The sequence below is a fragment of the Microbulbifer sp. ABF4_148 genome (assembly GCF_056158985.1).
In genome coordinates this window covers 2,948,020-3,005,364 of sequence record NZ_JBSWUI010000001.1, presented here as the reverse complement: position 1 = coordinate 3,005,364, position 57,345 = coordinate 2,948,020, and the positions used below count along the sequence as shown (strand labels likewise).

General features: G+C 56.2%; 52 protein-coding genes (1 of these 52 only partly in view). 29 read left to right on the top strand and 23 right to left on the bottom strand.

What is annotated here, in order from left to right; genetic code table 11:
* The 4 genes from ACXAD0_RS13155 to ACXAD0_RS13140 form a co-directional block, all read left to right on the top strand.
* On the top strand, nt 1-42 hold the 3' end of the coding sequence (locus ACXAD0_RS13155; RefSeq protein ID WP_475088947.1) for a maleate cis-trans isomerase family protein. Its footprint begins 735 nt before the window's first position; only the last 42 of its 777 coding nucleotides appear in the window; the start codon falls outside the window, past its left edge; it ends in the stop codon at nt 40-42.
* 118 nt (nt 43-160) lie between these two features.
* Complete coding sequence (locus ACXAD0_RS13150; protein ID WP_475088945.1) at nt 161-1,360, top strand: CaiB/BaiF CoA transferase family protein; 1,200 nt, start codon at nt 161-163, stop codon at nt 1,358-1,360.
* Nucleotides 1,361-1,412: 52 nt separating this feature from the next.
* Entirely contained in the window at nt 1,413-2,324 is a 912-nt protein-coding gene (locus tag ACXAD0_RS13145) for a hydroxymethylglutaryl-CoA lyase (protein WP_475088943.1), read from the top strand.
* Nucleotides 2,325-2,488: 164 nt separating this feature from the next.
* Nucleotides 2,489-2,971: a DUF2141 domain-containing protein gene (locus tag ACXAD0_RS13140; protein ID WP_475088942.1), complete on the top strand. Its 483-nt coding sequence runs from the start codon at nt 2,489-2,491 to the stop codon at nt 2,969-2,971.
* Nucleotides 2,972-3,082: 111 nt separating this feature from the next.
* Here ACXAD0_RS13140 and ACXAD0_RS13135 read toward each other — a convergent pair whose 3' ends face one another.
* From ACXAD0_RS13135 to ACXAD0_RS13120, 4 genes are all read right to left on the bottom strand, one after another.
* Entirely contained in the window at nt 3,083-4,570 is a 1,488-nt protein-coding gene (locus ACXAD0_RS13135; protein ID WP_475088940.1) for an aldehyde dehydrogenase family protein, read from the bottom strand.
* A complete protein-coding gene (locus ACXAD0_RS13130) occupies nt 4,560-5,456 on the bottom strand; it encodes an isocitrate lyase/PEP mutase family protein (protein WP_475088938.1) in 897 nt (298 codons plus the stop codon). Before ACXAD0_RS13130 ends, ACXAD0_RS13135 begins: the two co-directional genes overlap by 11 nt.
* Before the next feature lie 2 nt (nt 5,457-5,458).
* On the bottom strand, nt 5,459-6,274 hold the full coding sequence (locus ACXAD0_RS13125) for a hypothetical protein (RefSeq protein WP_475088937.1): 816 nt from the start codon (nt 6,272-6,274) through the stop codon (nt 5,459-5,461).
* A gap of 224 nt (nt 6,275-6,498) precedes the next feature.
* Nucleotides 6,499-7,872: an MFS transporter gene (locus ACXAD0_RS13120; RefSeq protein WP_475088935.1), complete on the bottom strand. Its 1,374-nt coding sequence runs from the start codon at nt 7,870-7,872 to the stop codon at nt 6,499-6,501.
* Between the two features lie 286 nt (nt 7,873-8,158).
* Here ACXAD0_RS13120 and ACXAD0_RS13115 point away from each other — a divergent pair, with 286 nt between their 5' ends.
* The 5 genes from ACXAD0_RS13115 (at nt 8,159) to ACXAD0_RS13095 (ending at nt 13,525) form a co-directional block, all read left to right on the top strand.
* Nucleotides 8,159-9,874, top strand: a complete 1,716-nt coding sequence (locus ACXAD0_RS13115) for a nitrilase-related carbon-nitrogen hydrolase (RefSeq protein ID WP_475088934.1) — start codon at nt 8,159-8,161, stop codon at nt 9,872-9,874.
* Entirely contained in the window at nt 9,871-10,650 is a 780-nt protein-coding gene (locus tag ACXAD0_RS13110; protein ID WP_475088932.1) for a hypothetical protein, read from the top strand. Before ACXAD0_RS13115 ends, ACXAD0_RS13110 begins: the two co-directional genes overlap by 4 nt.
* A 63-nt stretch (nt 10,651-10,713) precedes the next feature.
* A complete protein-coding gene (locus tag ACXAD0_RS13105) occupies nt 10,714-11,379 on the top strand; it encodes a hypothetical protein (protein ID WP_475088930.1) in 666 nt (221 codons plus the stop codon).
* Between the two features lie 14 nt (nt 11,380-11,393).
* The gene (locus ACXAD0_RS13100) at nt 11,394-12,056 is read left to right on the top strand and encodes a glutathione S-transferase family protein (protein ID WP_475088928.1); all 663 of its coding nucleotides are present in this window, start codon (nt 11,394-11,396) and stop codon (nt 12,054-12,056) included.
* Nucleotides 12,057-12,340: 284 nt separating this feature from the next.
* On the top strand, nt 12,341-13,525 hold the full coding sequence (locus tag ACXAD0_RS13095) for an aromatic ring-hydroxylating dioxygenase subunit alpha (protein ID WP_475088927.1): 1,185 nt from the start codon (nt 12,341-12,343) through the stop codon (nt 13,523-13,525).
* A gap of 144 nt (nt 13,526-13,669) precedes the next feature.
* Here ACXAD0_RS13095 and ACXAD0_RS13090 read toward each other — a convergent pair whose 3' ends face one another.
* From ACXAD0_RS13090 to ACXAD0_RS13065, 6 genes are all read right to left on the bottom strand, one after another.
* Complete coding sequence (locus ACXAD0_RS13090; protein ID WP_475088926.1) at nt 13,670-15,121, bottom strand: sodium/proline symporter; 1,452 nt, start codon at nt 15,119-15,121, stop codon at nt 13,670-13,672.
* Nucleotides 15,122-15,195: 74 nt separating this feature from the next.
* Nucleotides 15,196-16,608, bottom strand: coding sequence for a 3-isopropylmalate dehydratase large subunit (leuC, locus tag ACXAD0_RS13085; RefSeq protein ID WP_475088925.1), 1,413 nt, complete (start codon nt 16,606-16,608; stop codon nt 15,196-15,198).
* A gap of 105 nt (nt 16,609-16,713) precedes the next feature.
* The gene (locus ACXAD0_RS13080) at nt 16,714-18,318 is read right to left on the bottom strand and encodes a hybrid sensor histidine kinase/response regulator (protein ID WP_475088924.1); all 1,605 of its coding nucleotides are present in this window, start codon (nt 18,316-18,318) and stop codon (nt 16,714-16,716) included.
* Between the two features lie 237 nt (nt 18,319-18,555).
* Nucleotides 18,556-19,329, bottom strand: a complete 774-nt coding sequence (locus ACXAD0_RS13075; RefSeq protein ID WP_475088923.1) for a pseudouridine synthase — start codon at nt 19,327-19,329, stop codon at nt 18,556-18,558.
* Between the two features lie 148 nt (nt 19,330-19,477).
* Complete coding sequence (locus ACXAD0_RS13070) at nt 19,478-20,845, bottom strand: patatin-like phospholipase family protein (protein ID WP_475088922.1); 1,368 nt, start codon at nt 20,843-20,845, stop codon at nt 19,478-19,480.
* Nucleotides 20,842-21,282 carry a YchJ family protein gene (locus ACXAD0_RS13065; protein ID WP_475088921.1) on the bottom strand — a complete coding sequence of 147 codons (441 nt, stop codon included), beginning with the start codon at nt 21,280-21,282 and terminating at the stop codon, nt 20,842-20,844. Before ACXAD0_RS13065 ends, ACXAD0_RS13070 begins: the two co-directional genes overlap by 4 nt.
* A 214-nt stretch (nt 21,283-21,496) precedes the next feature.
* Here ACXAD0_RS13065 and ACXAD0_RS13060 point away from each other — a divergent pair, with 214 nt between their 5' ends.
* From ACXAD0_RS13060 to ACXAD0_RS13000, 13 genes are all read left to right on the top strand, one after another.
* Nucleotides 21,497-22,036: a TetR/AcrR family transcriptional regulator gene (locus tag ACXAD0_RS13060; protein WP_475088920.1), complete on the top strand. Its 540-nt coding sequence runs from the start codon at nt 21,497-21,499 to the stop codon at nt 22,034-22,036.
* Nucleotides 22,037-22,139: 103 nt separating this feature from the next.
* Complete coding sequence (locus tag ACXAD0_RS13055; RefSeq protein ID WP_475088919.1) at nt 22,140-23,198, top strand: efflux RND transporter periplasmic adaptor subunit; 1,059 nt, start codon at nt 22,140-22,142, stop codon at nt 23,196-23,198.
* Between the two features lie 30 nt (nt 23,199-23,228).
* Nucleotides 23,229-26,279 carry an efflux RND transporter permease subunit gene (locus tag ACXAD0_RS13050; RefSeq protein WP_475088918.1) on the top strand — a complete coding sequence of 1,017 codons (3,051 nt, stop codon included), beginning with the start codon at nt 23,229-23,231 and terminating at the stop codon, nt 26,277-26,279.
* A gap of 251 nt (nt 26,280-26,530) precedes the next feature.
* Nucleotides 26,531-27,859: a DUF2157 domain-containing protein gene (locus ACXAD0_RS13045; protein ID WP_475088917.1), complete on the top strand. Its 1,329-nt coding sequence runs from the start codon at nt 26,531-26,533 to the stop codon at nt 27,857-27,859.
* Nucleotides 27,852-28,385: a GDYXXLXY domain-containing protein gene (locus tag ACXAD0_RS13040; RefSeq protein ID WP_475088916.1), complete on the top strand. Its 534-nt coding sequence runs from the start codon at nt 27,852-27,854 to the stop codon at nt 28,383-28,385. Before ACXAD0_RS13045 ends, ACXAD0_RS13040 begins: the two co-directional genes overlap by 8 nt.
* 81 nt (nt 28,386-28,466) lie before the next feature.
* Nucleotides 28,467-29,087 carry a lysostaphin resistance A-like protein gene (locus tag ACXAD0_RS13035; RefSeq protein ID WP_475088914.1) on the top strand — a complete coding sequence of 207 codons (621 nt, stop codon included), beginning with the start codon at nt 28,467-28,469 and terminating at the stop codon, nt 29,085-29,087.
* Between the two features lie 469 nt (nt 29,088-29,556).
* Nucleotides 29,557-30,360 (top strand): class I SAM-dependent methyltransferase, encoded by an 804-nt coding sequence (locus ACXAD0_RS13030; RefSeq protein ID WP_475088913.1) that lies wholly within the window; start codon nt 29,557-29,559, stop codon nt 30,358-30,360.
* A 27-nt stretch (nt 30,361-30,387) separates the two neighbouring features.
* Nucleotides 30,388-31,761, top strand: a complete 1,374-nt coding sequence (locus ACXAD0_RS13025) for a BCD family MFS transporter (protein ID WP_475088912.1) — start codon at nt 30,388-30,390, stop codon at nt 31,759-31,761.
* A 33-nt stretch (nt 31,762-31,794) separates the two neighbouring features.
* A complete protein-coding gene (locus ACXAD0_RS13020; RefSeq protein WP_475088911.1) occupies nt 31,795-33,204 on the top strand; it encodes a BCD family MFS transporter in 1,410 nt (469 codons plus the stop codon).
* Between the two features lie 31 nt (nt 33,205-33,235).
* Complete coding sequence (locus ACXAD0_RS13015) at nt 33,236-33,475, top strand: Trm112 family protein (protein WP_475088910.1); 240 nt, start codon at nt 33,236-33,238, stop codon at nt 33,473-33,475.
* Nucleotides 33,476-33,522: 47 nt separating this feature from the next.
* Nucleotides 33,523-34,635, top strand: a complete 1,113-nt coding sequence (locus tag ACXAD0_RS13010) for a hypothetical protein (protein ID WP_475088908.1) — start codon at nt 33,523-33,525, stop codon at nt 34,633-34,635.
* 17 nt (nt 34,636-34,652) lie between these two features.
* A complete protein-coding gene (locus tag ACXAD0_RS13005) occupies nt 34,653-35,279 on the top strand; it encodes a hypothetical protein (protein WP_475088907.1) in 627 nt (208 codons plus the stop codon).
* Nucleotides 35,276-36,277 (top strand): adenosine kinase, encoded by a 1,002-nt coding sequence (locus tag ACXAD0_RS13000; protein ID WP_475088906.1) that lies wholly within the window; start codon nt 35,276-35,278, stop codon nt 36,275-36,277. Before ACXAD0_RS13005 ends, ACXAD0_RS13000 begins: the two co-directional genes overlap by 4 nt.
* Before the next feature lie 393 nt (nt 36,278-36,670).
* On the opposite strand, the gene ACXAD0_RS12995 is transcribed toward ACXAD0_RS13000, so the two are convergent.
* From ACXAD0_RS12995 to ACXAD0_RS12950, 10 genes are all read right to left on the bottom strand, one after another.
* On the bottom strand, nt 36,671-39,256 hold the full coding sequence (locus ACXAD0_RS12995) for a TonB-dependent receptor (RefSeq protein ID WP_475088905.1): 2,586 nt from the start codon (nt 39,254-39,256) through the stop codon (nt 36,671-36,673).
* 395 nt (nt 39,257-39,651) lie between these two features.
* Nucleotides 39,652-41,034 (bottom strand): adenosylhomocysteinase, encoded by a 1,383-nt coding sequence (gene ahcY, locus ACXAD0_RS12990; protein WP_475088904.1) that lies wholly within the window; start codon nt 41,032-41,034, stop codon nt 39,652-39,654.
* 91 nt (nt 41,035-41,125) lie between these two features.
* Nucleotides 41,126-42,343: a methionine adenosyltransferase gene (metK, locus tag ACXAD0_RS12985; protein WP_475088903.1), complete on the bottom strand. Its 1,218-nt coding sequence runs from the start codon at nt 42,341-42,343 to the stop codon at nt 41,126-41,128.
* Between the two features lie 270 nt (nt 42,344-42,613).
* Nucleotides 42,614-43,201 carry an exopolysaccharide biosynthesis protein gene (locus ACXAD0_RS12980; protein ID WP_475088902.1) on the bottom strand — a complete coding sequence of 196 codons (588 nt, stop codon included), beginning with the start codon at nt 43,199-43,201 and terminating at the stop codon, nt 42,614-42,616.
* A gap of 217 nt (nt 43,202-43,418) precedes the next feature.
* Nucleotides 43,419-43,766, bottom strand: a complete 348-nt coding sequence (locus ACXAD0_RS12975; RefSeq protein WP_475088901.1) for a c-type cytochrome — start codon at nt 43,764-43,766, stop codon at nt 43,419-43,421.
* Between the two features lie 130 nt (nt 43,767-43,896).
* The gene (locus tag ACXAD0_RS12970) at nt 43,897-44,466 is read right to left on the bottom strand and encodes a Tll0287-like domain-containing protein (RefSeq protein ID WP_475088900.1); all 570 of its coding nucleotides are present in this window, start codon (nt 44,464-44,466) and stop codon (nt 43,897-43,899) included.
* A gap of 62 nt (nt 44,467-44,528) precedes the next feature.
* Nucleotides 44,529-45,881 (bottom strand): cytochrome c3 family protein, encoded by a 1,353-nt coding sequence (locus tag ACXAD0_RS12965; protein WP_475088899.1) that lies wholly within the window; start codon nt 45,879-45,881, stop codon nt 44,529-44,531.
* A gap of 76 nt (nt 45,882-45,957) precedes the next feature.
* The gene (locus tag ACXAD0_RS12960; protein ID WP_475088897.1) at nt 45,958-47,979 is read right to left on the bottom strand and encodes an FAD-dependent oxidoreductase; all 2,022 of its coding nucleotides are present in this window, start codon (nt 47,977-47,979) and stop codon (nt 45,958-45,960) included.
* Between the two features lie 286 nt (nt 47,980-48,265).
* Nucleotides 48,266-49,219: a 2Fe-2S iron-sulfur cluster-binding protein gene (locus tag ACXAD0_RS12955; RefSeq protein WP_475088896.1), complete on the bottom strand. Its 954-nt coding sequence runs from the start codon at nt 49,217-49,219 to the stop codon at nt 48,266-48,268.
* A gap of 46 nt (nt 49,220-49,265) precedes the next feature.
* A complete protein-coding gene (locus ACXAD0_RS12950; RefSeq protein ID WP_475088895.1) occupies nt 49,266-49,625 on the bottom strand; it encodes a group I truncated hemoglobin in 360 nt (119 codons plus the stop codon).
* A gap of 258 nt (nt 49,626-49,883) precedes the next feature.
* On the opposite strand from ACXAD0_RS12950, the gene ACXAD0_RS12945 reads away from it, so the two are divergent.
* From ACXAD0_RS12945 to ACXAD0_RS12920, 6 genes are all read left to right on the top strand, one after another.
* Nucleotides 49,884-50,522, top strand: a complete 639-nt coding sequence (locus tag ACXAD0_RS12945) for an HNH endonuclease family protein (protein WP_475088894.1) — start codon at nt 49,884-49,886, stop codon at nt 50,520-50,522.
* 35 nt (nt 50,523-50,557) lie between these two features.
* Nucleotides 50,558-50,854 (top strand): hypothetical protein, encoded by a 297-nt coding sequence (locus ACXAD0_RS12940; protein WP_475088892.1) that lies wholly within the window; start codon nt 50,558-50,560, stop codon nt 50,852-50,854.
* Nucleotides 50,855-51,185: 331 nt separating this feature from the next.
* A complete protein-coding gene (locus ACXAD0_RS12935) occupies nt 51,186-51,515 on the top strand; it encodes a helix-turn-helix domain-containing protein (protein ID WP_475088890.1) in 330 nt (109 codons plus the stop codon).
* A 227-nt stretch (nt 51,516-51,742) separates the two neighbouring features.
* Entirely contained in the window at nt 51,743-53,188 is a 1,446-nt protein-coding gene (locus tag ACXAD0_RS12930) for an amidohydrolase (protein ID WP_475088889.1), read from the top strand.
* A complete protein-coding gene (locus tag ACXAD0_RS12925; protein WP_475088888.1) occupies nt 53,185-54,486 on the top strand; it encodes an amidohydrolase family protein in 1,302 nt (433 codons plus the stop codon). Before ACXAD0_RS12930 ends, ACXAD0_RS12925 begins: the two co-directional genes overlap by 4 nt.
* A 68-nt stretch (nt 54,487-54,554) precedes the next feature.
* Entirely contained in the window at nt 54,555-54,950 is a 396-nt protein-coding gene (locus ACXAD0_RS12920) for an MAPEG family protein (RefSeq protein WP_475088887.1), read from the top strand.
* Nucleotides 54,951-55,058: 108 nt separating this feature from the next.
* Here the strand turns inward: ACXAD0_RS12920 and ACXAD0_RS12915 are convergent, their stop codons facing one another.
* The 3 genes from ACXAD0_RS12915 to ACXAD0_RS12905 form a co-directional block, all read right to left on the bottom strand.
* On the bottom strand, nt 55,059-55,382 hold the full coding sequence (locus tag ACXAD0_RS12915; protein WP_475088886.1) for a YebG family protein: 324 nt from the start codon (nt 55,380-55,382) through the stop codon (nt 55,059-55,061).
* Nucleotides 55,383-55,684: 302 nt separating this feature from the next.
* Entirely contained in the window at nt 55,685-56,299 is a 615-nt protein-coding gene (locus tag ACXAD0_RS12910; protein WP_475088885.1) for a LysE family translocator, read from the bottom strand.
* On the bottom strand, nt 56,299-56,916 hold the full coding sequence (locus ACXAD0_RS12905; protein ID WP_475088884.1) for a DUF924 family protein: 618 nt from the start codon (nt 56,914-56,916) through the stop codon (nt 56,299-56,301). The genes ACXAD0_RS12910 and ACXAD0_RS12905 overlap by 1 nt, the downstream gene beginning before the upstream one ends.
* A gap of 91 nt (nt 56,917-57,007) precedes the next feature.
* Here ACXAD0_RS12905 and ACXAD0_RS12900 point away from each other — a divergent pair, with 91 nt between their 5' ends.
* Entirely contained in the window at nt 57,008-57,301 is a 294-nt protein-coding gene (locus ACXAD0_RS12900) for a hypothetical protein (protein WP_475088883.1), read from the top strand.
* Nucleotides 57,302-57,345 lie beyond the last annotated feature (44 nt).

Here is a 57,345-nt window from a genome sequence, read left to right as displayed (position 1 = left end):
GACCGGATCACTGGCAAAGGGCGCCTGCTGGAAGAGTTTTAAGCTCGTAGAGGATGTGTGCTCAGTGGCAGTGAGTCTCGGATGCTAATGATGTATCTGGTCCGCTGGCTGAGCACGGACTGTAAGAGAAAAGTTTTGTTATTTCACTGGAGGTAGCCCAATGCAAAAGGCGTTGAACGGAATTCGTATCCTGGATCTGACGCACATGCTCTCTGGCCCCTATGGCGCGATGATTCTCGCCGATCTGGGGGCGGATATGATCAAGGTGGAGCCGCTGGCGGGTGAGGGCACACGCAAGCTGTTGGCGACGGATCCGGAGAATTCCCTCGACGGCTTTGGGGCCTACTATCTCACGCTGAACCGCAACAAGCGCAGTGTGGCACTGAATCTGAAGAGTGAGCGCGGCCGTCAGGTTTTTTATGACCTGGTGAAGGAAGCGGACGTGGTCATCAGCAACTTTGGCCCCGGTGTGCCGCAGCGCTTGGGTATTGACTACGACACGCTCAGTGCCATCAATCCGCGCGTTATTACCTGCACGGTGTCCGGGTTTGGTTCGGATGGCCCTGGTGCCAAGCGCCCGGCCTTCGATCAGGTCGCGCAGGCCTATGGGGGCGGTATGTCGATTACCGGAGATGACCCCGCTAATCCGGTACGTGCCGGTATACCCATTGGGGATCTGGGCGGCGGCATGTTTGCGGTGATGGGCATTCTCGCGGCCATTGCAGAACGTGCCAGCAGCGGCAAAGGGCAGCACGTGGATATCTCCATGGTGGATTGCCAGATTTCCATGCTGAACTACATGGCCACAATGCACTTCCTCAGCGGCAAGAATCCGTTCCCGATCGGCAACGCGCATTTTGTGCATGTACCCTATAACAGCTACGCCACCGCCGATGGTTTCCTGATCATTGCGGTCATCACCGACAATTTCTGGCAGAACCTGAAGGAAGTGGTGAAAGTGCCGGAGTTTGACGATCCGAAATACGATGGTCAGCCAGGCCGCTACGCCGATAAGGACTTTATTGATCGCCGTCTCGGCGAAGTCTTTGCCACGGATACGTCCGATGCCTGGCTGGCACAGCTGGAAGAGAAGCGTATTCCCTGTGCACCCATTAATAATTTTGAGCGTGCGCTGAATGATCCGCAGGTCCTGCATCGCAACATGGTCGTGGAGATCGCGCATCCCGACGGAAAAACCACCAAAGCACCGGGTAATCCCATCAAGCTGTCTCGCACTCATGAGGACAGCTTCTCTGCGGCGCCGCATATTGGACAGCATACCGATGAAGTCCTGAGTAGCCTGTGTGGCTACACCCAGGCTGACATTGATGCGCTGAAAGAAAGCGGTGACGCGGGCTAAGGCGGGCAGAGGCACGCTGGCAATCGTTTAAGACGCCGGAGAACGAAAGAGCATGACCGATAAGGTGCTGATTAATGATGTAGGCCCGCGGGATGGCCTGCAGAACCAGGCCGTGATACTGACACCCGAACAGCGGACCCAGCTGATCCACGCGTTGATCGACAGCGGGGTTTCCTCCGTCGAGGTCGGCAGCTTCGTGTCCCCCAGGGCGGTGCCGGCCATGGCCAATACCGCCGAGGTGCTCGCTGCGCTACCGGAAGATGCCGGGGTCGATTACCAGGTGCTGATTCCCAACATGAAGGGCTACCAGTTGGCCAGGGAAGCAGGCGCTTCAACAATGGTTCTGGTGGTTTGTGCCTCTGAAACCATGAATCAGCGTAATGTACGACTGGATATTGACGGGTCGCTGGCCCAGGCAAGGGAAATCTGCCGCGTTGCCAGCGAAGACGGCGTGCATATCCAGGTCTGCGTCGCGGTGTCCTGGGCCTGTCCGTTTGAGGGGGCAACCGACCCGCAGCGGGTTCTGGATCTCAGTGGGCAATTGCTCGACATGGGTGCAGTAGAATTGAATATTGCCGACACCATTGGTGCGGCGAATCCCGCGCAAGTGAACAGCCTGATGGGTGCCCTGGCGAAAGAGTATGGTGCGGACCGGCTGACCTGTCATTTTCATGACACCCGCGCGATGGGGATGGCAAACGTCTATGCCGCGCTGGAAGCGGGGATTCGCAAATTCGATGCGTCGGTTGGTGGTCTCGGCGGCTGTCCGTTCGCACCCGGTGCAACCGGCAATGTTGCCACGGAAGATGTGGTGATGATGTTGCAGCAAATGGGGTTCGAGACCAATATCGATTTGCCCGGGCTGATGCGGGCCGGGCAATTGGCCGGGGAGCTCGTCGGGATTGAGACCGGGGGACGTGCCCACCGCTGGCGACAGCTGCAGCTTGAGGCAGCTGAGTCCTGATTTAGAAGAATATTGCGACAGATTTCGCCGGCTTGAGATAAGCATTGATCTGTCCAGATATGGGCGGCGTAACAGTTGATAAATAGCCCTTCACCCGGGCTATCCATGTTGAGTTTCCCTCCAGCAGGGGGAGAAAACATCCTTTCAGGAATGGAGATCTGGTTATGAGGCACTTTATCAATGCAAGTATTCGTAAGCTTTCGGTGCTGGGGCTGAGTGCCTGCGTATTAATGCCGGTTCACGGGGAAGAAGGTGCTGCATCAACTGCCGAAGGTGAGATGGCAGTGATTAACCTCACTGTCAGCAATATCGGATCTGCTGAGGGCTGGCTGTACGTTTCGGTCTACGACTCCAAGGAGACTTTTCTCGGCGAGGAACGTTTCCATGGCCAGAAGGTTGAGTTGGCGACAATGGAGCAGGGTCAGGTGGAGGTGAGCCTGACGCTGCCCTACGGGAGCTACGCCATTAGTGTGTTCCACGACGAGAACAGTAATGGTGAGCTCGACAGCAATTTTATGGGGTTGCCGAAGGAGCCAGTGGGGCTGTCGAACGGGCACGTTCCGCGTTTCGGGCCACCCCGATACAAGAAAGCCCTGCTTGAGATCGATACGCCGCAGGTGGCGGAAGCCATTGCCCTGATTGACTGAGGTACCCCAGGCGCACTGCTTTGCCCTCGATCAGACTCGAAGGCGACAACATCGAAGGTAATAAAAAAGCCGACGGGTCCTGCGACCGGTCGGCTTTTTTGTGTGAGCCGCTTATCGACCGCCAAGCAGATCCTGTGGAGAGATTCCCACAACACGGGCGCCGGTGAAGAATTCAATGGACTGCGCGTGGCCTTCCTCGCCGAGACCGGAGAGACCCCAGGCACCGCGTGGAGCGCCTTGGCCAATGGCGAGCAGGCTATAGCCGTTGATCTTGACCCCGCCGGTACGCATGCGACGGGCGAAGGTGAAGGCTCGCTCGGTATTTTCACTGTACACATAGCCCGCCAGCCCCAGGTCGGTGCCATTTGCCAGGGCCAATGCTTCACTGTCTGTGCTGAAGGTATGTACCGGCGCTACCGGGCCGAAAATTTCTTCGCGGGTGTCGCTGGGTGCGCAACCGGTTACCAGGGTAGGGGCTACGAAATAGCCGGGCAGGTCAGGCAGACTGGTTGACTGATGCAAGGTGCCGCCCAGTGACCGCAGGCGCTCCAGGTCACTCAGAACCTGGTCATAGTGGCCCTTGTGCACCAGTGGCCCCATATCGCTGTTTTCGTCGAGGGAGTGGCCAAGGCGAATACCGGCCAGGATGCTGAGCACCTTGTCCAGCAGTGTATCAACCACGGACTCATGCACAATCAGTCGGCCCAGCGCACGACACCACTGGCCATTCAGGTTGGTCAGGCCGTAGGCAATTCCGGTGGCGGCCTTATCCAGGTCTGCATCCTCGAACACCACCAGCTGATTGTTGCCACCAAGCTCCAGCTGGGTGGGTACGAAGTCGTCGGCGCAGGCGCGGGCAATCGCGCGACCGCCGGTCAGTCCGCCGGTAAACGAAACGGCTTTGATACGTGGGTCTTCTACCATGAGGGCAGCGCTATGACGGCTACCCAGGGTCAACTGGAATACCCCGGCCGGGAGTCCGGCACGCTCTGCCGCCTGCGCCATTACTACGGCAGAGTGCGGCGTGAATTCAGAAGGCTTGAGAATGCACGGTGCGCCGGCCGCGATGGCACTGGCTACTTTGTGTGAGCCGATTGCCGTGGGTCCGTTCCAGGGGGCAATCAGCAGCGCCGGTCCCCAGGGGCGGCGCAGGTATTCGACGTCACCGCAGGGACCGGGTAATTTCTGATCGAGATGGCCCTCGCGCAAATAGGCCGCCGCCCCGCGGAAAACCAGCGGAAGTAGTTTGGCCATCTTGCGAGTGGTACGAATAATGGCTCCGGAAGTCACGCTGTCTGCGTGGCTGACGGTTGCAGCAATATCGTCTGAGGAGAGTTCGTCGGCGATACGGTCCAGATAGTCTGCGCGTTCGTGCGGTGGCGTTTCTTCCCAGCTGAAGTCGCGATGTACCCGCTGCGCGGCTTCCAAGGCGGTATGGATCTGTTCCGCATCGGAGCCTTTGCGTTCCTGCATCGCTTCGCCGGTATTGGCGTCGCGCAATTGCTCTCCACGGTCGACAGCAGGGGTACAGAGTTGACCATCGATATAGTTCTGCAACTCCGGGAGTTTGCTGTGGGGCAGCTGGATTTCACTGGACATCTGCAGTTTCCGGTTCCGCATGTTGATAGGACTCGCCTGCAGCGAGTAATTCGTCAGCGCCGAGCAGACGGTTGATTTCGGACAGGTCCACCATCTGCGCACGATGTGCACTGACATCGCCGTCGGCTTGCAGGCTGCTCAGCAGGCTGCGCGCGGCAGGCACGAACAGGTGGAGAAGGGATGCGGGGAACAACGCGATGCGATAGCCCAGCGGGCCCAGCTCTGCCGCATTCTGTACGGGCGAATTGCCACCCTCCACCAGATTGTGGACCAGTGGTATGCGCTGGCCAAACCGCTGCCCGATGTGTTGCATTTGCTCGATGGATTTGGGTGCTTCGACAAACAGCGCGTCGGCACCGGCTTCCAGATAGCGCTCGGCGCGCTCGAGTGCATCTTCAAAACCATTCACACCGAGGGCGTCGGTGCGGGCAATAATCAGCGTGTCGTCGCTGGCGCGGGCATCCAGTGCTGCATGAATTTTGCCAACCATTTCGTCGGCGCTGATAACCTGTTTGCCCGCCATGTGTCCACAGCGTTTGGGCATTAACTGGTCTTCCATCTGCAGGGCAGAGGCACCCGCTCGCTCAAACGTACGCACGGTGCGCTGCACATTCAACGCATTGCCAAAGCCTGTATCCATATCAACGATCAGGGGCAGGGGCGTTCGCTCTCGAATGACGGCGACCGTGTCCGCCACTTCCGAAGCGCTGACCAGACCCATATCGGGCCGGCCGAAACGGGCGAAGGACACGCAGGCACCGGAGATAAAGGCGGCCTTGAAGCCCGCCAGGTCGACCAGCCGGCTACTCAGGCCATCGTAGATACCCGGTACGGAGAGCACTTCTCCGGACGCGAGCAAAGAGCGCAGTTTTGCCGGCTGATGCATGCTCAGTCTTCGCGCTCCTCTGCGCACAGAATACGAATAAGGCGCTCGGTCATGTCTTTACCCACAAGGCGTTCCGCAATGGGGTTGGCCGGATCCAGATGCACGATATTGCGGCGCACCAGCACGTCGCGTTCTTTGATCTGCGCGCGGGTGGCGTCATCGTTGATCGTCTGTGCGGCCTGGACCAGCTTGAGCCAGTATTCCACGTAGGAGAGGACCTTCGGCTCGACTTTTTCCTTGTAGAAATCGAGCGGTACGATGCCGCACAGCGCCACCGGCGAGAGAGAGCCACGGATAAACGGCATGGCCGCATTGAATGGCTTGATACCGGCTTCATGCAGTTCTGCCTGCAAAGCCATGTAGGTATCGTTGAGTGGTGCCAGGTACTTCAGCAGGTGATCCGGGTAGCTGAGCGGCTCATAGCGCGGCATGGGGTCGATAAAGAAGAAGGCATCGGGCAGGGTGCCGAAGGCCATGCCCAGATGGGGCACATCCACACTGTCTTCCAGGTAAATCGTCAGGTGGATATTGGTAAACGTGTTTTCCGGCGTGCCGATGTTGGAGTGGATGATCCAGTCCACCGGGGACTCATCCCCGGTAAAGTTCCGCATGCGGCCGACGGGCTTGCCATTCAGGTCATTGAACTCGTGAATATCGGCACAGCGCATGTCTTCGCGCAACGACAGGGTGCTGCTGATCATCTCCCAGGCCTTGTCGCGGGTGGCGAGCACCGTATCGTAGGTAACCTGGGTGTTGATGCTGTTGTCGCTATCCAGGTGCCTTGCGAATTCGCCGGTCAGGTTTTGTTTGGTTTCCATGGTTGGCCCTCACTGTCGCCCGGCCAATTGGGCCGGATTAGATTTCCACCTGTTCCGAATCCGCCTGACAGCATAGTGCCCGTCCCGGACCGGATATCTCTTGCCGACCTGAATCGGCTTAAAGGCTCATTATCGGGAAAATCCCCCCGGGTCGATTGATTATTGTCATAGCTGACAGTCATTCAATCCGGGGGTAGGGCAGTGGGCTGGCCCGCTCATTGAAGTCAGGTGGTCGCGGCGGAGCCCGCATCCACCGAGTCGCCTGCCGATTCCTGCGGGCTGCCCGCAGCGAGCTGCTTGCGCAGCCACAGGCTCCACAGGAATACCAGTCCATTGAGGAAGCCGAACAGCACAAACGGCGCGCTGGGGGAAAGCTTTGCATATAGCACGCCGCCACCGGATGTTCCCAGCAAAATACCGCAGGCGCCTGCAACCCCAAAGAACCCGATGGTGGTGCCGCGTGACTGCTCTGGTGCCTGTTGGCCGACCAGGGCCTGGCTACTTACAAATGCACTGATTTCGGCAATACCCATCACGAACAGCAACACCATCACCCAGTCAGCGGTGGGATCGGTGATAAAAAAGACTGAGCAGTAAACCGCCGCTGCGAGGCCCGAGGCGATCGCAACGGCACTGACGCGGCTGATACGGTCAGCAATCAGGCCCATCAGCATGGAGCCGAGCAGCGCGCCGGCGACAACTGCGAGGGTGCGGGGAACGGCGAGTTGGAACATCGCCTCACTTGCGGTCATGCCGAGCTGCAGCGTTCCGTATTGCACCAGCCACAGGGCGATAAATGCACCGGTCACCGCCAGATCCCCGCGGGAAATAAATGCGGCTCCGTAAGACAGCGCCGTCTGCGGGTCTTTTGCTGCGCGCAGTCCTTCGCGCATTTGGCTGAGCAGTGATTGTTGCGCAGTTTCTGTTGTTTGTACGGAGCGGGGCGCGAGGCCAATCAGTGCCACGATGGCGGCGATCAGGCCGAGGCTGCCACCGATGGCAAATGTCCACTGTTGCGCCGCAAGTTCTGTCATCCCATTTGAAACAAACACCTGCGGTAGTGACGCAAGAATGGGGGGAATAAATGCGCCGAGGGTGGCGACCAGCGCCTGGGCCCCGTTTGCCTTGCCGCGTGCCTTGTCATCCGCGTAATCCGCGACGACCGTGACCATCATGCCGACCATGGCGGCACTGCCAATGGCGACGATAAAGCGATAAATCGCGAGCTCGGCAATCGAGTCTGCGTGGGGATACAGGGCGAATCCGATACCGGTAACCGCGAGACCAAACACGTAGACCGAACGGCGACCGATGCGGTCGGAGAGGGCACCGACCGCGCCGAGTAGCAGAATAAATACCAGTTCCTGCATCGCTGTCAGGTAGCCTGTCACCATGGCCTGCGTATCTGCGGCAACCCCCATCACATGCAACAGGCCGGGCTGCAGCACGGCGAGGGCGCCGGCATAGCCGGAAGAGATAAATACCGCAAACAGGTAGGTGGCAAAGTGGCTGCCGGCAATCTGTCGGGCGAGCAAAATACCCAGCCAGCGCCGTTGTTCCGGGGCAGGTGTGGGTGTGGATTGCATGGTCTCGGACATGGGGTAACCCTCACGTTCTGCGGCATTACCGCGTTTATTGTTTGTTGTTATTTTCTCGCCTGCGCATCCTGCCCAGAGGGCAGGCAATGGCATGTGTTGGCGGTCTTCGCCAGGAGCCCATTGGAAGTGCCGTTGGCGACAAATCCGCGCGATGGGGATTTACAGTCAAGTGTAATAAAGGTATATCAATAGTACAAATGCCCGCATCGAGTGGTGAATGTGCGTGCAGATCACGGTTGCCCGAGCGGCAACATGATATTCATCAAATAATAATGACGGAGCGCACATGCCGAGAGTTGCCGCGCTGCAATTTGCCACGGGCGAAAGCCTTCCTGACAACCTCCGTACCTGTCTGCGCATGATTGACCAGGCGGCGGGAGAGGGCGCGCGCCTGATGGTGCTGCCGGAATTCTGCAATCATATTTCCTGGTACCGCGACAAGGCGCATGCCTGGGAGTGCGCCGTCAGTCTTTCCGGTAGCTTTCTGCAGGCGATTGCAGAGCGCGCCAGTCGTTATCAGGCGTATATCCTGATCAATGTTTCCCTGCGCCGTATCGAGCCGAATATCACGGTCACTTCTTTACTGTACGGCCCGGATGGGCAGCTGCTTGGGCAGGCGGACAAGCAGAGTCTGATGGGGCATGAGAATGACTTTTTTGTGCCCGCCGAGCGTGCAGCCGCGGTGGTAAAAACCGAACTGGGTAATATCGGCATTATCGCCTGCCGTGATGGCATTGCTTTCGAACCGAGTCGGCGTTTGGCGCTGGCCGGGGCTGATCTGTTGTGTAACTCCCTGAACTCTTTTGCCTTCGATGAGGCCAGCCTGCATGTGCGCGCCCGCGCCGCAGAAAACCGGCTGTTTATGGTGGCGGCGAACAAGGTCGGACCCCTGGTGCCGACGGAGGAACTCGAGGCCGTAAGTGGTGTGACTGGAATACCAGTGTCGCTGCTGTACGGCGCGGGCGAAAGCCAGGTAGTGGCTCCAGACGGCCAGTCCCATGCGCGTGCTCCCCGCGGAGAAGAAGCCGTATTGGTTACGGATTTACCGGAACGCGATGTACGGATCGGACGTGCGATGGGCGCCGCTGCGTTGCGCCGTCCATCGGTGTATGCGCCCCTCGCCAGTGCACCAGAGACGATCAGAGAGGATGTGGCGGAAACGCTGCCAGTCGCCCTGGTCAACCCTGAAGGGCAAGGCCGGCAAAAGATGGATCGGGTGGAGGCGCTGGTACGTGAGCTGCCGGGTAATACCCGGTTGGTACTGCTGCCCGAGCTGTTTCCGCTCGATGACGTTGCCTCAAATCTCGAGCGCAGCGAGAGCCTGTGCATTGAGGCCGAAGCGCGCCTGGTGCGCCTGTGTGCAGAAGAAAACCTGATGATCTGTACGAGCGTGATCCAGCGCGATGGAGAACGGTACTCGCTCGTGGGGATTTTACTCGACGGCAATGGTCGGCGTCTGGTTCAGGCGCAGATTCATCGCGGGGCACTGGGAATTGCGCCGGTTGGGGATGCACTGGCGACATTGGATCTGCCCTGGGGTCGAGTAGGGATCATCGTGGGCGATGATTGTTTTCATCCTGAACTGGCACGGATGGCCGCGCTTGCCGGTGTACATGTGCTGCTGGTACCGAGAGGTGCGGGCGGCTATCGAGAGCGAGATACCGATGTCCAATTGTTGTTGACTGCCCGTGCTGCGGAAAACCGGTTGTGCCTCGCTGCATGCGCGAAAAGCCCGCAGGGCGGCATGCTGGCGACCCATGAGCGGGAATTTACCCTGATGACCCCCTGGCAGGAGCGGAAATTCGACGGCAACATCAATTATCCCCTGGTAACGCCGCAGGAGGGGGAGGTCACTCTGGCCATCCTGCATCCGGTGGCGGCGGTGAATAAAAAGCTCTCGTCGAATACGGATTTGCTCGCGAATCGTCCGCTTCAGTCCAACGGGTTGCTATTGCAGTCGCCGAACCACGCGCCCCGCGAGCGACCGGTGTGTCCCGCATGAAATCCGCCGTAGCTGTAGCGGAAGGAGAGTACCGTTATCTCTGTAACGGGGATCCAGTGAACCTGAGCGAGACCTGGAGCCTGCACAAGTGCGGCGCGTATTATCGACTGGATTCCGTCCGCCATATTCCCGATGCCGGGATCATGATCCGCGCCCATGCGGAGCTGGATCGGGGCACGCTGCAGCGCTGTCTTGTCGACTGGTCTTCTGCGGGGTCCGGCGCCGACAGGGATCGATACCAAAGTCGCGCTCGAGTCTTCTTCCGAGGCGCGGTTTCCGGGGGGCGCTATCGTTTCCGCAATACCGGTCGCAGGGCAGTATTTGAGCCCGTGGGGGATGCCTTCCTGTTTCCATTACTGCGTATTTTTTCCGGTCATCTGTTCCAGCGGATGCTGCAGAAACCCGATGGCGCCAGGGTGGTCGTTCCCTGGATCAAAAATCCCCAAGAAACGAATCATTTGTTCGCTCCATCCTATTCTGACCGCTCTTTGGAGTGGGTGGCCGGCTTTTCCGTCGATCAGGCGATCGATGGTTCCCCCAGCGCGACATTCGCCCGCTGCGCACAACAGGCGGGTTTGAGTGGAGAAATTGACGAATTTCAGTACTGCGGTGATCAGTATGGGGACAATACGCGCTATTGGCTGATCCAGGGCCTGTTGCTCGGCTATCAATGGCAGCAGGGCAATGATCACTGGCAGATAGAACTGTGCAATTCCCGGGGCGTATGGCCCGAGGATTGTTTCCCGTGCCTGTCCCGTGCGGGAATACCTGATTGACCGCGCTGGTGCGGCACCGACATGGACGGCTGCATTAAGCCCTTTTTGGAGAAGACCTGAATTATGAGTGCCTATTTGTTCGTTAAGCTCCTGCACAACCTGTGCTTCGTGTACTGGTTGGGCGGAGACCTGGGAACCTTCTATGCCAGCCGGTTTGTTTCGCGGGGCGATCTGTCTCCACAAGCGAGGAGTACCGCGCTGACGATTATGATGGGTTGTGACCAGGGGCCGCGATTCTGTATGCCCCTGATACTGCCCCTTGGCTTGCAGTTGGCATATATGACCGGACAGTTTGCGGTCGCGGAGGTCTGGCTGTGGGTGGCCTGGGCGTTCTGTGCCGGTTGGTTGCTGCTGGTGGCGACACTGCACTTCGCCCACGGAAAATCGTTCATTCCGGTCCTTACGCAGTTGGATTTTTTCCTGCGTATTGGCCTGATAGTGCTGTTGCTGGCATTGGCAGCCTATGCGCTGATCACCGGCTTTATCCTCAGTGCGGGCTGGTTGGCCATCAAGCTGGGGGTGTTTGCACTCCTGGTGGGGTGTGGCCTGATGATCCGCGTTCGCCTGAAGAAGTTCATTCCCGCCTGGGGGCAGCTGATGGCAGGGGATAACAGTGAGACGGTGAATGCCACGATTCGTTCCTCCATTGAATCCTGCCGTCCGTTTGTTTACGTGATCTGGATCGGGCTGCTGGTTAACGCCGCGTACGGCATCCATCTTATTTCCTAAATCAGGTGTAAAACATGAAACTCTATAGCTTGCCCCATTCGCCTTACGCAGCGCGTGTGCTCATGCAGATCCGTCTGCAGGGCCGAGACGATATTGAGGTTTTACCACCGCCCGTCCCCCTGCGCACCGAGGCTTTCTTTGAGCGTTTTCCGCTTGGCAAGGTGCCTTTGCTGGAGCTGGATGACGGCACCACGATCGCGGAAAGCTGGTCGATTATGGAGTACCTGGAAGATAGTTCAGCGGATCCTGTGTCCGGCCTGCGTCCGTCCGATCCCGTTGCCCTGGCTCAGATGCGCACGCTCGCGCGATATGCCGATCTGCACCTTGCGGTGGGTGCGTTGTTCCCGTTGTTTCGTGCAGCGATGGGGGGTGGGGATATCGATGCAGAGAGTGTCGTCACCGCGCTGACAACGGAGCTCGAGAAAGGTGATCGACTTCTTGGACAGATCGGCGCGAATTCGCGCCCGCTGAGCCTCGGTGATCTGGCGTTGGCGCCGACGATTCTGTACTTACATGAGTTGGGCCCGGTGGTCGGTCAGGCCGATCCTCTGGCGCCTTATGCACATCTTCAGAGCTGGTGGGGCTGGATCAACGGTTTCGAACAAGTGAAGGAAAGCCTGGCCGAAGTCAGTGCGGCTTATCACGCGTTTGCGGAGCGTATGGCTCAAAAAGCCTAGGCCTTTCAGGTGCTGGTATCGAGAGTGCCGTGGGGCGTAAAGCCGCTTGTTTTACGTCCCCGCTTTGCTAATGTGGTGGCATTCGATGCCGATGGATCACAATCGAACTGAAGTGGAAAACTCTCTTTCCAGACCTTGACAATAGTCAATTGCCCGGATCCGAGCGCCCGCTAGTATTCAATCAAAGGCACAACTGGCCAGACAATCATGGTCCTCAATTTGGGGTCGTGATCTTGGGATAGCCCTCTGGCGTACACAGCAAAAATCAATAAGGGGTGACGTTTATGCTGACTAACCTTTGGTATGTCGCGGAGTGGTCCAAGACAGTAAAAGACAAGCCAGTTCGCACAAAGTTGTTGGGGCAAAACTTCGTTCTATTCCGGGACAAGGCTGGCAAAGTGCACTGCCTGAGCGATATCTGCATTCACCGGGGTGGTTCCCTGTCCAAGGGTTGGACCACCAAGCGCGACTGCGTTGCCTGCCCGTATCACGGTTGGGAATTTGACGGTGAAGGCAAAGTGCAGTTCATCCCGTCCCGCGGAGAGGGTGCACCGGTCCCCGAGCGTGCGCGCATTGATGCCTATCCGACGGAAGAACGCTACGGTATGATCTGGGTCTTCATGGGCGATCTGCCCGAAGAAGAACGCTATCCGATTCCCGAGTTTCCGGAGTATGAGGACAAGGAAAACTGGCGTCCGGTTGAAGTAGAGTTCAACTGGAAAGGCACAGTGGATCGCGTCGTTGAAAACGGCATCGACATCGCGCATACCGCATTCGTGCATCCGGGCTTCGGTCATCAGGAGATGGCTGACAAGAACGAAATCCTGAATGTCGAGCGCGGCGAATACTGGGGGCGTTCTGACAATGTTCTTTATCCGCCGCAGTTGGCCGGCAACCTTGGTCTGATGAAACTGTTTCGCAAGGACAAGGCGGCGACCTATGTAACCCCCTCGTTCTACCTGCCAGGACATTGTGTGCGTCTGCAAATCAAAGTGAACTCCTGGATGGAGATGATCATCTTTGATGCCAATACGCCGGTCGATGAAAACACCACGCGTTCCTTTGCGATTCAGGTGCGGAACTTCTTCAAGTGGCCGATGTTTGATGGTGGTGCAATCAAGCGTACCGCAGCAGTCTTTAAAGAAGACGGCGATATTGTCGAGGAGCTGTCTCCGAATTACCTGCCGGAAACCCTGGAAAATGAAGTGTCGGTAGAGCAGGACAAGTTTATGGGCGCCTGGCGCACCATTCGCAGACGCCATATCGAGGAAAAAGGCTGGAAGATTGACACCAAGGCGATGAAGCCTTATGAGGGAGAAAAGGTATTTACCATTCCTTCACCGGCCCGTCGATTGAATCCCCACTTCAAGTGGGCATTGGATACGGTGCCGCTGGTCGCGCCGAAGTCCCGTCGAACCCAATCGTCCCAGGCTGCATCCCCGCAAAAAGAGCCTGTTACAGAATCTTGACGAACCGTGAGCGGGGCCAATAAAAGGCCCCACTAAAAAAGCCGCACAGCGATCGTTGTGCGGCTTTTTTTGCGTTGAGACTTGATGGTCCCCACGTCTTAAATTGCCTTATCGTGCTTTACAGTGTGCCGTTCTACTTTCAGCTCAATGCCCGCTGGTACGCGCGGTAATCGTTGTGTGGGCAGCCTTTCTTCGCTGGACCCAGCCTGGCAGGAGTAAAACCAGGCTGGCACAGGTGAAGGGAATCAGCCTTTCTGCCCAGTCGCCTGTTGTGCTCGGCAGCAAGTACAGCGTGACTGCCAGTACAAAGCCCACCACGATCGAGCGGGCAACGGCGAAGGGACTGAGTTGTATCCCCGCGAGACGGGCAAACACCGTTGGACCAAATGCCGAACCAATCGCGATCCAGGCAAACAGAACACGGTCAAAGATGGTGGCTGGCAGGAACAGTGCGATCACCACTGCGATCGCCGAGACCGACAGCATCGCCAGCCGCGAGATCAGCAGTTCGCGGCCCGGAGGGAAGTGCTCAGTGCGTAAATCATGGGAAATGGTGGAGGCCACCACCAGCAGCATGCTGTCCGCGGTGGACATAATCGCCGAGAGAACCGCAGCCAATAATATGGCGCTGACCACCGGCGGCAGTAGCTGGCTGGATAGCTGGAAGAATACGGTTTCCGGATCTTCGAGACCGGGTGTGAGTAGACGCCCCAACATGCCCAGGGAATAGGTCCCAAGGAAAATGAGCGCGAGCCAGCCGATGGATAGTATCTGTGCCTGCTTCAGTGCGCGGGTATCCCGGAGTGCCATAAATCGGTTCAGTAGATGCGGCTGCCCGAAAGTCCCAATACCAACGGCCATACAGCCTGCCACAAATCCAATCGCCGCGAGCCCGGTATTTTTGCCCGTCAGTGCCAGTGTGTCGCCCCAGATGGCGCTTGCGCTGCTCACCGCCTCCCAGCCGTCAGCGGAAACAAAGGCGACAGAAGGTAAGAGCAGGGCGGCACCAAGCATCAGCGCGCCCTGCAGTGTGTCACTGATACTGGCAGCCCAGAATCCACCGAGAAAAGTGTACGCGGTAATGATGGCCGCGCCCAGAAACAGGCTGCCGGTCAGGGACATTGAGAAGGTATCGGAGAAGGTGGTCGCTGAAGCTTGAAACTGCGCGGCAATATAGAAGACGAATGAACCGAGGATGACGGCAGCGGCCAGGCGTTTTACCAGGACCGCCCCGGCGCTGTTCGCCGGTTCGTCCTCTGCCAGGAAATCGGTCAGGGTGATTTGCGCTTTACGACGGCTATGTGTCATTAATCGGGGACCGATCCACAGCCACGCAATGGCGCCACCACATACGGCGCCCACCGCAATCCACACGGCCGAGGCTCCCATCACGTAGGCAGCACCGCTCATGCCGAGAAGTGTCCAGGCTGAAGCGCTACTGGCACCATAACTGATGGCGGCGACGACTGGCCCTAAATTGCGGCCACCGAGAAAGTAATCGCTGTTGTCACGAGTGCGTCGCTGGCTCCAGAAACCAATCCCGAGAAGGATGGCCTTGTAGATGACAAGCGTATAAAGGGCGACCGTAGTATCCATAGTTACCACTACTTTTTGATGATTATTGCCAGCCCGATCAAGCGGAACAGGTTTATGTTCTATTGCCTGTTATGTCACAAGCATTGGCGGACATCAACAAAATGTCCGGCGATGGCTGCCGCAGCGGCCATCGCCGGACTGACCAGGTGCGTCCGGCCACGGTATCCCTGGCGACTTTCGAAATTGCGGTTGGAGGTAGAGGCACAGCGCTCGTCGGGCGACAGATAGTCGGGGTTCATGGCATTACACATCGAGCAGCCCGGTTCTCGCCATTCGAAGCCGGCATCAATAAAGACTTCATGCAGGCCTTCCGTTTCTGCCTGGGCCTTCACCCGTGCTGAGCCAGGTACAACCATGGCCCGTTTGATGCGATCTGCAACTTTGTGCCCTGCGACAATGGCGGCGGCACTGCGCAGGTCTTCTATACGCGCGTTGGTGCAGGAGCCAATAAATATCTGATCCAGTGGGAGATCGCCAATAGACTGCCCCGGCTTTAATCCCATATAGGCCAGCGCATGATGCCAGTCGGCTCTCTCGACGTCATTGCGGGCCGAATCGGGGTGTGGGACCTGACCGGTGATCGGGATCACCTGATCTGGCTTGGTGCCCCAGGTGACGAGCGGGGGCACGTCGCCAGCATTGATGACGTGTGTGCGCTCGAACTCGGCATCGGCGTCGCTGTGTAGTTGCTGCCATTCCGCTAGCGCGCGTCGCCAGTGATCGCCGTGAGGCGCGCGGGGACGTCCCGCTACATAAGCCTCCGTGACTGAATCGAAGGCGATGAGCCCGGTACGCGCCCCCAGTTCGATGGCCATATTGCACAGGGTAAATCGCGACTCCATGCTCAGGGATGTGATGGCGCTGCCTGTAAACTCCACTACGTAACCCGTTCCTGCTGCAACGCCCAGGCTCCCGAGTATGTACAGGGCAAGGTCCTTGGCGGTGACACCGTCCCGTAGTGCTCCTGCCACCTCAATCCGCATGTTCAGGGACTTTCGGGTGCGCAGGCATTGGGTGGCCATGACGTGCTCGACCTCGGAGGTGCCGATACCCTGGGCGAGAGCAGCCAGCGCTCCATGGGTGGAAGTATGGGAGTCCCCGCAGGCGATCGTCATGCCCGGCAGGCACCAGCCGTTTTCGGGGCCGATCACATGGACGATGCCCTGTTGCGCGGACTCCATGGGGACGCGATACACATCATGCTGGCTGCAGTTGCGCTCAAGCGCGATCACCTGATCACGCGCAAACCGATCTTCGATGCCCCGGGTACCGATGGATTGATTGACAGTGGGTACCTGGTGATCCGCGGCCGCCATGATGGAATGGTTGCGCCAGAGCGTCAGATTTCGATTGCGCAGCCCCTCAAACGCCTGGGCAGAGGTCACTTCGTGGATGAGATGGCGATCAATATAGAGCAGGGCGGTGCCATCGGGTGCAGTCCGGATACAGTGCGCATCCCAGAGCTTGTCATAGAGCGTCTTCGGCATAGCGAATAAAAAGATATAAAATTATAGCAATATACCTTTATATCCGGGCTGCAGCGCGAATGCAAGATGCCCCGGTGACAGCCGCCAGAAGCGGCGACCGTTGTTTCAGGTGAGGGGTAACTGGATGGGTCCGCTTTCCGAACTCAGATGTCCTCGCGCCACCAGTTCCTCGAGCTTTTTCTGCAGCTTGTCGAAGGTGAATGGTTTTTCGATGCAGTCGAGTATGCCATCGGCAAGCGCGTCTCTGATTTTTTGATCGACACTGTAGCCCGTCGACAGCATCGCCTTTATCTCGGGGTTGATCTGCTTTAAAACGGCAAACAACTGGTGGCCGTCCATGAGTGGCATGATCATATCCAGTAGAACGAGATCGACGCTTTCCGCGTGTTCCTGGTAGTACGCAATGGCTTCGGTGGCACCGGCGAAGGTGAATACCTGATGCCCGTGCATTTCAAAGAGCGTCTTTGAATAGCGTCTGACAATCGCCTCGTCATCAACCACCATGATGCGGTAGCAGGTATTGCTTTGCTGGCCGCCCAGATGGCCAAGGGTATTACGCGGGCGCTCTGGCAAGATCGGAAGGTACAGGTCGAAACGGCTTCCCTCTCCCTCGTGGCTACTGCAGCGGATTGCGCCTTTATGTAAGTGGGTTGTGCCATAGACCGCAGCGAGGCCGAGACCTGCACCGCGACCACTATCCTTGGTGGTAAAGAAGGGTTCGAAAATGCGACTGCGGACTTCCTCGGTCATTCCGGTGCCGCTGTCGCTGATGGAGATTAACAGGTAACGCCCGGGCGCAATTTCAAAGTCAGATATTGTGGTTACACCATCGATGTCGATGTTGCTGGTACTAAAGCGAAGATTGCCCCCGTTCGGCATCGCATCTTTGGCATTGATTCCGAGGTTAAGCAGTGCGCTTTGTAACTGTGCCGCGTCACCCATAACGTGCGGAAAGCTCGCGTCGAGATCCCGTTCAATGTTGATCCGTCGGTCGATGGTGCGCTGCAGCATGGCGCACACATCCCGGATCAACTCGTGGGTGTTACATTCGGCGAGCTGATAGTTGCCTTTGCGCGCGAACGTCAATAGTTGCTTGGTGAGATCGGTGGCGTGATGGGCTGTATTGAGTATTTGTGAAATATACTCGCTGACTCGGGCATCGCAGGTAATTTGTTGTATCACCTCAGCGTAGCCGGTGATGCCATGAATCATATTATTGAAGTCGTGCGCGATACCACCGGCCAGTTCGCCAATGGCCTGCATCTTGTGCGCTTGCCGCAATTCCTCTTCCAGCGCTCTCTGTTTGGTAATATCCGATCCAATACTGAGTACACCGATCGCATTGCCGTGTTCGTCGTTCAGGACTTTATTGGTCCAGGCGATCCAGACACGCTCTCCATTTTTCTTGATGTTCTCGTTGACGTTGTAGCGATGTTCTTCCGGATGGTTGCAAATGTGATCCATCAGTGGTCGCAGGTCGCGACCCGTACTCTCGCTGGCTGGCACGATGGTGCCGATGACATGCTGGCCGATAATTTCTGATTCGATATAGCCAAAAAAATCCTGCGCGTATTCATTGAAGAGGGTGATGATGCCATTTCGGTCCCAGCGGAGGATGATCGAATTGGCATGTTGTACCAACTCCCGGTAGCGCTCTTCACTCTGACGTAGCGCCTCATAAACGTCCTGGGATTCCTTTCCGACCGTCATCTCAATTTCCCCTCTGATCCGGCATTCCGTTCCATCGCGGATATTCTGCGCAACGCAGCATTCGAATGATTGCATCACGAAAGATCTGGGCTGTCCATGGCTGGGGGCCAGGGCATGGCCACGAACTCCGGGGATAGGGGCACACAGCAGGGGGAATTGGACAAAGGTCGTTTATGGGAATGAATAATGCGCCAGCGCACGGGGTGTTTTTTATTACCGGGTCTCCGCACGCTAATTTTAGGAGGCCTCGGGGACCTGCCACCCAAGTTGATGGAGCAGCTCGGCGAAGCTGCCTTGGGGCGCTGAGTAGATTGTGACGCGCTGTCCGGTTACGGGGTGCTCGAAAGAAAGTTCCAGTGCGTGCAGTAATAAACGGCGGCAGCCGAAATGCTCCGCGAAAAAATGATTGTGGGTCGATTTTCCGTATTTAGGGCAGCCGATGAGTGGGTGGTGAATATGCTTGAAGTGTCGACGAATTTGGTGCCGGCGCCCCGTATCGAGTTCGATTTCCACCAGGGAGTACCGACTGCTGGGATAGCGGTCGACAAAGAACGGCAATTCGACGGTCGCCAGGCGACGAAACCTGGTGACGGCCTCCTGTCTCGGCAAGTCTGCACTGGAGCGCTTGCGTTGGTGCTTAAAGTCATTAACCGGCGGTAGCGGGTAGTCGATGATGCCGCTCTCCGGACAATATCCTCGGCAAACGGCAAGGTACTTTTTGATTGCCGAGGGGGCGGAGAGTGCTGCCTGCCCTGTGCGTGCGATATCGGGATTTTTCGCGAACAGGATGACACCGGATGTGGGTTTGTCGAGCCGGTGCAGCGCATACACATGACAACCCACAGTATTCCTCACAGCCTGCAGCAAGAATTGGGTTTCGTGTCGATCGATGTGCGACCTGTGGACCAGCAACCCCTCGGGCTTGTACGCAGCGACAAGGTACTCATCTTCATACAGGATGGTCGGCGCCGCGGGTTCTGAATGGGTGGCGGGCTCCGTAAGGTCATTCATGCGGTTTGCGTATCTCGTTGTCTCTGGTCGCTGCTCGGGTCATGGATCAAAACCACACCGTGGCTCCACCTAGCCCGACGCTTTTGATCGGTAACTTTCATGTTGGCCTCTTGTGGCCGTCGGTGCGCAGGGCACCTGTGTGCGCGCCCTAATTGGGAAGCCGTCCGCCAACATCCTGAACAAAACGTCTGAACTCCGGATTCTCCAGCAGCAGTTGCCGGCCCACGGCGATCAGGTTGTCGACCTGTTCTTCGGTAATCGTCAGGCTGGTAGGAATCTGGTTAAAGAACAGCTGCTGTTCCGGATAGGGCAAGCTGTCGAAGTTCACTTCGACAAAATAGGGGGTGATGGCCCTGCCTTGCGCCGATAGCTCTTCTGTCCAGCGGTCCAGGCTGTCTTTAATCAGGTCGACAGTCGCCGCATTGTAGCGGTGCAGCTGGATGTCGGTCACCGCGTTCACGGTATCTTCGAGTGTGGGCGGGTTGGGGCTTTGCTCGATAGTGGTTTGCGAATTGGTAGATGCATTGACGGAAATAAGCGCAAAGCGCGTTCGCGCCTCGATCCCCAGATGTTGGAAAAATTGGGTGGGGCCGCCGGCGACTTCAATCATTTCGTAAATTGCCATCAATCCGAGGTTGTCGCTGATGCCGCCATCGACGAGATGTACATACTGGCGTCGGTTTCGGTCGGTATAGCTCTTCAGGTCATTGATGGCAGCGCGGACCTGAGAGGACTGATGTTCTTCGGCCCGCTGGCTGAGATGGCGCAGGGAAGGATTTTGGCATTGACCGTAGTTTTCCAGCACCACCGGGTGGAAGACCAGCGGAACTGCCGATGAAGCAGTGACTGCCCGTGCAACTGGATAACTGGACAGGTCGGAACACAGCAGGTCAAAGTACTCCTGGGTAAAAGAGAACCGTACTCCGCCCCCCAGATCTGTTGCGTTAATGATGATCATGGGGCCACCGGCGCGCTCGAGATCAGCGAAGGTCGCTCCGCCAAACACGGTATCCTCATAGTAAGTGACCGCATGATCGGTGCGGCCGCGCTCACTGAACAGCGCGGCAGGCCTCAGTACCCGTTTCGCGAGTGCGCGGGAAACATCCGCGCGGAGAAAGCGAGATTGGAAGTCCAGAAACATGCGATCACCATGCAGGCCATAGTAGGCCGCGGTAAAGCTACCGCCAGAGACCGAGCTGATCATATCCACTTCGTCGAGCAGCGAACTGGCCGGAGAACCTGACGCCAGTTGGACTTCCCGTAGCCCCTGCAATACTCCGTACGCCATTGCGGCTGCGCGGGTGCCGCCGCCTGAGAAGGCGAGTACCAGCGAGAAGTCTCCGTCACGACGCTTTTTTGCCATATTGGCAAGGGAATAGCCGCGTTCACTGCTATCTTCCCGCATCGGGCTGTTCTGTACGGTGCCGGTCGTTGAACAGGCCAGTAAAAAGCTGGTGAGCAACGGCACAACCGCCGATTTCCCCACGCGGATACCCTTGGTGACAATCCGTTTCACGGCCAGTCCTCCAATGGCTCCAGGTACACCCAGCGGCCTTTCACTTTTTTGAACAGGGATATTTCGTGGTGTAACGCCTCTGCCTGGGAATCGTTTGCTGCATCGATGAGATACCAGGCTTTGAATTCCACAATCGCTTTCTTCAGTCCCTGCTTGGTTCGAATGACAGACAGGCGAACCCAGTGTGTCTGCAGATCTTCTGCGGAGAGGTCCGGACGGGTGTTCTGGTGCCATGTTTTGCGCAGGTAGGGCAGGTTGCCGGTCGCAAATGCACAGAACCGGCTGCGCATCAGCGCCTCCGCGGTCTGCGGAAACGCACGTCCTTCAAGATAGAGCTGGCAGCATTTGCCGAAGGATTTCCCGCTGTCACACAGGCAAGGCTCGAGAGGCGCGGGTAGTGCGCGCGCCGTCGTATGCGTTTCTGACGTTCTGGTCACCTATTTTCGGTCCCTGATTCTGACTGGGAGCTCTGTGCTCCGGATTCACGGAGCCTAATAGGCACGGGCCCTCGCGGCAATAGTCATCGTGTGTCGTGGGCGAATTACTGCGGGTCAGTCGCTATTTGGCGAGTGCTTCGCTTGACCTGAAGGGATCGCCTGATAACATACCGACCGGATGGTAGGTTTTGACTAAAAGTGCCTGGAGGGTCATGTGTCCAAGGTCGAAAAAGACGACATTATCCGCGCCGCTGAAGAAGTGGTGCGGGAAAAGGGCGCGCGCAAATTGAGTCTGGACGCGGTGGCCTCTCGCTGTGGGCTAAGTAAAGGCGGACTGCTGCATCACTTTCGCAACAAGCAGGCGCTGTTGAATGGGATGCTCGAAGCGGCCATTGAGCGAGAGGCGGAGCTGTGCGCTGAGTTCACGCCGATCGAGGGCGCCTCTCCGGCCGAAGCCCTGAAGAACCGCATCGATGGCCTGTTCGCGCAAATGGCGGATGAGGAAGCGCTGCCGCGATCGTTGGTCGCCGCAGTAGCGGAAGATCCGAGTCTACTGGCTCCCATCAAGGCAAAGGAGATTCGTGTTCGCACTGAGGTTTGTGAGCGGACGAATGATCCAGAGCTGGCTCAAATTCTCCTGTACGCAGCGCGGGGCATGTTCCTCGGACGCATCCTCGGTGTGGTGGATGCCGGCGATCCGGTGCTGGCTCAGCTTCACCGTCGGCTGCTCGAGATGTGTGAGCAGGTGGACTGAAATCCGCACGAGAAGATCTGAAAGGTTGCACGCCTGGGAAGCCCCGGCCGCGTGAATCTATCCCAAAACAACGTTTTCTGAAGAGTTACCCAGAGAAAAAGCTATGCGTTTAAATGGAAAATTCCCGATCGCTGCAGTGGTGCTGACACTGGCTGCGGGCCTGGTCGGATGTAAAGCTGATAAGGAAGAAGCTACGGGCCCGGAGCGGGTGTGGCCAGTCAAAGTTGCGCAGGTTACCGGTAGCGGTGTGGTGAGCGAACGTCATTTTGCTGGGCGTGTGCGGGCTGTGCAAACGGTCGACCTGTCTTTTCGCGTTGGCGGAAAGCTGGCGAGCCTGCCGTTGAAAGACGGAGAAATTATCGCCAAAGGTCAGCAGATTGCGGTGCTGGATGACACTGAGTTCGTACGCCGTGTGAAAGAGGCCAGGGTAAACGTGGACCTGTTGGAGAAGACCGCGGCGCGTCAACGAGAGCTGGCCGCCAGCCAGGCCCTCTCTGCGCAGCAGCTGGACGAAACGGAGAGCCGCCTGGCACTGGCGCGTGTGGCACTCGAAAACGCCCAGCAGGATTTGGGGTATACCCGGTTGACTGCGCCATTTGATGCGCTGGTTACCCGTCGCCTGATCGAAAACTTTACCAATGTGCGCGCAGGCCAGGCGGTTGTGCGCTTGCAGGATATCTCTGAAGTCCGTGTCGAGGTCTCCGTTCCGGAGCGCCTGTTGGCGACGGTCGACAAGACCCTGATTGATTCCCTGAGCGCTGAATTTGATTTCATGCCCGGACGCGTTTTCCCGATGGAGTACCGTCAGCATCAGGCTGAGGCGAATAGTGTGACGCAAACCTTTACGGTTGAACTGGGTATGCCGCGTCCTGAAGACCTCCAGGTTTTGCCGGGCATGTCAGCCCGGGTAACCCTGAGGCTCAGTGCGCCTGGTGGAGTACTCAATTTGCCGCTGTCTGCCGTGCAGAGTAGTGCGGACGGTACTCCCTATGTCTGGCAAATTGGTGAGGATCATAGTGTGAGCCGAATCCCTGTTGATCTCGGTTCCACCGACGGTGACCAGGTACATGTGCTGCGCGGCCTGGTGCCGGGTAGTCGTGTGGTGGCTGCGGGTGGCCAGCACCTTTATGACGGTGCTGTCGTGCGCGACTACAGCTTGTAAACCTGAGTACATGCCTGAGAGAGGATCATCGTGAGTATTTCCGATATTTTCATTCGACGGCCGGTGTACAGCTGGCTCCTGATGTTGACCTGCCTGCTTGGCGGACTGTGGGCGATCGGCGATATCGGTCGCCTCGAGGACCCGGCGTTCACCATTAAAGAGGCGCGGGTGTTTACCGCATACCCCGGTGCGAATGCCCGGCAGGTAGAGGAGGAAGTGACCGAAAAGCTGGAAGTTGCGATTCAGCAAATGAGCCAGCTCGATAAGGTGACCTCCGCTTCCCGTGCGGGCATGTCCGAAATTCGTGTACTGATCAAAGATACGTACGATTCCGATGAGCTGCCGCAAGTGTGGGACGAGTTGCGTCGGAAGGTGCGCGATGCCCGCGGCGATTTGCCGCGCGGCGCGATGATGCCGGTCGTCAACGACGATTTTGGTGAGGTTTTCGGAATTTACTATGCGGTGACGGGCGAGGGGTTTTCTCCGACCGAACTGCGAGAAATTACCAAGTACCTGCGTCGTGAACTGCTGTCGATTGATGGCGTAGCCAAAGTTTCCCGGTCCGGTGTGATCGATGAAGTGGCATTCGCTGAGCTGGACGAGACGCGTCTTGCGCAGCTGGGCTACTCACTGGACGATTTGGGCCAGTTGTTACGCTCGGAGAGTTCAGTGCCGCAGGTAGGCGAAGTCGAAGGCAAGGATCTGCGCACACGTGTCGTCGTCGACAACCAGGCGAACGATCTGGAATCAATCCAGAATCTCCGCTTTGGGGTGCCGGGCTCGACCGCGCAATTGGCGGTTCGTGATATCGCCGATGTGACCATCGGCTACGACAACAACCCATCCTTTATTGCGCGCTTCAACGGCTCTCCTGCCATTCTGTTGGGTGTCGCGGGAGCAAAGAATACCAATGTGGTGGAGATCGGTGAGCGGGTAGAGGCCAAGCTTGCACAGCTTGCACAGGCGCTGCCGCTTGGTGTGGACGTGTATCCGATCTACGAGCAGCACAGGGTCGTTGAAGATAGTGTAAACGGCTTCCTGTTCAATCTCGTCTCATCGGTGGTCATTGTCACGCTGGTGCTCTGTCTCTTTATGGGGTGGCGATCCGGCGTTGTCGTTGGCGTGGTGCTCGGCCTTACCGTAACCGGGACGGTGCTGATCATGAATTTGTTGGGGCTCGAGCTCCAGCGTATTTCACTCGGTGCACTCATTATTGCCATGGGCATGTTGGTGGACAACGCGATTGTTGTCGCGGAAGGCATGCTGATGGGGGTGCAAAAGGGCGAGAAACCCGAGTTCGCTGCCCGACGGGTGGTGCGCCAGACATTCTGGCCGCTGCTGGGTGCCACAGTGATCGGTATTATGGCGTTCTCCGGTATTGGTCTGTCTGCTGATGCGACGGGTGAATTCCTGTTCTCACTGTTTGCAGTGATCGGCATCTCGCTGTTGCTCAGCTGGATTCTTGCCATTACCGTCACGCCGTATCTCGGTTATCACCTGTTCCGTGTCGCACCGGGTGCCGAAGACCGTGATCCCTATGATGGCCGCTTCTACCGTATGTACCGCAAAGCGTTGTCCGGCGCGCTGAAGTATCGTGGCCGCACTGTGACTGCCCTGTTGGTTGTCACCATTGCGAGTTACGCGAGTTTTGGCCTGATCAAACAGGGCTTTTTCCCGAACTCCAATGCACCGCTGTTCTACGTGAACTACTTCCTGCCGCAGGGGAGTGACATTGAACGGACAGATCGCGCTTTGCAGGAAGCATCCAGCTACTTCCAGGAAAAGGAAGGTGTGGTCTCAGTGATGGCTGTGGCCGGACGAGGTGCGGACCGCTTTATGCTCACCTATGCGCCTGAGCCGCCGAACCCGGCTTACGGCCAGTTGATCGTTCGCGCTGAAGAGCGTGATCAGATCCCGGCGCTCATTGAAGAGGCGCGCCAGGTGCTTCGCGATCAGCATCCGGATGCCCTGGTGACTTTCCGCAGGCTGGTCTTCGGACCTGGTGGCGGCGCTGATGTGGAGGTGCGGATCTCAGGACCTGATGCCGAAAAACTGCGGGGCATAGCCGAGCTTGTTCAGACAGAGTTTCGTCAGGAGGGGCTGCAAGAGGTGACGCATGACTGGCGCGGTCGCGAGCCCATTGTTGTTGCGAAGCTCGATGAAGAGCGCGCTCGTGTGGCCGGGGTGAGCAATGCGGACGTGAGTCGGACAATTCAGTATGCGACCTCGGGATACCGCGTGGGTGTCTTCGAAACCGGCGATCGCATTGTTCCCATCATTGCCCGGTTGCCGGAAGAAGATCGGAACCAGTTGGGTGCCTTGCAGGATCGTCTGGTTTGGAGCCCCAATCAGCGTCAATATATCCCGGCCGGTCAGCTGGTGACTCGCTTTGAGACCACCACCGAGGAGGGCTTGATCCAGCGGCGTGATCGGGTGCGGACCATCACCATTGCGGGAACTGCCCCGGAAGGCACGACGCCGATGGCCGCGCTCGCGCAGGTGCGCGCCCAGATTGAAAGCATTCAGCTTCCGCTCGGCTACAAAATGGAGTTTGGCGGCGAGTTCGAGCGTTCCGCTGAAGCACAGCAGTCACTGGGCAAGGGGCTTCCCATCGGCTTCCTGATCATGATTCTGGTCTCCGTATTACTGTTTGGCACCGTTCGCGAGCCGATCATTATCTGGCTGGTTGTTCCCATGAGTCTGGTAGGCGTCGTGATTGGATTGCTCGTTTCCGGTCTGCCATTTGGCTTTATGTCCCTGCTTGGGGTGCTGAGCCTTTCCGGTATGCTGATCAAGAATGCCGTTGTGCTGGTGGATGAAATTCAACTGCAGACCCGCGCGGGGCTGCCCCGTCTGACGGCCATCGAGCTTGCGAGCGTCAGTCGTCTGAGGCCGGTTTTCCTTGCGGCAGTTACCACGATTCTGGGTATGTCACCTCTGTTATTTGATGCCTTCTTTGCCGATATGGCCGTGACCATCATGGGTGGGTTGGGGTTTGCGACCGTGCTGACGCTGGTGGCCGTGCCGGTGTTCTACGGGATTTTCCACCGTGTGAAACCCTCAGAACGCGTTGAATCGTAAGCCTGATAGGAATGGATGAAGGGGTAGGTCAGTCAATGGGGAAGCACCAGGGAGTCGGTGTTCGGAAAGGCGCTTGAGACAAGCGCTCTCCAGCTAGCGGTGGTGAACGACGGTTCCCGCCGCTTTTTTTTTGCCCGTGAGCCCGCGCCGGGCAAAGTGCGCTGGATCAACACCGTATTGCAGGGGCTTGATCCCGCCGGGGGATGCGCCCAACATGGGCGCTTGTCGGTGACGAGGTATCTGGAGATTTCATGCGCTTACTGCGTCTTTTCAAGCAAGACCTGGCTCGCGAGGCCTCGGTGTGGGTGAACGATGGTGTGATTCGGGAGGATCAGGCGATCGCAATTTGCGCCCGGTACGGCATCGACTATCGCGACCGAACCCAGCAGAGTTATGCCTACTCTGTTTTGCTGGCCTTGGCCTATCTGTTTATCGGCTTGGCGGTGATCACGCTGATTGGGGCGAACTGGGACGAGATACCGCGGGCCCTGCGCATGGGCGGGCTGATTGCGGTGACGGCGGTCTGTCAATCGATTGCCTATCGCCATTACGTCAGTGGTCGCGAAAACAGCGCGATAGGGCTGTTCCTTCTGGGCAACTTGCTTTTTGGGGCGTCTATTATTCTGATCGCCCAGATCTATCATCTTGGAGAGTACATGCCCGATGGGGTTTTGTGGTGGGCATTGGGCTGCTTCCCTGTGGTGTTGATTACACGTAACCCCTGGCTTGCATTACAGATGGGCGTGTTGGCGCTAATCTGGTTCTTTCTTGAGGTCAGTTTCGGTTTCTATCCGGTACTCTTCCCGCTGTTCCTGCTTGCAATGCTTTTTGTTCTTCTCCGCGGTGCGTCCAGTAATCTGCTGCTGTTGTTTTTTCTCGTCAGTGCTGGCTTCTGGCTTGAGTACTCGCTATCAGCACTCTGGCATCATGACGGCCAGGGGTTCCGGTATACGATGGGGGAGGAAAACCTGGTTGTTGCCGCAGGGCTGTTCCTGTTCCTGCAGGGCTTCAGTCATTGGCTCGCTACGCGTCACGCGTCTGCGGCGGCCGACTACGCAACAGTGATATCACTCTGGGCACTGCGATTTGGCATTGTGATCTTGCTGGTATTCAGTTTTGAGACCCCCTGGCGCTGGCTCCTGGATGCAGACTGGCGCCACCAGGTGGGTATGTGGATCGCCCTGGGGTTATTGGGTGGAGCCGGCATTCTGTTTTCCGCCAGGGCTGGCCGCTGGCTGAGCAGTTTGGTGCTAACGCTTTTTCTGTGGGGGAGCGTGGCGGCCGTGGTATTTCTGGGGGATACGACGCTCGCAGCGGGATTTCAGGTTGCCGGTAATCTGTGTCTCGTGGTCACGGCTATCTGGCTGATCGTCAGAGGCGTACAGGATGGTATCTCGCACTATTTTTTCCTCGGTGTCGCGGTTCTCTTACTGACTGCGCTCCTGCGTTATATCGACTTGATCGGAGACTATATCGGAGCGGCGATCTTGTTCCTTGTTTTTGCGGGGCTGCTCATAGGCGCTGCAAAGTTCTGGCGGAGTAATCGTGAAGCAGACAGTGGGAGTGCGGGTAATGTCTAGGGCATTAAAAATTTCGCTGTTTGTCTCGATCTTTTTTCAGTTAGTGATTTTGCTGGGGATGTATGTGCGCGCTCAGGTACCGTTATGGACAGGCACTGAGATTCGGTTAGAGACAGTGCCGGTTGATCCTCGCTCTATGTTTCGTGGTAACTATGCACGCCTGGACTACGTCATCTCCCGTATTCCGGCCAGTATGATCCATACCGATAAACACATTCGTGAGGGAGAACGTGTCTTTGTCTCACTCGAGCCATCGCCCAATGGCGTGTACCAGTTAAAAGGGGCTTCTCTTACCGAGCCGGAATCTGGATTCTATTTACGGGGGAGGATTACCGACATCAGGGACTCCGGTTGGCGCAATGACCATGACCGGGCTGGGTTAGAGTACGGCGTACGCTACGGTATAGAGGCCTTTTTTGCGCCCAAGGAAAAGGCCTTAAAGCTGGAAGAGTATCTGGGGCGGCCGCGTTTCGCGCTTGTGATGGTGTCCCACACCGGGCGCGCACGTCTCAAAGATGTCCAGTAGCGGCCATACCAGTGAGGACCCTGCATCGGTAGATGATCACCAGGCAATAACAGCATTTTCCGGCGAGGAGCGCTAACCGATATGCAAAGCCAGTCCATTTCTGACAGAGAACGAAGCAGGATCTTTCTTCTCGTGGTGGCGAGTGAGTTGGTCCTCGTGCTATTGGCCCTACTGGGATGTATCCTTCTGGATGTGCCTCTCTATTGGTCGGGAGGTGCTGGATTGGCGGCGCCACAGACAGTGGGCTCCGTACTCGTTGCGATCATCGCAGCAATAGCCAGTTTCTGTCTGCTTTGTGCTCTCCTCCGTTTAGATTCAGGTGTGGGGGAGAGGCTGCGTCGATTGCTCGACAGGATCGCGCCAGTGTTCGCGGGTTTCCGCTGGTGGCAAATAGCCGTTGTGGCACTGTTGGCAGGATTTGCTGAGGAATTATTTTTCCGGGGATTTCTTCAGTCGTGGTTAGGCAGTTTCTTACTTCTTCCGATTGCTATTCTTCTGCCGGCCTTCGTTTTCGGCCTGGCCCATGCGCTGTCCTGGGGTTACTTTATCTCCACCTTTCTGGTCGGATTGGTTCTGGGCATTCTCTACGCGGTTTACCCGGCCTTGCTGCCACTCATGGTCTGGCATGGACTTTACGATTTTCTGGCGCTCGCGCTCCTCGCGAAAGGGGTGGGTTACTCGAAGGGCCTAAGGGTGGAGTGACGAGAAGTTAACCACCTGGAGCCTGCTGTCGACAGGCCCATTGCTTTCCATCCTGAGTAGCCGGTGGTAATTGCCGGCGATAGAAGTTCTTGGGTGGTTGCCGATGATCACCCGTATCCACTGCGCCAGTTTTTTGAAACCCATCGGTCATTGATCGTACCTGTCTTTCCCTGCACGCAGCCCCATCGAATTGACTTTTAACATTCCCGTTTGGGGCTACCTGTGCTTACGTGGTGGATATGTCGGGGGCTTGGTTGAATCCCGTCTCTGGCAAAGCCCGATGATTGTGAATAAAGAAAGGAGCACGCGGGACGGTGCGGGTTCAAAAGCGAACTATCCGTTCTCGGCGCCCTTGCAACTGATTGATTTTTATCAAAAAAGCAAGCTATATCAAAATTTTTCGATATTCTTCAAAAATGAATTGGGTTAAGGTTCAGCAAGAACAAAAAACATGGCCCGGGAGTTGGCAATGAGCAAAGCGTATAACGAAATGTCCTATGTCGAAGTGGCTGCGATCTACAACGACATCAATAATATTCCGCTGGATGCAGCAGAAGCCCTCGGTAATGCAGCCGCTGAGCTGGTCGGAGAAGGGGCCACCATTATGGACTTTGGTGGTGGTGCTGGTCGGATTTCCGTGCCCATTGCCGCGCATACGAAAATGATCGCCATGGACATTGAGCATCACATGCTCAAGGCATCAAAGAAACTAGCAGAAGATCGCAATATTCCTGCTCGTCAGACGGTTGGTACTGTGTTGCAGACGCCGTTCGCGACCAACACCTTTGATGCGGTGATTACCACCAATGTTTTGCATCAGGTGGAATTCTGGCGTGAAGCGCTGAAGGAAGCCTCGCGCGTGCTGAAGCCGGAAGGTCTGTTCATCATTGGTCGAGACGTCCTGGACGAAGAGTCGAAAGTGGGCATTCTCCGCGGTCAATCGCGCATGTTTACCGGGGATATCGCACCGGAGATGGTACCGACTGATGCGGCGGGCCCGGCGCTGTTTATGGAAATTCAAAAGCTGGGCGGGCAAATGTCCCGGCCGGTAGTGGGCTGCCAGTGGGTTGAGAAAGTTTCTGTTGCGCAGATTCTCGATCGAATGGAGCAGGGTGTTCACAACGAAACCTGGAGCCTGACCCGTGAGCAAATTGATGCCTTGATGGCCAAGGTGCGCCCCTGGGCTGAGGAACAGTTCGGCGATATCCATCAAGTTGAAGACGTAAAGTGGGAGTTCCATTTGTACCCCATCGCCGGAATGGGCGGTAAGTAAGACAAAACTAGAAAAGCAGGGGGCGGAATGGAAAAGTTATTACTGGTCGTGAGGGCCTTGCAGCTAACCCTTCCCAGGGCGGCTGCCGGATGGCTATTCGCGTTGTTAAGCAGCAACTTCAATCGAATTGCCATTTACGAGCTGGGTATTGCTGCTGTCGTTATTACCACGCTGTTGGGCCTCTATCATTTCCTGTCTCCGTTCCAGGTGATCTATGGGCGAATTTCGGATCGGGTGCCGATATTTGGTTTTCACCGCAGCCCCTATGTCTTTATGGGAATGGTGATCTCGGCCATCGCCGTAGCCGCTTTGCCTTATATTGTCGTGCCGATGTCGCAAACGCCCGATCAGTTTTACGGGATGAACTTCCCGTACGTGACCTACGTGATTGCGTTTATTGTGCTGGTGTTCTTTGGCATCGGGTTTGCGATGGCGGGCGCCAATCATCTGGCGCTTGTTGCCGAGGTCATTCCCGAGCGGGGCAGGGGACTCGTCACCGCCCTTATCTGGACAATGTTGATTGTCGGCATGATCGCTTCTCTGCAGTTTATTCGCAGCTATATGCCGGAATACGACGAAGAGAAAATGCGTTCGCTCTACATGCTATCGATTCCTGTCGTCGCGATCGTGACCTTGTTGGGATTGATCGGTGTTGAGCGTCGGGTTGGCAAAGGTGATGTACTCGATGCCGGCTCCAAACTCGAGGCAGAAGAGCACGGCAGCCTGAAAGACTTTGCGGTCGATGTGGTTCGCAATTCGACGGTGCGCAATTTCTTCCTGTTTATCTTCCTGTTTATGTTCGGTTACAGCCTGCAGGACAACATCCTCGAGGTATTTGGTGCGGAAGTGCTGAATATGACCGTGGGTGAAACCGGACGATTCCAGCAGATCTGGGGTGCAGGGGCGATCGTCGGCATGTTTATGATGGGAGCGCTGGTTTTCCGTGGCGGGATTTCCAAGCTCACTGCTATTACCTTCGGTATTAGCGGAATTGTGCTCTCCTTTTTTGGTCTCGCCTACGGCGCCTATCAGGCCTCCGCAGAGGTGGTGAACTTTTCCCTGGTGGCATTCGGGTTTTTCAATGGATTCGCTTTGGTCGGAACCCTCACCAGCATGATGGAATTCACTACAGACCGGGAGCGCGGTGCCTACATCGGTCTCTGGGGGCTGGCAATTGCCTTTGCCAACGGCCTCGCTTCCATTGCCGGGGGCCAGATGGTGACATCGTTGATCGAGAGTGGATTGATGAGCGCGTCCGATGGCTTTGGGGCGATTTTTATTGCCGAAGGGATTATCAGTTTGCTGAGCCTGTATTTCTTGTGGCAGGTCAATGTGGAAGGTTTCCGGAAAACCATTAGTAAAGATGGCCTGAGCAATGCGATGGCTGCGGATATGGGCTGATTGAGCCCCCAATAATAAAAAGGGTATAGCGCAATGAAAGTCAGTGAAGGACAGGCCAAGTTGCAGTTTACACTGCAAAAAATCGCCATCGCCTGGAGTTTCTGTATGGTGGTGACGAGCTTTAACCGCGTCGCCATAATTGAAATGGGCCTTCCGGCCGCGATTATCTCTCTATTGATCGGTGTGTACACGTTGTTTGGCCCGATTCAGCCTATTATCGGGCGGATGTGTGAGCGCTGGCCGATCTTTGGCTATCGCCGCACGCCATATATGATTCTGGGTACCCTCCTGGGCAGCCTTGCCTTTCCGTTGATGCCGGGTGTCCTGGTAGATATGCAGTCAGGTAGCACCGTTGCTTATTTCTATTGTTTCCTGCTGTTTTGTGCCTTTGGTATCTGTATTGCGATGCAGGCCAATGTGTTCCTCGATCTGCTCAATGATGTCACCACAAAAGAGAGTCGCTCCAGAGTTGTGACGCTGACCTGGACGGTACAGGCGTTTGCGATGGCCGGTTGGGCATGGGTGTTTGCCATACTGATGCCAGAGTACAGCCTGGAAGCCATGCAGAATCTCTACAACTTGTCCCCTGTGGTGATGATCGGCATTACGATTCTTGGTCTGATCAAACTGGAAACCCGCCTGACCCCTGAACAACGCAACGACATTAAGGTCAATCCGCCGAAGCCGGTAAAACTGCTCGAGCCGATGAAGGAGTCCATGGCGGTGCTTAGCTACAACCGTCACGCGCTGCTGTTTTTTGTCTTTATCATTTTCTCCCTGCTGTCTGTGTTCCTGCAGGATATGTTGCAAGAGCTTTGGGCGTATGACCTGTTCGGTATGGCCGCGGGCGAGTCAACCATCTATCAGCGTTTCTACAACGGTATCCAGACCTTTGGCATGGCGGCCTGTGGAATCTTTGTCGGTGTGATGGCGAAAAAGCGTCGCGCTGCCAAGGAGGCAGCCGGACTGTCGACCGATGGCGACAAAACCCTGCCAATGGACTTTGGCAAACAGCTGCTGGCTGTGGGCGCCGCCCTGTCAATTCTCGGCTTCGCCTTGTTGGCCTGGGCATCCTGGCTGCAGAACCTGACTTTGTTTAATGCCCTGTACTGCTTCAGTGCTTTCTCTCTGGGCTTGCTGGTATTCCCATCCATCAGTTTCATGGCCGATATGACCGTTGAAGGGCAAGAGAGTAAGTATCTTGGCCTATGGAGTCTCGCGCAGGTTATTGGTCTGTTCCTGTCATTTACCGTCAGCGGGGCTTTGTATTCGGCACTGGTCGAAAGCCAGTGGCTGACGGCAAATATCGCGTTCGCACTGATTTTTGTTCTTCAGGCATTGATGGTGGTGGTCAGCTTCCTGGTGGTTCGTGGTGTCACGATCGAGGGGCTACAAGGCTCCGCCCGTGAAGATCTGGATATTCCTGACGCTGTTCAGGCTTGATTCGCTCAACAATTAATAAGAGATGCAATAAATGAAAACCAAAGATTACCTCGATATTCTCCGTTGCCCGCACTGCACCTCAGAGGACAAAGGTGTATTGAGTGAAGCAAAAGAGGGCTGGTTAGCGTGTGGCGATTGTGGTCGTCAGTATCCGATGGTTGCCGGCATTCCGGTCATGCTGCCCGAAGAAGGTGACAAGTGGCAGGGAGTGGCTGCGGCTGACCTCCCGAAGATTGAAGATCACAACCGTTTTGTGAGCGCGGCAGATTAACAGCGGGTTATCAAAGCCCCTACCTAGGCAGCATGAGGTAATTGATTATGTGGAAGACTGATTTATTCCCGACCCAGTTGGTCGGGAGCTATGTTAAGCCCCAGTGGCTGGCAGACCACAGTAAGGTATACCAGAAAGAGGGCACCTGGTGGAATGTGGACAAGGATCTGTTGCCTCAGGCAATTGATGATGCGGTGCGCCTTGCGATCTACGATCAGAATCTCGCAGGTATAACCTTTGCAACGGATGGCGAAGTGCGTCGGCAGACCTTCAGTGGTCACTTCTACAATCTGAACGGGATTGATCAGGAGCAGCCGGAAGAGTTCACTAACTTCCATAATGATATTACGGAATATCTCAAGATGAAGCAGAAGGCGACCAATATCGGCGCCGATCTGGAGAAAGATGAAAAGCCAAAGGAGCCGATGAAGGTTCTGTTTCCGGCTGTGCGAGAGAAGATCCAGTGGCCCGGTCCGATGGTGGTCAGCGATATTCCGTTCCTCAAGCGTTATGCCACCAATCGCAGTAAGATTACCGTGATTGGCCCGGTCACGCTGTCCTATCGCCTTGTCGATATGGGGGTTTACCCGAATCACGCGGAATTGTGCTTTGCAATTGCGGATGCACTGAACCAGGAGCTGAAAGCGCTCGCTGCTGCCGGTGTAGACCTGATTCAGATCGATGAGCCGGAAGTACACTTCCGCTACAGTCAGTGCCAGGACTTTGCGGTGGAGGCGATCAATCGCATGGTTCGTGGCGTCGACTGTATGACGTCAGTGCATGTCTGCTACGGATACTCTAAGAACATCGCGCTCAAGGAGCCGAGTCCGATCTATCCGAAGGCGGTTTCGCTCATCGCGGAGTCTGATATTGACGCTATCCATACTGAATACGCACAACCCGGGCATACCCCTGATTTCTTGCAGTCGGTCGGCAACAAGGCCGTTGCCATCGGTGTCCTCAACCTGGACCCGCAGGGTGAAGTTGAGGAAATCGAGGGAGTCCGCAAGCTGATTATTGATGCGATGGAAGTGATTCCCAAGGAGCGCATCAGCCTGGCGCCGGACTGTGGGATGTGGTTCCTGGAACGCGACTTTGCTTTCCGTAAGCTGAGATCCATGTGTCTCGCAGCGGAATCCCTGCGTAATCAGTTTGGTTGATTATGGAATCAGTGCCGATGCAGTCCGTGATGAACGATGAGGAACTTCGGTCCCACGTATGCTGGTTGCAGATGCGTCTCAGCCCGGGTGCCGAAATAGGTCCCGGGCAGATCCAGGTGCAGGTCTATCGGGACTCTGCTGATCTGTCGGTGCTCGACCGTCTCGATCAGTGTTTTCGCGACCAGGCCCCGTTACCTGACTATAATCCGGACAGCTACACTGCCTTTATCCTGAGCAAGCCTGGATTTACCGCAGGGGTCATCCAGGCCCATGCATTGGTTTGTCTCGACCTGGACGGCCGGGCTACAGGCGAAGTGTGGCTCAAGCTGAAATCTTCTGCTGCGTTGCAGGCGGCTTATGGCGGCGAGGGGGGCAATCTGGCATCGCTTATCCAGCCGCTGGAGCGTCGTCTGCTCGGTAGTCGACATACGCTCCAGCCTGTGTTGACCGCAGTTGAGCAGGGTCCTGAGTGGCTGAAATCTCCTGTCGAGGTTACGGACGAAGGGCAAGTGCGCTTGCCGATGCTCGAGACGCCGTTGGACGTCCCCGAACGTTTTGCCGGCCATTGCTATGTCAAACTGGTGACGGCCGATCACCCCATGTGGAGAGGCGCAACTGCACTTCACCGAGAGGAAAATGAATGAGTAAGTATCAAGTCTATGGTGTGGGTGCCGCACTCGTGGATACGGAAATTGAGGTATCGGATCAGGATCTCAATGCCCTGAATGTTGAGAAAGGCCTGATGACACTGGTCGACAGCGATCGCCAAAACGAGCTGGTGTCGCAGCTTGAAGGGCATCTGGTTGCAGCAAAGCGCGCGAGCGGTGGCTCTGCAGCCAATACCATCATTGCGGCCAGCTATTTCGGCGCGAAGACGTTTTATAGCTGTAAAGTGGCTGCCGACGAGAATGGTGATTTCTATCTCGGTGACCTTCAGGATGCAGGTGTCGACTACCATCGTGAATTGTCACGCGAAGCGGGTGATACCGGCAAATGCCTGGTGATGATCACTCCCGATGCCGAACGCACGATGAACACATATCTGGGCGTCAGTGAAACGCTCTCCGTTGCGGAGTTGCACCCGGAAGCGATTGCGGCGTCCGAATATGTCTACCTGGAAGGCTACCTGGTGACCTCGGAAACTGGTCGTGCAGCGGCGATCGAGGCACGCAAGCTGGCGCAGCAAGCCGGCGTAAAAGTGGCATTGAGCCTTTCCGATCCCGGAATCGTGAAGTTTTTCCGTGATGGCCTGGAAGAGATGCTGGGCGGTCGTATTGATCTGTTGTTTTGTAACCAGGAAGAGGCCCTGGGCTTCACCGGTGCGGAGTCATTGGATGAAGCGGTTGAGCGCCTGAGAGGCTATGCGGATACCTTTGCGATAACCCTCGGTGCTGACGGTGCCCTGGTCTGTGAAGGCGATCGGGTGGAGCGGGTCGCTTCCTCATCCGTCAAAGCGGTGGATACCAATGGTGCCGGCGACATGTTTGCGGGCGCTTTCCTGTATGCGATCACCAAAGGGCAGGATTTGGTCACCGCCGCCGCATTGGGCAACAAAGCGGCTGGCAAGGTCGTTTCTCAGTTTGGTCCTCGCCTGAAGGCTGCGCAGCATCAAGAGATACTTACGGAGTTGACGCCCGCCTGATGTTTCCACCGGGCGGCATACTGCGTGCTGCCCGGTTTGATATCTTCTTCTCTTCCTACCTCTCCCTCTCTTTGCGTTCCTCAGTTTTTCTCCGGTTTGCTTGCCTGCGATTCAGCGCTTACTTTGTTCTAAGATATTTTCACTGCGCCTGTTTCGCGATGCTGGATCGATCCAGATCATCGAGCGTCTGTTGCGGTTAGTGCGTATCGGATCCTGTCTTGTCGAAGTGTTAGCAAGCGAGAGAATGCTGCGGCCGATGCTCAGCTGGCACGAGATATGAGGAGGAAGGACAGGAGGGCTCGTTGTTTGGCCGGAACGGGGGCGTTCACAGGAGGGGAAAGTTAGGGCAAAAAAATACCCGCCGAAGCGGGTATTTCGATGGGGATGGCGCCCTTAGAAACGATAGCCAAGCGATACGCTGGTCATACGTCCCATCCGGTTAACAATCGCCGGAGCCTGTTGCTGTGTCCAGATGTACGGACGATAAGCACTGGAAGGCGTGTCGTCATCGAGAACGTTCTTGACGGACAGCTTTCCGTACCAGCTTTCGCTTTCTACGCCCGCCAGGAAGTTGACATCCCAGTGGGAATCAACCCAGAGCGTGTTCACGGTGTTGATATAACGCTTATCTTTCCACACCGAGCTGAAGTCCGCGTAGAGCTCAGTTCCGCCGGCCATGAAGTGGCTAAAGCGGAAGCCCGCATTGAAGGTGTTACGATAGTTGTTGATCATCTCTTTACCGGAGAGGTCACCATCGGACACCATCAGATTGCTCATTACTTCACAGCCACCACCCGCAACGGCGAAGCAGAAGGGGTAGGGGGTCGCATCCAGATCCATGTTTTCATAGTCGACCAGGCCGAATGACACGCTCTGGAAGCCCTTTTTCACCTCTGCATCGTTGAACGTATACGCGGCATGGAAAGCCCAGCTGTCGCTGATCTGGAAAGCAGTCTCAACTTCAACCCCGTTGATCTCCACTTCACCCAGGTTGGTTACGATGGCTGACGGAATCGTCGCTCCGTTGCTGAACTGGGAGAAGGTGCGCAGATGCTGATCCTGCCAGTCAACCCGGTAAGCTGCGATGTTCATGTAGCCGCGGCCATCCAGAACAGTGCGCTTTGCGCCCAGTTCGTAGGTGATGTTGGTTTCCGGTGCGTAGGTTTGTTCCGACTCAATCGGGGTACCGCCGTTAATACCGCCAGACTTGGTACCTTTGCCGACGTTCATGTAGAAGTTCGTATAATCGTCAAAGATATAGGTAGCGATCAGACGGGGAGACACCCAGTCCCAGCTGCCTTCACTCACGCCGGCGGCGCCGGTAAAGTGCAGGACGTTGTCTGCGATTTTCTCTTCTTCGGTGTAGCGCGCCTCGAAGCCAACATTCAGGCGATCGGTCACGTCGTAGGCGACAGAAGCGAATACGGATCGGACCTCGGTGCTGTGGTTGGTCTGGGTAATCCGCTGCGGCTGGCCATCTTCGGTCAATGCCAGAATAGACGACTGAATAGAAGCAGTATTGATCGCATCCACCGCCGGGTTGCCACTATCGGCGGGCAGGGCACTGGAGGTAAGCCACTGATCCAGTTCAATATCCGCATACATCAGTCCAGCACTCCACTGCCATGGGCTATCGCCATTGGACTGGATGCGGAATTCCTGACTGAATTCCTTACGGTCATCGTTTGGCTGGCCGCCATAGTTATAGGCATTCACACCCAGCAGGTAAGCGGTTGTGGTCGGACCCAGAGCCAGGGAAGTAATGTAGTTCGGCATCAGCTCGGTCGGCGTGACCGGGCCAAAACCGGTGTCTACTGGAATCACCGGTGCAAACACCATGGTCGCGCCCGCGTAGGCATTGGCAAAGCCCTGCAGGGAGCGGGTTTCGGTCTCTGATGTTGCGGTGATGGAAGTCAGCGTGAACCCGTCCAGATCCAAAGTGGAGGTCAGGTTAAAGCGATCAGACTTGTTGGTAACACCGAATGCGTTGCCCGCGAATCCATCAGGGTCGGCGGCAACGGCTTCGCCGTAGTAAGCGGTCGGGGCACCGGTGACAGCGGCCATTCCGGCAGGCGTCAGTGTATTGATGCCCGGTGTGTAATGTACGCCGGGAATCAGGAAGGGGGCACCGCCCGTGAGGGCCGTATTGATTTCTGCTGGATGCTCGGCGTTATTGGCTATTTCGTAGCCGGCGTTGTGGTGCTCCTGCATGTCGACGTGCGTCGCAGAGAAGTCAAACTCCAGGTTGTCGAGCGGCGTAAACAGCACGCGTACACGCTGTGACTCGTTGTCGATAGCGCCCAGATAGGTATCGCCCTGCTCGAAGGTGGATCCGCTCTCGGAATCCACCATGTCCACGCTGAATGCCAATTTGTCACCCAGTGGCATGGCCAGGCTGGCCTTGATGCCCTGCTGACCCTCGGCGCCGGCGGTGATTTCAGTCGTTGCCTCAAATTCCTGGCCAGGCTTGCGGGTGATGTAGTTCATCGCACCGGAGAAGGCATTGCGACCATAGATGGCGGACTGCGGTCCGCGGACGACTTCCACGCGCTCCAGCCCCATCATCGGGATAAAGGACGCTGCGCGGCCAGACATGTAGACACCGTCCACAAATACTGCCACGTTGGTATCGTCACCGATCAAGCCGGGCTGGCTCATACCGCGAATAGTGACGGAGCCGGTGGCCATGGTGCCGGAGGAATCGTAAACAAGGCCGGGTGAATTGCGTACGACGTCACGCACGTCCTGCATGCCCGAGCGCTCGATATCTTTTGCCGAGAAGGCATTGATGGCCACAGGAATCTCCTGCAGGGTCTCGGTCCGGTTACGGGCGGTTACGGTGACTTCTTCGAGAACGGGGCCGCTATCGGCAGAAGTGACGGTGTTCTCCTGTTCTGCGTCAGATAATGCGAGAACAGGGGTGGAAAAGCTTGCGGCCAGAATTGCAGTGTAGAGAGGTTGCTGCTTGAATCGGTACATATATCCCTCCAAAGATACATGGGCTCAATTATGTTTATTGAGTTGGCTCCGTATGGTTGGCAACAACCTCAAGGGCAAAGGTTCGAACCACGAGTGATCCAATGTCCCTTTGCTGACGTACCTTACGGAAGGTCTTTAAAAAGCCCTCCATAAAGCTATCAAGGCTAAAAAGTACTATCAATATGTCTTTTAGGGTAAACCGGCCCAAATTTGAGATTTGTCAATCCGCGGTAAGTCCTCAAATTTCGTCCTGCTGAGGCGAGGTGCATGGGGTAGGTTGGAGTGAAGAAAAGCCCCAAAAAAGGGCCTCGCTCGAGGCCCAACAAGATGGGTTGTTTTTTGACCAGCATTCGGCACTTGAATGGTCTGCTCCTCCAAGTGCCGATTGTGACCGGTTAGTATTTGTAGCTTTCCGGTTTGAACGGACCCTCGGCATCGACGTTGATGTACTTTGCCTGGGTAGTAGTCAATTTGGTGATCACGCCACCGAAGCCCTCTACCATATCCTTGGCAACTTCCTCGTCCAGTTTCTTCGGCAGGACCTTCACATACAGGCTTTCCTGCTTCTGTGCCGCCGGAAGATCCGCGAACTTTTTCTCCCACAGATAAATCTGGGCCAGCACCTGATTGGCGAAGGAACCGTCCATGATGCGAGAGGGGTGTCCAGTGGCGTTACCGAGATTGACCAGGCGACCCTCGGAAAGCAGGATCAGATGATCTTTGTTCGAATCGCCGCGATAGATTTTATGCACTTGCGGCTTTACTTCTTCCCAGCGGTAATGCTCGCGCATAAATGCGGTGTCAATTTCGTTATCGAAGTGGCCGATATTACAAATCACAGCGCCACTTTTGACGGTCTGGAGCATGGCGGCGTCACAGACGTTGACGTTACCGGTGGTGGTGACAACCAGGTCGGTGGTACCGAGCAGGTCGGTATCGATATCGGCCAGTTCACCGGTATTAATGCCATTTTTATATGGAGAAACCACTTCGAAGCCATCCATGCAGGCCTGCATCGCACAGATCGGGTCGATCTCGGTCACCTTGACAATCATGCCCTCCTGTCGCAGGGAGGCCGCAGAGCCTTTACCCACATCGCCGTAGCCAATGACCAGGGCTTTTTTGCCGGACAGCAAGTGGTCGGTGCCGCGCTTGATGGCATCGTTGAGCGAGTGGCGACAGCCGTACTTGTTGTCATTCTTGGACTTGGTAACCGAATCGTTCACGTTGATCGCGGGAACTTTTAGCTCGCCTTTTTCCAGCATTTCGAGCAGGCGATGCACGCCCGTGGTGGTTTCTTCACTGATGCCATGGATATTGTCGAGCAGGGCAGGGTACTTCTCATGGCACAATTGGGTCAGATCGCCACCATCGTCCAGGATTATGTTTGCATCCCAGACTTCGCTGCCATCCTTTTCGGACAGAATGGTCTGCTCGATACACCACCAGAATTCCTCGTCGGTTTCGCCTTTCCAGGCGAATACGGGAATACCGGCGGCCGCAATTGCCGCAGCAGCGTGATCCTGAGTTGAGAAGATGTTGCACGAAGACCAGCGTACGTCTGCACCGAGCTCTACCAGAGTCTCGATCAGCACGGCGGTCTGAATGGTCATGTGGATGCAGCCCATAATGCGGGCGCCGGCAAGCGGTTGGGCATCTTTGTATTTACGGCGTAATGCCATCAATGCCGGCATCTCACCTTCAGCAATATCGATTTCTTTACGGCCCCATTCGGCCAGGTTGATATCCGCTACTTTGTAGTCGGTAAAACCGCTCATGGTAATTCCTTATTGTTTGTGCCGGGCAGTTATCGAAGCTTCGCGGCCCGGCACATTAAATACATGTTTAAAAGGGTTAGGGCAGGCTGTTTCAGCTGTTCAGAGCCGCCTTCAGTGCCTCGACCTTATCCGTTTTTTCCCAGGTGAACGCAGTAAAGGTCTGGCTCTTCTCTTCCCCGTTTTCACGCCACTTGTAGGTGTGTTCGAATGGCTCGCGACCAAAATGCCCGTAGGCAGCAGTGAGCTGGTACATCGGGTGTTCCAGATCCAGTACCGTCGTAATCGCGTAAGGGCGCAGGTCAAATACCTTGCGAATGGCCTCGATCAGTTCCTGGTCGCTGACCTTGCCAGTGCCGAAGGTGTTGACGGACACGGATGTCGGTTCCGCGACACCAATTGCATAGGAAACCTGAACTTCGCAGCGGTCGGCGAGACCCGCGGCAACCACATTTTTAGCTACATAGCGGCCTGCATAGGCAGCGGAACGGTCTACTTTGGAAGGGTCTTTTCCGGAGAATGCGCCACCACCGTGACGGGCCATACCGCCGTACGTATCCACGATGATCTTTCGGCCGGTAACGCCCGCATCTCCGACTGGACCACCGATGACGAAGTTGCCGGTCGGGTTAATGTGATACTGCGTTCCCTCATGGAGCAGATCCTGCGGGAGTACTTCCAGTACGATGTTTTCCATCACGGCTTTTTGCAGGTCTTCCTGGGAAATCTCGGGGTCGTGCTGCGTGGACAGGACGACGGCGTCGATCGCTGCCGGCTTGCCGTCTTCGCCATAGCGGAAGGTCACCTGACTTTTTGCATCAGGGCGCAGCCACGGCAGGATGCCTTTTTTGCGCAGATAGGCCTGACGCTCCACCAGACGGTGCGAGTAGTAGATTGGTGCGGGCATCAGGTCGGGGGTTTCGTTGGTGGCATAGCCGAACATCAGGCCCTGGTCACCGGCACCCTGATCTTCCGGCTTTTTACGGTCAACGCCCTGGTTAATGTCGACAGACTGCTTGCCAATCGCATTCAGAATGGCGCAGGTAGAGCCGTCATAACCAATGTCAGAGCTGTTGTAGCCGATATCGGTAATGACATCGCGCACGATATCTTCCAGATCGACATAGCAGCTGGTGGTGACTTCGCCAGCCAGCATTGCCAGACCGGTTTTTACCACAGTTTCTACAGCAACCCGTGCCTGCGGGTCGCGAGCGATAATGGCGTCCAGTACGGCATCGGAAATTTGGTCGGCCATTTTATCGGGGTGGCCTTCGGACACAGATTCCGAAGTAAAAATAACGTATTCAGACATAGATCCCTTTACCTTCGTTTGCACATAAAACGGCTGAGCGGACCACCCGCCTTAAGCCTTAGATGCAGTGTACAGATTTGAATCTATATCAAAATATTTTTATATAGGTGTTTTTGATAATTCGCAAATTTCCTATTTGAGTTGGCGGATCCTTTGCTGGAAGGGGGTTCTGCAGGGGCTGCCGGGAAACTGCGGTCTGGAGATGAGAACTTCACAGGGCCCGATATCACAGGGTGTGAGGTAGAGTGACTGGAGACCGCAAAACCGCGGTCAGGAGGGAAGGTTGCCAAGGCTCACAAAAATGGTGGCAAAGGCGAGTCCGGTAAAAATCAACGCAAACACGGCGAGCGCGCCATCGTGGATGACCAGGGCGAGACCGAAGGCCGTGAGCGCTACGCCGGCGATCGTTGCCGAAAATGGCACTACTTCCATGAGGGGTAAACCGAGCGCGATGAGCAGGCACACGATCGCGACTACATAGTTCCCGGTCTTTTTCACCAGGAAGTTCAGGCGCGGTCGCAGCCGCCTATCTGCAATCTGAATCGGCCGATCCATCCAGCGGAGCGCCGTAACCACCTTGCCTTGTGACAATGAGCGTTTGAGAATGATTTCCGGAAGCCAGATGTGGTGCCGCCCCATCAACAACTGTACGGTCACCAGAAGTACCAGTATTGCCATGGTTGTGGGAATGCCGGGGATTCCGGAGAGTGGCGAAAACAGGATCAACCCGGCCAACAGCAGAACGGGACCGAAGGACCGTTCCCCCATTGCGTCGAGGACCATGCCGATGGAAACGCGTTTGTTGTGCTTCGCGACGTCCTCCAGCAGGTGTTGAAGGCTCGAAACTTCTTCTGACATAGGATGGATCTATACCGGATCAATGCGAAAGCCATCAACGGTCGGCCTGATATTTAAAACGCCCGCTGCGCTGGGGCGACAGGTTCCAGTTCCTGGGATAGGCGTCAGGAGTGAAGTATAAGCAGGCAAGTGCGCAAGTCACACACCGTCCACTCGACAGGGGCGATTCCTCGTTGCATACAGAGACGCTATTGGGTATCGGTGAAGAAGGTGCCGTTTAGCCTTCTTCGAGCAGGCTCAGCATATACTTGACGCCATGACGTACTTCTTCGTCAGAGAGGTCGGTATTTCCACCCTTTGCAGGCATCAAACCGTAGCCACTGGCAGCATGGGCAGCAAGCGTGTCAAGGCCCTGACTGGCGCGCGGTGACCACATTTTGCTGTTCCCGAGTATCGGGGCGCCGTTAAGCCCGGAGGCATGACAGACTTTGCAGTTCTGCTCAACGATGGTTTTGCCCTGCGCGAGCTCAGGATCCTGAGTTTCGCTACAGGCGCTCAATACTGTCGCTATAAGTAAGATCTGGATCCACGATAGGCATCTGGCCAGGCATGTCAGGATAGGCATATAAAGTAACCTTCTAGGGTTAAAAAGGGGGCAAACACCGCTCGAGTCGTTTGTGAGCCTGCAAGAGGCGTGCCCCGGTATGGGTATGAGCAACCTTATCGATTGCTCAACAGGGTATGGCTGCCAGGCTTCAGAGTGGCACCCGGATGACGACGCCACCCATGACTTCTCCAATCTCAAAGTCTGTTTTGGGGCTGTCCTTATGCTCGTTATGGCAGCTGACGCACGCGGGTGAAACAGCGACGTCCGGATAGACTGCGGTGAAGTAGGTCACATCACCCAGTGTCTCTTCGCCATAAAAATTCTCGCCCGGGTTTGCTGCGATGTACTCGAGTCCGACTTTTTCGATTTCGGTGCGCGGTGCATTCTGGTTGTTGACGGGCCAGAGGGATTGCAGTGAATAGGAAAATTCGTCTGTGGTTGCCGCAACGGCTTCTGAACCCGCCCGGAACATTTGCGCTGGGAGCAGGGCACCATCTTCCAGTTCTTTCCAGTGTTCATCGGGTTTGATGACGCCCGCTCCATTGGGGCCCAGCCGCTGCACAATGAGCTTGGTATAGTTGGCTCGATCGGCATTCATAACGGCAAAAAGCGAATCTGTATACAGTTTTGGGTCAATACCTTTGGGCGCATCCTGTGAACATCCGGAAAGCAGCGCCGAAAAAGCGACAGCGGTTATGGCGGTGTTGAACAGTTTCATGGTTGGCAGTCCTCCAAGGGTGGTGAAAAAGTACAGCGTGAGAAAATTATGGTAATTACACGCTACTCGGTCCGTTGTCCGATGCGCTTCAGTGCCATCTCGATAGAAGGCACGGTGTTTTCAGGCTGCCCGGAGAAATTCCTGCGAATCAGAGCCTCGTCCGACAGCGCGTTGAGGGAAAAGCCCAGCCCGTGGCAATTCATGCAGACACCGCGGATCATCTTTTCATTGGGGCGCAGGTTGTCATTCTGGTTGTGTTGTACGCGGACGACGACACTGTCACCGGATCGATGTTCTTCCCGTGGCATATGACAGGTTGCGCAAGAGACGCCGCTGCCTTCTGGTGCCTGCCCGGTGCGTTCCATCTCCCAGAGTCGACCATGGGGAGAGTCCCGATGGGCGAGACTGTGTTCATCAGCATGGCAACTCAGGCAGGACTCCTGTGCTGCATATTGAGTGTCAAAATCATGCGCACCGTGGCAGCTGGTACAGCCATGTTCCCGGTCCATTGCCTGTGCGTTGAAAGTCAGGGCATTTGTCATTGCTGGTTTGACGGCGGTCAGGGTATTTGAGCCAGCGGTCGTCCGCTGCAATTTTGCGGATTGCCGCATGCCGTGTTTTCCGCTGGTGAATCCGGCCACTTCGTTCTGGTGACAACCGGTGCACTGGGCGATGCCTGGCTTGGTAATCCATTCGGTTGCGCCAGCCGGTTCATGGCAACCTGTGCATTGCACACCGGCGGTAGCGTGCGCGCTCATATGCCAAGAATTGACGATATCGGTCTTCAGTAGGTGGGCTGGTGCATTTGCCTTATGGGCCGCTAGTGTCTGGCCTTTCGGGGGAGATGTGCGCAGGGGATTTCTGGGGTTCTCGAGCAAATCGGGCCGGTGCGCATTCGCCAACAGAAAATCTTCGTAGAGCGCGCGGTTGTCGTGGTAATTGTGACAACCTGCTGACGCACACGTTTCAAAACCCATGCCGGTGTGACTGGGTCGCTCTGTTGCAATGTCCTGATGGCAGTGAAAGCAGTAGTCAGCGGGCTGGGTCAGTCCCATTGCCAGAGTTGACTCTCTGTTGTGCTCGGTGTGGCAAGAGATACAGTAGCGGGCGTCCAGTATTTGAATTCGGGCTGCGTTCCGTGGATCTGTGAACTTGCTTTTGGGGTGAGAGTCATGTGCGCGCTCCAGTTCTTCCTGGTGGCAATTAATGCAGGCGGTCTGCAATATCTCCGCTCCCCCAAATGGGTCGGTATGGCAGCTTTCGCAAGCCATCTCGATCTGATAGTGGCCGTGGGTGGTGGTGCCGATAAGGAGCGAGGATTTGTCTTCGGCTGCGAAAACCTGGTAGGCATAGTAGCCCCCAATCACGACAGTCGTTACGCACCAGAACATCCACAGAATTCGTTGAGTGATCAATGCAATATCCTGCTTAAATGCTTACACGGCTCGAAAAGGTAAGTTGAATGAAAGTGTTCAACGGTTGTTTCGCCCATTAGTAAAAATATGAGGTGAATATATGGGCGGCCACGAGTGCGGGCAGCGGCCAGATCGCAAGCAGGTGAAGCCAGGTGCCGGCTTTTCGCGACGCAGAGGCCAGTTTCGACGGCCGGAGGCTGACCAGTACACCGAGCAGCCCTCCCAGGAACGCGCTGATAAGGAAGTTGACCATCAGCAGGCGATTGAGGTTTTCACCCAGGCTGAAACCGGTATGTGCAACCAGTATGATCATGGCAATTACACCAAGCGTGATATGGACATACCGCCACCGGGAAAACTCTCCCAGTATCGTCAGCTTCAGGCGTTTCCTGAGTGACAGAATCAATCCAAACAGTGTTATACCCAGTAACGAAAACCCACTGATCTGCTTGTAAACGCTATCGTTCCATAGCCAGGAGAGAGAGGGTGCCTGCACCGAAGTGGGATCGGGGATTTTGGGAAGCCATACCAATGCAACAGAGCAGGCGATGGCGATCAGGCTGATGACGAATATACCTTTCAGGATTGGAGGTTGATCCTGTTTGCCTGAGTCTGCCGAACCCAGAAGCTCACCGAGCAGCGGCTTGCAGCTGCCGCAAATCGTGCCCGCGCCACATTGCCTGCCAATTGCCTCTGCCGTAAGAGCGCCCGCGGAGATAGTACGCTCGATCGTTCCCTTGTTGACACTATTGCATTGACACACAATCGTTGAAGAGGGCCAATTGGCAGGTGTCTGCTGTTGGGAGAGAAACCAGAGTCGACCTGTCACTAAAAACAGCCAGCGCTGCCACGGGTAAAAGTATCGATTTTCGAGGAATGCCTCACGGATGCGCGGCAGCTCCGGCCAGACGCCAATTGCGCAGGCGCCGATTATTCTTCCTTTGGAAAAAATGACATGCCGACTGGCTGCTTCTGCTTGTGATTCTTGGTTGCGAAAGGTGAGCGTTGAAAGCTTTGGCGGTCTGCCGAAATCGGATAGCTCGCCGATACTGTTCACTTCAATTTCGGCGACCTTGAGCTTCGTATACGGTTGGGCGCCGGTGTATCTCGCGTCGTTTCCGGCAAGGTTGTTGGCGAGCACCGCTGCCTGTTGCAGCCCGGGTGAGACCAATCCGCATATTTCGCCGGAGTATTCGGCGCACTCACCGATAGCGTAGATGTTCTTTGCTGAAGTGTTGAGCTGATGGTCAACAGTGATGCCGCGTCCAAATGCGATACCGGCCTGTCGAGCCAGCTCAATATTGGGGCGAATACCGGTACACAGTACGACGGTGTCGCACACAAGATGCTTTCCTCTCCGTGTGGCGACGCCGGTGACACGATTGTCCCCGAAAACTGCGCCCAGACCGTCATTGGTGATGACGTGGATGCCGAGGTTTTCAATATGATGAAGCAATACTTCTGCTGGCTCTCCGGCCAATTGGCGGTTCATCAGGGTTGGGGACTGGTGTACCAGTGTGACACGCGTATGGTGTTTGAGTAAGCCCCGTGCAACCTCCAGCCCGAGTAAACCGCCGCCGGCGACCACCACATGTCGTGAACGGTTGACCCTGGCAAGTAGATGCTCAGTATCGCGGATATTGCGAAAGGTGTAGACGCCCGGCATTTCGACCCCTGGTAGATTGGGGATATGGGGGCTCGATCCGGTGGCAAGAATTAGCTGGTTATAGCGGTGCGATGCTCCGGTACTATCTTTTACTGTCTGTGCTTCCCGGTCCACCGCCTCGATACGCAGATGCTCAAAAGACAGTGTCGATCGATTGTGTCCGCGCGTATCGCGCCTGTTTTCTGCCTCCCAGAAGATGTCAGGATATCGGACGCTGCCTGCGAGAAGCTGGGTCAGCTTGATGCGATCGTAAGGTGCATACGCTTCCTCACCAAATACACGGATCTGAGTCGCAGTCTTGATCAGTGTGTACAGTTCAGAAGCGCAGCGAACGCCAACCGGCCCGGCTCCTACCACAATAATACTTTGGGCCGGCTTATCCGTATCTGTGGTCTTCGGTTCCATCTTCTGTGTTTGGCAAATTTCAGGCATAAAATCCCATAACTCCCCTTTTAAAAAGGAAGGCTCGTCGTTGAGTCAGAAGGGGGTTCAGTTCTTGGCGTGATCCACCGGCGCTGGTGGTCGAGTGCGATATCTAGTTTTTTTGCAAATCGCTTGCCAACACAGGTCATTCGAATAAATTTATCGACAATTTTCCCTTGTCCGGAAAGATTTAGTGCGCTTAATCACAGGTTGTCTTTGGGTGTTTACGCAACGATGCCGACACGTTGCGCGTTTGGCGGGAAGGTGTGTCTCAGATTGCGGAGCGGCTGTGCATTTAGCTGGAGATAAACGGGTCTGAGTAAATGTTGCTTAGCGAGGCGCCATTGAGAAAGCAGAATTTTTCGAGCTTCTTCACCATGTCTGGTGCACCACACAAGAAGATGCACCAATTTTGTAGCTTCGTATAGGTATCGACTATGTGCTGGGTAATATCTGACGGTTGCGCATGATCGCTCTGGCGGAATACCGGAGAATATTCCAATTGGGAGTGGGACTGATTGAGGAGGCTGAGTTCATGCTCAAGATACAGTCGACTGCGGTCGCGCGCACCAATATGCAGAAACATTTTATTCTGGTGGCCGCGACGCAATGCTTCGCGTGCGATTCCGTAAAGCGGGGCCAAGCCGGTACCGACACCAACCAGTAATAGAGGCTTGTCGGTCATGGTGTCATGATAAAAGCAGTTGCCACGGGCTTCACTGACGGAAATTTTGTCGCCGACTTTTACATTATCGTGTAGCCAGTTACTGACCGCTCCGAGGTTGTGTCGCTTGATGTGTAGTTCGAGGTAGCCGTCCTCTGTCAGGCTGGCGACAGAGTAGGGGCGAGCCGTCTGCTCGTCCTTGTGGACTGAAATAAACTGCCCCGGGAACCAGTTGAAGCGATCGGCAGACAGTCGCAGTCTTAATACTTCTGGCGTCAGGTGATGGTGATCCAGAACGGTGAGTGTGTATCGGACAGTATTGTCCGGTGCTGTCACCTCAATCGGTAGCGTTGGGCGAAGCTGGCAGGCGAGGGCGAGACGACATGCTCGCTGGTTGGGAGTAAGACCCCGCTGTGCTTCCGGTGGGACTCCCCCTGCGGTCACTTTTACCAGGCAGCTCTGGCAGCTGCCGGAGCGGCAACTGGAAGGAATATCCACTCCCGCCCGTTCTGCAGATTCCAGCAGGGACTCCCCTCCATTGACCTCGAAGGTCGAATCCCCAAATTGCACGGGAACGCCGCTCATATCAGCGTACCCGCGCGAGATCGCTTTAGTTCGCGCATCGGTAGGTTTACCGGTTCAGGACATCGTCACGGACGCTATTGGCAATACCGGCAATTTCCTCAATATCTGATGATGCGACACCCAGCTCCTGGAGGGTGCTGCCCAGATTTTCAATGACTGCGTCTACATGAGAATCGTTTAATCCACTGAGTCCGGCATGGGCGCTGCGCATGTCCTTGCCGGTGTAGCTATTGGGGCCACCAAATACCATTGTGAGGAACGCTTTTTGTTTATTGGCCTGCTCGCTCATATCCACGCCCTCAAAAAACTGGCTGATCCGATCATCGAGCAGGACTTTACGGTAAAAAATATCGACAGCGGCGTCGACAGCGGCTTCTCCACCAAGGCGTTCATATAGCGTTGTCATAGTCTCTCGTTCCTCATACTGATTAAGTAGTGCCAGCGCAATCCGCGAGGCGCGCATAAAAATTCAGCAATTAACATGCCAGCCCTGAACTGCTGAATCACCTCCCACACACTGGCCCAGTGTTTTCCTGCCCGCATGTCGCACATGCGATTTCTATTGTTTTTCTGTGCTGTGCTTATCGTGTACGATCGTGCAAGTTGCGTGGCGTCAATATCGACGCCCGCGGCGTCGTTGGATAGGAACAGGAAATTTTGTGGGATGAAAACTGTGGCAGCGTTCTGGCAGTCGGGCGGTTTTGGCGGTCGGAGATTACTGTGTGTGTGGTCGCTTGTGGTGATTGCCCTGGCTCCCGTTGGCGCTCAGGCGGAATCAATAGAGTATCGGCGCAGTGAATGGTTGCCACGTTGGTCAGACGCGGATCGAGACTGTCAAAATACGCGCCATGAGCTGCTTCAGAAATTTTCGCTCGCTCCGGTGGCTTTTACTCGGGCAGATCGCTGTACCGTGCTCACAGGCCTGTGGTTGGACCCGTATACCGGCAGTTTCTTCCGGCTGGCTTCTGACCTGGACGTTGAGCACATAGTCCCGCTCAAGTGGGCCCATGATCATGGCGGGGCCAGCTGGGACCGTGCCACCAAGCGCGCATTTGCAGAAGATCCGGAGAACCTCTGGTTGGTCGATGACGGCTACAACCAGAGCAAGGGGGATCGCGGTCCGTCCAGATGGCTGCCGCCCTATGAGCCAACCATCGGGATCTACGTTATGCGATTCTTTGCCATCGCGACCAAGTACGGGTTGGAGGTGCCAGAGGAAGATGTCCGGCTGGTCGCCCGATATCGGTGTCTGGAAGGGGCTTTAGGCGATCGAATAAACGATGGAGGCGCCAGCGACTGCTAAACTGAAGCTACATCGGCACTGAAGGCGAGTGGCTTATGTTGCGCAGGATTGTCTGTACCTGTTTTGTGCTGGCGGCGATTTCTGTGACCGCGGATGTCTATATTGAAACTGAGGGTGGTGGGCAAAGCCCTAACCTGAGTTTTTGCCAGAAGCGGTTCTACGAAGAAGATGATGGATTGCTCAGGTGTAACTGGGCGGTCAACTTCAATTACGCATGCTTTGTGTCTTACCCCTCGAACAAGGTCATACAGGCCGGCTCCAAGATCCGTGAGCCGGAGATCGTTGGTGAGTGCGACAATGGTGAGGAAATCATCAAACTGCTGCACTACTAGCAGGGGCCTCCTCTGAATATTCGTGGTCACCGCTGGAAGCACCCTCAGTGTCCTGAAGAGGGTGCCTATCTCCTTTGGGCTCATCTCAGAGCTTCCGTCTGTCCCGCTGGGCGGCGACCTGCCGCTGGTGCTGTCAGGACTGTAAGTCACCGATTCTGGCGGATCGTTACCGTTTGAAGTGATCCAGAGGCCCGTCAACCCCGTAAGCTTCCGTGTAAGAACTTTCCGCAGTCGTGCGACCAACGGAGTGCAGGCAAGCAATGGCTTGTCGGTGCTACGGAACAGGGCAACGCGGCGTGAACTTCCGCGAGACAGTATGAGGGTTTCTGCAATGCGCAGGGAAGATCAGCAGCAACATCTGGCTAAGCTGGGCCAGCAATTTCGACAGCTTCGGTTAGCGCGTAACCTGCCTCAGGATACTCTGGCGACAGAGTCCGGTGTGGGTTTGAGCACGGTGAAACGTCTGGAAAATGGTCGGGGATGCAATTTGTCCGCCTTAATCCAGCTGATGGATACGCTCGGCTATGGCGAGGCGCTGGAAAAGCTCCTCGGACGTTTGGCCGCCGACGTCGGGGAAAGAGCGCGAAGAAATGGCGAGTCTCGCCAGCGTGCATCGTCACCGCGTCGTCTCAGTCCACATTCCTTCTCCCTGGAGTCCTGAGTTTCAGGACCCTCCCCAAACCTGTCTTGCCGCTTGAGAGGGCTCTTTGCGGCAGGCAGGGCCCTCCAGGCAGCGTTATTGGATCACCCGCTGTAACGCGTTCTATTTTGTCATTCCAACAGTGCATAAGCCGCAATGGCTATTTTTTTGTGAGCTGTTAGCATTCCTTCCTGAAAAAGCATTCTAACGCGTTGTCAGCGTTGCCCCTTCACTGTTGGAAGAACGATATGCAGAAAAATAATCTGTACGGTTTTTGTACGTGTTTAATAGCACTACCGCGTCGCATTGCGCATGTGTTCACCCTGTTGGTGATCTCTGCGCTGGTTGCGGCATGCGGTGGAGACAAGAAGTCGGAATCTTCGAAAGGGGCCGACTTCGCCAGGCTTGATGCCTTCCCGTCAACCTATTCGGTGACCCAAGAGCAAGACGTCTTGATCCGTGGCGGGACTCTGCTGACCGGTGACGGAGAGGAGCTGGAAAATACCGATGTCCTGTTGAAGGACGGCAAGATTGCAAAAATTGGCAAACGCCTGAAGGCCCCCAGGGAGGCCCTGGTTATCGAGGCTGCCGGGAAGTGGGTGACCCCCGGGATTATTGATGTGCATTCTCACCTGGGTAATTACCCGGCGCCTGCGATTGAATCTTCCCAGGATGGCAATGAGATGACTTCACCCAATACCGCTGAAGTCTGGGCGGAGCATTCTGTATGGACTCAGGACCCCCAATTTGCGCTGGCGCTCGCAGGTGGCGTGACGACGCTGCAAATCCTGCCGGGCTCGGCCAACCTGTTTGGCGGCCGTGCGGTAACACTCAAGAATGTCCCCGGACGCAGCGTCCAGGAAATGAAATTCCCCGGTGCGCCGTATGGCCTGAAAATGGCGTGTGGTGAAAACCCGAAGCGCGTCTACGGGGGCAAGGGTACTTCCCCTTCGACACGTATGGGCAATGTGGCGGGTTATCGCGAAGCGTGGATAGCGGCAACCAAGTACAAGGACAAGTGGGACAAGTATGCCAAGGAAGGGGGCGAAGAACCGCAGCGCGACCTGCAGATGGAGACGCTGGCAGGTGTTCTCAATGGCGATATCCTGGTGCACAACCACTGTTATCGCGGTGAGGAAATGGCGATCATGATGGATATCGCTGAAGAATTCGACTTTGATATTTCCACGTTCCACCATGCGGTAGAGGCTTACAAGGTCGCTGACCTGCTTGCCGAAAATAATGTCTGTGCGGCGATGTGGGCGGACTGGTGGGGTTTCAAACACGAAGCCTTTGACATGACCGAGGCCAATATCGCACTCGTCGACAAGGCTGGAGCCTGCGCCATGATTCACTCGGATTCCGCGGTCGGGATCCAGCACCTCAACGAAGAGGTCGCCAAGGCGATGGTTGCGGGTCAGCGCGCGGGCTTTGATATTGAGCCCAAAGACGCAATGGTCTGGATGACCATGAACCCGGCTCGGTCTCTCGGTATCGAGGAAGTGACCGGTAGCCTGGAGAAGGGCAAGATGGCGGATGTTCTGGTCTGGTCTGGTAACCCTTTCAGCGTGTTCTCACATGTTGATCAGGTATTCATCGATGGTGTGTTGATGTTTGATCGCTCAAACCCTGAGCGCCAGCCACACAGTGATTTTGAATTGGGTATTCTCGAGGCCAAAGGAGAGCGGCTATGAAGTTGAATCGATACGTCATTGCCGCGGCAGCCTTGTTGGGTGCCATGGCCGCCAGCGCGGAAACGCTGCTGATCAAGAATGCGAAAGTCCACACGCTCGGCGCTGCCGGAACATTGGAGAGCGCAGATATCCTGGTTCGGGACGGCAAGATCGATACGATCGCTCCGTCTATTGGCGCGGCCGCCGACAAGGTGGTGGACGCGACCGGCAAGGTTGTGACGCCCGGCTTGATCGCGCCGCTGTCGGCCTTGGGCCTGACCGAAATTGGTGCTGCGTCTTCGACCAATGATTACTTCGTAACCGGTAAAAGTATTGGCAGTGCATTTGATCCGCTGCCGGCTTACAACCCGAAGTCGACATTGATTCCGTTTAGTCGCGCCAATGGTGTTACCCGGGCGCTGGTGCTGCCGAGCGTTTCTACCTGGGGCACCGATGCCGACAAAATGCAGGTGGTATTTGCCGGGCGCGGATTTGCGATTGAGCTGACCGGCGATTTTGACAGTGTCACCAACGAGGATGTCGCGCAGCGTGCCTACCTTGGCGAAACCGGTGCGGCGCTGGCCGGTGGCAGTCGTGCCAATGCGCTGGCGCGTCTCCAGCGGGCGCTGTCGGAGGCGCGCGAGTATCGTGACAATGCAGACGCGATCAAGCGTGGTGAGTGGCGAGAGCTCGAATACGCGTTGCGTGATCTCGAGGCATTGCAGCCCGTGGTGACTGGTGAACAACCCCTGATCGTGCATGCAAATCGCGCCAGCGATATTCTGCAGGCACTCAAGTTGGCCAAAGAGAATAATCTGAAGCTGGTCATTGATGGCGGTGCGGAAGCGTGGATGGTTGCAGAGCCACTGGCGCAAGCCAGAGTTCCGGTGATTATCGATGCATTGAATAACACCCCGATTTCCTTTGAAAGTCTCGGCGCTCGGCTCGACAATGCGGCTCTGCTCAACCGGGCAGGGGTTGAGGTGTTGATCAGTGCTCCAGGATACGGCGAAACCCACCTGGTGCACCTGTCACGCCAGTCGGCGGGGAATGCGGTCGCCCACGGGCTGCCCTACGACGAGGGCCTCAAAGCTATTAGCGCCAATGTCGCGGATACCTTCGGTCTGGAGGGTGGGGCGCTGGAGCCCGGCGCTGTTGCGGATTTTGTGGTGTGGAGCGGTGATCCCCTTGAAGTGACCAGCTTTGCGGAGCAGGTGGTGATTGGTGGGGAACCACAATCACTGGAAAACCGCTCGACGCGCTTGCGGGATCGCTACCTGAAGCTCGAGCCAGCGCATAAGTCCGCCTATCGCAAGTAGGACCGATTCAAACTAACGATAATTAATATTCGGCGGGCCCTGGCCCGCTTTCTGGTGGGAGAATAAAAATGGCTGTATTGACTGGTTTTTATGCGGGCCTATGTGGTTTTTTGATCATCGCACTCGCTTTTCTGGTGGTGCGATTTCGTCGTACGGAAAAAGTGGGGATTGGCAGTGCCGGCAAGCATCACGCGGAGGTCTTGATTCGCGCGCATGCCAATGCAGTCGAATATGTTCCCATCGCACTGTTGCTGTTATTGGCGGCTGAACTCAATGGTTTGTCGGCAACCTGGATGCACTTGCTGGGAAGCTTGTTGGTCATTTCTCGTTTGCTCCATGCGGTCGGTTTGATTGCCGGCAATGGTGGCTATCACAAGGGCAGGTTCCTCGGCACGCTGGGCACCTGGATTACCATCATTATTCTATCGGTGGTGAATGTCTTTACGGTGTTCAAGGCGATGTAGTCAGCGCTTTGACGGGACTGGTGAGCGCGCGTTTGCCATGCACAAAAAAGCCCGGCAAGGCCGGGCAGAGTACAGGGGATGGTAAACGGGAACGAAGTGTCTGGCAGGTTACAGGTTAGCCGCCAGCGGGGTAACCCGGTCGTCCATGGAGCTGGTGTCAGCCTGCTCCTCGGAGGTGGCTTCAACAGTCTCCAGGCTTTCCAGCAGCACTTCCGGCTTGCCCTTACAGGCTTTTGCCAGTGATTCGCGATGTTTGGCCAGCAACAGGCCGATCTCTTCACCAGCTTCTTCGCTGATGTTGCTGATGTTTTTCTCGATCATGGCGGTGATGTTGGCCGCCAGCTCAAGCATCTTATCGTGTTCTTCAGCGTCTTTTTTGTTGTCGAACATGGCTCCATCTCTATCGCATTTCCAAACAGCAACTACGGCCATTGTGTGCCTCCGCTTGTTATGAGTAGTGGTTGACTGTATGAATGAACAGTATCTGTATGTTTGAACAGTGTCAAGCATGCTCGGCGCGCAAATTGCTGTTTTGTGTACTGGGGCCAATCTGTATACGCGGTATTTGCGGCAGGAGGAGCCGCTGGCACGGTGGTCGAGCCCGGGCAGGGCTCGCGGGTGTGCATAATGGAATGGTGCCTGCCGGTACTCCCCCAGACCCTAACTTACTGGCAGGTAGACCCCGCAGCAGTATTGAAAGCCCGCAATGCGGGCTTTTTTTTGTCTGGAAAAAGCTAAATGCTCGCAACGAGCCTGGCTGCCAGGCCAATCAGCAGAACACCGAAGAGTTGCTGAAGCCGGTGGCTGAGAGAGGGATTGCTCCAGCGGCGTGCACGCCCGAAGCAAATCAGGGCGGTAACGAGCACATACCAGATCGCGTCAATGGCCGATGCGAGGCCCGCCATGCCCAGTTTTGTCACAAGGCTCTGTTCGACCGAGACGAACTGGCTGAACAGGGCAGTAAAGAAAACCGCCACTTTTGGGTTGAAGAATGCCACCCCAAACCCCTGCATGGCCGCCTGGGGTACGGTGATCGGTTCCACCGGCTGCGGTGTTTCCGCATCCGGCGCCGGGGCGCGCAGAGACTTCCAGCCCAGATAGACGAGCATGGCCGCGCCAGCCCACTGCAATGCGCTAAACAGGGTGGGTGAGCGCGTGATCAGGACGGCCAGGCCAAACGCCGTCAAGCCCGCGTAGACTGCGATCGCCGCGCCGTGGGCGACGGATGCGGCGAGTCCCTGTCGCGCACCGGCGGCCGCGCAGCGTGCAATGATCAACAGGCTTGGCCCCGGTGACATGGCGCCGAGGGCGCAGATTCCCGCGAGAGAAAACCATTCATACCAACTCATCAGAAACCGCCTCCGGCCGATAGCCAGTCGGATTCCTCATTGGTGGAAGGTCTTCCCAGGACGCTATTCCGATGGGGGTAGCGACCGAAGCGATCGATGACCTCCTTGTGGGCCACGGCAAACCGATAGTAGCCCTGGGCCGCCTCTGCGGCATTGTCGTGGCTGGCAAAGTCATCGCGCAGGCGTTGATAGAAGTCGATGGACTGTCGCTGCATCTCGGGATCCTCGGAGTGCTCGAAAGGCAGACCAAGGAAGGCACGTTGATGTAAGCCGAGGTCCCGTTCCTGCTGTCGGGCCACTACGGATTGGGCGATATCCAGTGCCAGAGCGTCGCCCGCAAAGGCCTGCTTGCTGTTCCGGTGGATGTTACGACTCATCTGATCGCAGAGAATGATCAGCGCCAGCTCGCCCTGGAGGGAGTCCCGCCAGTTGTCGAGCTCACCGGACTGTGCCTGATCGAGGGCCGGGCCAAAGCGGTGGCTGAGTTGTTGGTCAAATTCGTCGCTGCGGGTAAACCAGCGCTTCCGCTCTTCCTGTGGGGTGTCGAAGGTCAATTCGGCACTGCCGAACCAGAACTCCAGTACCGTCTCGGGCGCAAGCTGGGTGTGTTCTGCCATTGGGGCTCCAAAAAATGTTATCACCACTGCATCCAAATGCGTCCGGCACCGCATCTTATGGTGGAACAGGGACAATTAGCCGGAGGCGAACATGGTAACCCCGAAGACAGGATGTGTTAAAAAGGTATTATTAGGCGCCGCAGTGGCCTTGCTCTGTGGAGCGGGCGCAGCGGGTGCTGCAGATCTCAACTTGCCCATGGCGCAAGTTGACCAGGCCCTGACCTTGAAGGTTGACGAGCAGGTGCAGCGAAAGCTGGAGCAGCGGAAGGACAGGAGCGGTGCCGATGCGGTGCCCCCCCGGTTCCCGGTCAGGATTGCCGACCACAAGCGCGGTCGAGTTGGTCTGCCTGTACCCCGTATTGGCGGACGCATGACAGTCATGTAAGTTGCCTGCCTATCACGCAGACGACGACCAGAGAATTTGAACGT

What these genes read in the sequence shown, in the direction of transcription:
- ACXAD0_RS13150 (WP_475088945.1), top strand. Translation starts at nt 161, where the DNA reads ATGCAAAAGGCGTTGAACGGAATTCGTATCCTGGATCTGACGCACATG.
- ACXAD0_RS13145 (WP_475088943.1), top strand. Translation starts at nt 1,413, where the DNA reads ATGACCGATAAGGTGCTGATTAATGATGTAGGCCCGCGGGATGGCCTG.
- ACXAD0_RS13140 (WP_475088942.1), top strand. Translation starts at nt 2,489, where the DNA reads ATGAGGCACTTTATCAATGCAAGTATTCGTAAGCTTTCGGTGCTGGGG.
- ACXAD0_RS13135 (WP_475088940.1), bottom strand. Translation starts at nt 4,570, where the DNA reads ATGTCCAGTGAAATCCAGCTGCCCCACAGCAAACTCCCGGAGTTGCAG.
- ACXAD0_RS13130 (WP_475088938.1), bottom strand. Translation starts at nt 5,456, where the DNA reads ATGCATCAGCCGGCAAAACTGCGCTCTTTGCTCGCGTCCGGAGAAGTG.
- ACXAD0_RS13125 (WP_475088937.1), bottom strand. Translation starts at nt 6,274, where the DNA reads ATGGAAACCAAACAAAACCTGACCGGCGAATTCGCAAGGCACCTGGAT.
- ACXAD0_RS13120 (WP_475088935.1), bottom strand. Translation starts at nt 7,872, where the DNA reads ATGTCCGAGACCATGCAATCCACACCCACACCTGCCCCGGAACAACGG.
- ACXAD0_RS13115 (WP_475088934.1), top strand. Translation starts at nt 8,159, where the DNA reads ATGCCGAGAGTTGCCGCGCTGCAATTTGCCACGGGCGAAAGCCTTCCT.
- ACXAD0_RS13110 (WP_475088932.1), top strand. Translation starts at nt 9,871, where the DNA reads ATGAAATCCGCCGTAGCTGTAGCGGAAGGAGAGTACCGTTATCTCTGT.
- ACXAD0_RS13105 (WP_475088930.1), top strand. Translation starts at nt 10,714, where the DNA reads ATGAGTGCCTATTTGTTCGTTAAGCTCCTGCACAACCTGTGCTTCGTG.
- ACXAD0_RS13100 (WP_475088928.1), top strand. Translation starts at nt 11,394, where the DNA reads ATGAAACTCTATAGCTTGCCCCATTCGCCTTACGCAGCGCGTGTGCTC.
- ACXAD0_RS13095 (WP_475088927.1), top strand. Translation starts at nt 12,341, where the DNA reads ATGCTGACTAACCTTTGGTATGTCGCGGAGTGGTCCAAGACAGTAAAA.
- ACXAD0_RS13090 (WP_475088926.1), bottom strand. Translation starts at nt 15,121, where the DNA reads ATGGATACTACGGTCGCCCTTTATACGCTTGTCATCTACAAGGCCATC.
- leuC (WP_475088925.1), bottom strand. Translation starts at nt 16,608, where the DNA reads ATGCCGAAGACGCTCTATGACAAGCTCTGGGATGCGCACTGTATCCGG.
- ACXAD0_RS13080 (WP_475088924.1), bottom strand. Translation starts at nt 18,318, where the DNA reads ATGACGGTCGGAAAGGAATCCCAGGACGTTTATGAGGCGCTACGTCAG.
- ACXAD0_RS13075 (WP_475088923.1), bottom strand. Translation starts at nt 19,329, where the DNA reads ATGAATGACCTTACGGAGCCCGCCACCCATTCAGAACCCGCGGCGCCG.
- ACXAD0_RS13055 (WP_475088919.1), top strand. Translation starts at nt 22,140, where the DNA reads ATGCGTTTAAATGGAAAATTCCCGATCGCTGCAGTGGTGCTGACACTG.
- ACXAD0_RS13045 (WP_475088917.1), top strand. Translation starts at nt 26,531, where the DNA reads ATGCGCTTACTGCGTCTTTTCAAGCAAGACCTGGCTCGCGAGGCCTCG.
- ACXAD0_RS13040 (WP_475088916.1), top strand. Translation starts at nt 27,852, where the DNA reads ATGTCTAGGGCATTAAAAATTTCGCTGTTTGTCTCGATCTTTTTTCAG.
- ACXAD0_RS13035 (WP_475088914.1), top strand. Translation starts at nt 28,467, where the DNA reads ATGCAAAGCCAGTCCATTTCTGACAGAGAACGAAGCAGGATCTTTCTT.
- ACXAD0_RS13030 (WP_475088913.1), top strand. Translation starts at nt 29,557, where the DNA reads ATGAGCAAAGCGTATAACGAAATGTCCTATGTCGAAGTGGCTGCGATC.
- ACXAD0_RS13025 (WP_475088912.1), top strand. Translation starts at nt 30,388, where the DNA reads ATGGAAAAGTTATTACTGGTCGTGAGGGCCTTGCAGCTAACCCTTCCC.
- ACXAD0_RS13020 (WP_475088911.1), top strand. Translation starts at nt 31,795, where the DNA reads ATGAAAGTCAGTGAAGGACAGGCCAAGTTGCAGTTTACACTGCAAAAA.
- ACXAD0_RS13015 (WP_475088910.1), top strand. Translation starts at nt 33,236, where the DNA reads ATGAAAACCAAAGATTACCTCGATATTCTCCGTTGCCCGCACTGCACC.
- ACXAD0_RS13010 (WP_475088908.1), top strand. Translation starts at nt 33,523, where the DNA reads ATGTGGAAGACTGATTTATTCCCGACCCAGTTGGTCGGGAGCTATGTT.
- ACXAD0_RS13005 (WP_475088907.1), top strand. Translation starts at nt 34,653, where the DNA reads ATGCAGTCCGTGATGAACGATGAGGAACTTCGGTCCCACGTATGCTGG.
- ACXAD0_RS13000 (WP_475088906.1), top strand. Translation starts at nt 35,276, where the DNA reads ATGAGTAAGTATCAAGTCTATGGTGTGGGTGCCGCACTCGTGGATACG.
- ACXAD0_RS12995 (WP_475088905.1), bottom strand. Translation starts at nt 39,256, where the DNA reads ATGTACCGATTCAAGCAGCAACCTCTCTACACTGCAATTCTGGCCGCA.
- ahcY (WP_475088904.1), bottom strand. Translation starts at nt 41,034, where the DNA reads ATGAGCGGTTTTACCGACTACAAAGTAGCGGATATCAACCTGGCCGAA.
- metK (WP_475088903.1), bottom strand. Translation starts at nt 42,343, where the DNA reads ATGTCTGAATACGTTATTTTTACTTCGGAATCTGTGTCCGAAGGCCAC.
- ACXAD0_RS12980 (WP_475088902.1), bottom strand. Translation starts at nt 43,201, where the DNA reads ATGTCAGAAGAAGTTTCGAGCCTTCAACACCTGCTGGAGGACGTCGCG.
- ACXAD0_RS12975 (WP_475088901.1), bottom strand. Translation starts at nt 43,766, where the DNA reads ATGCCTATCCTGACATGCCTGGCCAGATGCCTATCGTGGATCCAGATC.
- ACXAD0_RS12970 (WP_475088900.1), bottom strand. Translation starts at nt 44,466, where the DNA reads ATGAAACTGTTCAACACCGCCATAACCGCTGTCGCTTTTTCGGCGCTG.
- ACXAD0_RS12960 (WP_475088897.1), bottom strand. Translation starts at nt 47,979, where the DNA reads ATGCCTGAAATTTGCCAAACACAGAAGATGGAACCGAAGACCACAGAT.
- ACXAD0_RS12955 (WP_475088896.1), bottom strand. Translation starts at nt 49,219, where the DNA reads ATGAGCGGCGTTCCCGTGCAATTTGGGGATTCGACCTTCGAGGTCAAT.
- ACXAD0_RS12950 (WP_475088895.1), bottom strand. Translation starts at nt 49,625, where the DNA reads ATGACAACGCTATATGAACGCCTTGGTGGAGAAGCCGCTGTCGACGCC.
- ACXAD0_RS12945 (WP_475088894.1), top strand. Translation starts at nt 49,884, where the DNA reads ATGAAAACTGTGGCAGCGTTCTGGCAGTCGGGCGGTTTTGGCGGTCGG.
- ACXAD0_RS12940 (WP_475088892.1), top strand. Translation starts at nt 50,558, where the DNA reads ATGTTGCGCAGGATTGTCTGTACCTGTTTTGTGCTGGCGGCGATTTCT.
- ACXAD0_RS12935 (WP_475088890.1), top strand. Translation starts at nt 51,186, where the DNA reads ATGCGCAGGGAAGATCAGCAGCAACATCTGGCTAAGCTGGGCCAGCAA.
- ACXAD0_RS12930 (WP_475088889.1), top strand. Translation starts at nt 51,743, where the DNA reads ATGCAGAAAAATAATCTGTACGGTTTTTGTACGTGTTTAATAGCACTA.
- ACXAD0_RS12925 (WP_475088888.1), top strand. Translation starts at nt 53,185, where the DNA reads ATGAAGTTGAATCGATACGTCATTGCCGCGGCAGCCTTGTTGGGTGCC.
- ACXAD0_RS12920 (WP_475088887.1), top strand. Translation starts at nt 54,555, where the DNA reads ATGGCTGTATTGACTGGTTTTTATGCGGGCCTATGTGGTTTTTTGATC.
- ACXAD0_RS12915 (WP_475088886.1), bottom strand. Translation starts at nt 55,382, where the DNA reads ATGGCCGTAGTTGCTGTTTGGAAATGCGATAGAGATGGAGCCATGTTC.
- ACXAD0_RS12910 (WP_475088885.1), bottom strand. Translation starts at nt 56,299, where the DNA reads ATGAGTTGGTATGAATGGTTTTCTCTCGCGGGAATCTGCGCCCTCGGC.
- ACXAD0_RS12905 (WP_475088884.1), bottom strand. Translation starts at nt 56,916, where the DNA reads ATGGCAGAACACACCCAGCTTGCGCCCGAGACGGTACTGGAGTTCTGG.
- ACXAD0_RS12900 (WP_475088883.1), top strand. Translation starts at nt 57,008, where the DNA reads ATGGTAACCCCGAAGACAGGATGTGTTAAAAAGGTATTATTAGGCGCC.